This is a genomic window from Pandoraea nosoerga, from assembly GCF_902459585.1.
GTDB lineage: Bacteria > Pseudomonadota > Gammaproteobacteria > Burkholderiales > Burkholderiaceae > Pandoraea > Pandoraea nosoerga.
Window position 1 is genome coordinate 1 of sequence record NZ_CABPSC010000005.1, and the last position, 57,671, is coordinate 57,671.

The 57,671-nt window shown below is 66.3% G+C and carries 39 protein-coding genes and 1 tRNA gene (1 of these 40 running past the window's edge); 19 read left to right on the forward strand and 21 right to left on the reverse strand.

Features of this window, described 5'->3' with window-relative positions; genetic code table 11:
• Nucleotides 1-130: 130 nt before the first annotated feature.
• The 9 genes from PNO31109_RS08390 to PNO31109_RS08430 form a co-directional block, all read right to left on the reverse strand.
• The gene (locus PNO31109_RS08390; protein WP_150555338.1) at nt 131-538 is read right to left on the reverse strand and encodes a RidA family protein; all 408 of its coding nucleotides are present in this window, start codon (nt 536-538) and stop codon (nt 131-133) included.
• 2 nt (nt 539-540) lie between these two features.
• Nucleotides 541-1,011 carry an acyl-CoA thioesterase gene (locus tag PNO31109_RS08395; RefSeq protein ID WP_150555339.1) on the reverse strand — a complete coding sequence of 157 codons (471 nt, stop codon included), beginning with the start codon at nt 1,009-1,011 and terminating at the stop codon, nt 541-543.
• 81 nt (nt 1,012-1,092) lie between these two features.
• Nucleotides 1,093-2,739 (reverse strand): AMP-binding protein, encoded by a 1,647-nt coding sequence (locus PNO31109_RS08400; protein ID WP_150555159.1) that lies wholly within the window; start codon nt 2,737-2,739, stop codon nt 1,093-1,095.
• 189 nt (nt 2,740-2,928) lie between these two features.
• Nucleotides 2,929-4,113, reverse strand: coding sequence for an acyl-CoA dehydrogenase family protein (locus PNO31109_RS08405; RefSeq protein ID WP_150555160.1), 1,185 nt, complete (start codon nt 4,111-4,113; stop codon nt 2,929-2,931).
• Between the two features lie 24 nt (nt 4,114-4,137).
• The gene (locus PNO31109_RS08410) at nt 4,138-5,001 is read right to left on the reverse strand and encodes an enoyl-CoA hydratase family protein (protein WP_150555161.1); all 864 of its coding nucleotides are present in this window, start codon (nt 4,999-5,001) and stop codon (nt 4,138-4,140) included.
• A 250-nt stretch (nt 5,002-5,251) separates the two neighbouring features.
• The gene (locus PNO31109_RS08415; protein WP_150555162.1) at nt 5,252-6,073 is read right to left on the reverse strand and encodes an SDR family NAD(P)-dependent oxidoreductase; all 822 of its coding nucleotides are present in this window, start codon (nt 6,071-6,073) and stop codon (nt 5,252-5,254) included.
• A 9-nt stretch (nt 6,074-6,082) separates the two neighbouring features.
• Nucleotides 6,083-8,425: a bifunctional salicylyl-CoA 5-hydroxylase/oxidoreductase gene (locus PNO31109_RS08420; protein ID WP_150555163.1), complete on the reverse strand. Its 2,343-nt coding sequence runs from the start codon at nt 8,423-8,425 to the stop codon at nt 6,083-6,085.
• 166 nt (nt 8,426-8,591) lie between these two features.
• Nucleotides 8,592-9,947 carry an MFS transporter gene (locus tag PNO31109_RS08425; protein WP_150555164.1) on the reverse strand — a complete coding sequence of 452 codons (1,356 nt, stop codon included), beginning with the start codon at nt 9,945-9,947 and terminating at the stop codon, nt 8,592-8,594.
• Nucleotides 9,944-11,341 (reverse strand): M20 family metallopeptidase, encoded by a 1,398-nt coding sequence (locus PNO31109_RS08430; protein ID WP_150555165.1) that lies wholly within the window; start codon nt 11,339-11,341, stop codon nt 9,944-9,946. Before PNO31109_RS08430 ends, PNO31109_RS08425 begins: the two co-directional genes overlap by 4 nt.
• A gap of 293 nt (nt 11,342-11,634) precedes the next feature.
• On the opposite strand from PNO31109_RS08430, the gene PNO31109_RS08435 reads away from it, so the two are divergent.
• Nucleotides 11,635-12,552, forward strand: coding sequence for a LysR family transcriptional regulator (locus PNO31109_RS08435; protein WP_150555166.1), 918 nt, complete (start codon nt 11,635-11,637; stop codon nt 12,550-12,552).
• Nucleotides 12,553-12,612: 60 nt separating this feature from the next.
• Here PNO31109_RS08435 and mdtD read toward each other — a convergent pair whose 3' ends face one another.
• From mdtD to gloB, 4 genes are all read right to left on the reverse strand, one after another.
• Nucleotides 12,613-14,067, reverse strand: a complete 1,455-nt coding sequence (mdtD, locus tag PNO31109_RS08440) for a multidrug transporter subunit MdtD (protein ID WP_241014164.1) — start codon at nt 14,065-14,067, stop codon at nt 12,613-12,615.
• Nucleotides 14,068-14,282: 215 nt separating this feature from the next.
• The gene (locus PNO31109_RS08445; RefSeq protein WP_150555167.1) at nt 14,283-16,184 is read right to left on the reverse strand and encodes a propionate--CoA ligase; all 1,902 of its coding nucleotides are present in this window, start codon (nt 16,182-16,184) and stop codon (nt 14,283-14,285) included.
• A gap of 456 nt (nt 16,185-16,640) precedes the next feature.
• Complete coding sequence (locus tag PNO31109_RS08450; protein WP_150555168.1) at nt 16,641-18,350, reverse strand: transglycosylase SLT domain-containing protein; 1,710 nt, start codon at nt 18,348-18,350, stop codon at nt 16,641-16,643.
• Between the two features lie 337 nt (nt 18,351-18,687).
• Nucleotides 18,688-19,515, reverse strand: coding sequence for a hydroxyacylglutathione hydrolase (gene gloB, locus PNO31109_RS08455; protein WP_150555169.1), 828 nt, complete (start codon nt 19,513-19,515; stop codon nt 18,688-18,690).
• 14 nt (nt 19,516-19,529) lie between these two features.
• On the opposite strand from gloB, the gene PNO31109_RS08460 reads away from it, so the two are divergent.
• From PNO31109_RS08460 to PNO31109_RS08480, 5 genes are all read left to right on the forward strand, one after another.
• The gene (locus PNO31109_RS08460) at nt 19,530-20,405 is read left to right on the forward strand and encodes a methyltransferase domain-containing protein (RefSeq protein WP_150555170.1); all 876 of its coding nucleotides are present in this window, start codon (nt 19,530-19,532) and stop codon (nt 20,403-20,405) included.
• Complete coding sequence (gene rnhA / locus PNO31109_RS08465; protein WP_150555171.1) at nt 20,402-20,848, forward strand: ribonuclease HI; 447 nt, start codon at nt 20,402-20,404, stop codon at nt 20,846-20,848. The genes PNO31109_RS08460 and rnhA overlap by 4 nt, the downstream gene beginning before the upstream one ends.
• Before the next feature lie 63 nt (nt 20,849-20,911).
• Complete coding sequence (gene dnaQ / locus PNO31109_RS08470; protein WP_150555172.1) at nt 20,912-21,658, forward strand: DNA polymerase III subunit epsilon; 747 nt, start codon at nt 20,912-20,914, stop codon at nt 21,656-21,658.
• Between the two features lie 270 nt (nt 21,659-21,928).
• A tRNA-Val gene (locus tag PNO31109_RS08475) sits at nt 21,929-22,003 on the forward strand.
• A gap of 517 nt (nt 22,004-22,520) precedes the next feature.
• Nucleotides 22,521-24,764: an NADP-dependent isocitrate dehydrogenase gene (locus tag PNO31109_RS08480; protein ID WP_150555173.1), complete on the forward strand. Its 2,244-nt coding sequence runs from the start codon at nt 22,521-22,523 to the stop codon at nt 24,762-24,764.
• A 194-nt stretch (nt 24,765-24,958) separates the two neighbouring features.
• On the opposite strand, the gene PNO31109_RS08485 is transcribed toward PNO31109_RS08480, so the two are convergent.
• The 3 genes from PNO31109_RS08485 to PNO31109_RS08495 form a co-directional block, all read right to left on the reverse strand.
• Nucleotides 24,959-26,269 carry an MFS transporter gene (locus PNO31109_RS08485; RefSeq protein ID WP_150555174.1) on the reverse strand — a complete coding sequence of 437 codons (1,311 nt, stop codon included), beginning with the start codon at nt 26,267-26,269 and terminating at the stop codon, nt 24,959-24,961.
• A 355-nt stretch (nt 26,270-26,624) separates the two neighbouring features.
• Nucleotides 26,625-27,839, reverse strand: a complete 1,215-nt coding sequence (locus tag PNO31109_RS08490) for an arabinose transporter (RefSeq protein WP_150555175.1) — start codon at nt 27,837-27,839, stop codon at nt 26,625-26,627.
• Between the two features lie 457 nt (nt 27,840-28,296).
• Complete coding sequence (locus PNO31109_RS08495) at nt 28,297-28,947, reverse strand: TetR/AcrR family transcriptional regulator (RefSeq protein ID WP_241014163.1); 651 nt, start codon at nt 28,945-28,947, stop codon at nt 28,297-28,299.
• 121 nt (nt 28,948-29,068) lie between these two features.
• Here PNO31109_RS08495 and PNO31109_RS08500 point away from each other — a divergent pair, with 121 nt between their 5' ends.
• From PNO31109_RS08500 to PNO31109_RS08510, 3 genes are all read left to right on the forward strand, one after another.
• Nucleotides 29,069-29,908: a metal-dependent hydrolase gene (locus PNO31109_RS08500; RefSeq protein ID WP_150555176.1), complete on the forward strand. Its 840-nt coding sequence runs from the start codon at nt 29,069-29,071 to the stop codon at nt 29,906-29,908.
• Nucleotides 29,909-30,184: 276 nt separating this feature from the next.
• On the forward strand, nt 30,185-31,240 hold the full coding sequence (locus PNO31109_RS08505; RefSeq protein WP_150555177.1) for a porin: 1,056 nt from the start codon (nt 30,185-30,187) through the stop codon (nt 31,238-31,240).
• Nucleotides 31,241-31,331: 91 nt separating this feature from the next.
• The gene (locus PNO31109_RS08510) at nt 31,332-32,624 is read left to right on the forward strand and encodes an NCS2 family permease (RefSeq protein ID WP_150555178.1); all 1,293 of its coding nucleotides are present in this window, start codon (nt 31,332-31,334) and stop codon (nt 32,622-32,624) included.
• 142 nt (nt 32,625-32,766) lie between these two features.
• On the opposite strand, the gene PNO31109_RS08515 is transcribed toward PNO31109_RS08510, so the two are convergent.
• Complete coding sequence (locus PNO31109_RS08515) at nt 32,767-33,492, reverse strand: GNAT family N-acetyltransferase (protein ID WP_150555179.1); 726 nt, start codon at nt 33,490-33,492, stop codon at nt 32,767-32,769.
• Between the two features lie 181 nt (nt 33,493-33,673).
• Here PNO31109_RS08515 and pdxR point away from each other — a divergent pair, with 181 nt between their 5' ends.
• Nucleotides 33,674-35,242, forward strand: coding sequence for a MocR-like pyridoxine biosynthesis transcription factor PdxR (pdxR, locus tag PNO31109_RS08520; protein WP_150555180.1), 1,569 nt, complete (start codon nt 33,674-33,676; stop codon nt 35,240-35,242).
• A gap of 143 nt (nt 35,243-35,385) precedes the next feature.
• Here pdxR and PNO31109_RS08525 read toward each other — a convergent pair whose 3' ends face one another.
• Together PNO31109_RS08525 and PNO31109_RS08530 are read right to left on the reverse strand one after the other, a co-directional pair.
• Complete coding sequence (locus tag PNO31109_RS08525; RefSeq protein WP_150555181.1) at nt 35,386-36,645, reverse strand: MFS transporter; 1,260 nt, start codon at nt 36,643-36,645, stop codon at nt 35,386-35,388.
• A gap of 295 nt (nt 36,646-36,940) precedes the next feature.
• Complete coding sequence (locus PNO31109_RS08530; protein ID WP_244958147.1) at nt 36,941-42,133, reverse strand: NAD-glutamate dehydrogenase; 5,193 nt, start codon at nt 42,131-42,133, stop codon at nt 36,941-36,943.
• Nucleotides 42,134-42,358: 225 nt separating this feature from the next.
• Between PNO31109_RS08530 and dbpA the strand changes: the two genes are divergently transcribed.
• Both dbpA and PNO31109_RS08540 read left to right on the forward strand, forming a co-directional pair.
• Nucleotides 42,359-43,771 carry an ATP-dependent RNA helicase DbpA gene (gene dbpA / locus PNO31109_RS08535; protein WP_150555183.1) on the forward strand — a complete coding sequence of 471 codons (1,413 nt, stop codon included), beginning with the start codon at nt 42,359-42,361 and terminating at the stop codon, nt 43,769-43,771.
• Nucleotides 43,772-43,895: 124 nt separating this feature from the next.
• Nucleotides 43,896-44,540 carry a hypothetical protein gene (locus PNO31109_RS08540; protein WP_150555184.1) on the forward strand — a complete coding sequence of 215 codons (645 nt, stop codon included), beginning with the start codon at nt 43,896-43,898 and terminating at the stop codon, nt 44,538-44,540.
• A gap of 59 nt (nt 44,541-44,599) precedes the next feature.
• Here PNO31109_RS08540 and PNO31109_RS08545 read toward each other — a convergent pair whose 3' ends face one another.
• Entirely contained in the window at nt 44,600-45,559 is a 960-nt protein-coding gene (locus PNO31109_RS08545; RefSeq protein ID WP_150555185.1) for a LysR family transcriptional regulator, read from the reverse strand.
• A 231-nt stretch (nt 45,560-45,790) separates the two neighbouring features.
• Here PNO31109_RS08545 and PNO31109_RS08550 point away from each other — a divergent pair, with 231 nt between their 5' ends.
• The 7 genes from PNO31109_RS08550 to PNO31109_RS08580 all read left to right on the forward strand — a co-directional run bounded on the left by PNO31109_RS08550 (nt 45,791) and on the right by PNO31109_RS08580 (nt 54,769).
• A complete protein-coding gene (locus PNO31109_RS08550) occupies nt 45,791-47,047 on the forward strand; it encodes a D-amino acid dehydrogenase (protein ID WP_150555186.1) in 1,257 nt (418 codons plus the stop codon).
• A 220-nt stretch (nt 47,048-47,267) separates the two neighbouring features.
• Entirely contained in the window at nt 47,268-48,170 is a 903-nt protein-coding gene (locus PNO31109_RS08555) for a transporter substrate-binding domain-containing protein (protein ID WP_150555187.1), read from the forward strand.
• Between the two features lie 85 nt (nt 48,171-48,255).
• Nucleotides 48,256-49,041 carry a cysteate racemase gene (gene cuyB / locus PNO31109_RS08560; protein WP_150555188.1) on the forward strand — a complete coding sequence of 262 codons (786 nt, stop codon included), beginning with the start codon at nt 48,256-48,258 and terminating at the stop codon, nt 49,039-49,041.
• Between the two features lie 259 nt (nt 49,042-49,300).
• Nucleotides 49,301-49,591, forward strand: a complete 291-nt coding sequence (locus PNO31109_RS08565) for a hypothetical protein (protein ID WP_150555189.1) — start codon at nt 49,301-49,303, stop codon at nt 49,589-49,591.
• Nucleotides 49,592-49,648: 57 nt separating this feature from the next.
• The gene (locus tag PNO31109_RS08570; RefSeq protein WP_174966332.1) at nt 49,649-51,421 is read left to right on the forward strand and encodes a putative bifunctional diguanylate cyclase/phosphodiesterase; all 1,773 of its coding nucleotides are present in this window, start codon (nt 49,649-49,651) and stop codon (nt 51,419-51,421) included.
• A 19-nt stretch (nt 51,422-51,440) separates the two neighbouring features.
• Nucleotides 51,441-52,940, forward strand: coding sequence for an HDOD domain-containing protein (locus tag PNO31109_RS08575; protein WP_174966333.1), 1,500 nt, complete (start codon nt 51,441-51,443; stop codon nt 52,938-52,940).
• 458 nt (nt 52,941-53,398) lie between these two features.
• The gene (locus PNO31109_RS08580; protein ID WP_150555192.1) at nt 53,399-54,769 is read left to right on the forward strand and encodes a nucleobase:cation symporter-2 family protein; all 1,371 of its coding nucleotides are present in this window, start codon (nt 53,399-53,401) and stop codon (nt 54,767-54,769) included.
• Between the two features lie 53 nt (nt 54,770-54,822).
• Here the strand turns inward: PNO31109_RS08580 and PNO31109_RS08585 are convergent, their stop codons facing one another.
• Nucleotides 54,823-57,671, reverse strand: the 3' portion of a protein-coding gene (locus PNO31109_RS08585) for an error-prone DNA polymerase (RefSeq protein ID WP_150555193.1). 505 nt of this gene lie beyond the right edge of the window; only the last 2,849 of its 3,354 coding nucleotides appear in the window; its start codon lies off the right edge, out of view; it ends in the stop codon at nt 54,823-54,825.

Consider the following 57,671-nt stretch of genomic DNA (forward strand, 5'->3'; position numbering starts at 1 on the left):
TGCCGGGCGTCTATCTGTTGACGCAGGCCGCGTTGGACGCGGCCCGAACCACAAAGAAGGTTGCATAGGGCGAGCCAAAAAACAAGGGCGCGAAAGCGCGCCCTTGTTTTCGCCCAAGGCAAAAAATCGATCAGGCGGCAGGCACCACCGCCGTCACCTCGATTTCGACCTTCGCTTCGTCCTCGACCAGATCGGCAACCTCCACCGCCGTCATCGCTGGAAAATGCCGGCCAATCACCGCGCGATAATGCTCGCCGATCGCGGGATAGCTCGCCACGTATTCCTCCTTGTCCTTCACGTACCAGGTCATGCGCACGATATGCTCGGGCTTCGCGTTCGCTTCGGCGAGGATCGCCACGATGTTCTCCAGCGTCTGACGAACCTGAAGCGCGAAATCATCCGTTTCAAAGCGTTGCTGCCCGTTCCAGCCGATCTGGCCACCGACGAACACCAGACGGCTGCCGGGGGTCATCTCGAAAGCCATGCCGTTCGCATAGCCGCGCGGTTTCGCCCAGTCGGGCGGTTGCAGAACTTGCAGCATCAGGACACTCCTTCCATTACACAATCAGTTGCGGCGTAGCGCACAATCGCTTCACGCTGCGCTGGGGGAACGGCGATCGGGGTGGGCTTGCCGCCCTCGCCTTTCGCGACCCAGACCAGTACCAGCGTGGCTTGCAAACGGGTATCGTAGTTCGCACCGGCGAACCGTATGCGCAGCGTCATCGACGAGCGGCCAAGCCGCGTGACCTCCAGCGAGCGCGTCAGCGTCTCGCCCAGGAAACTCGGGGCACTGAAACGGCATTCGACGTTTGCCGTCGGCACCCCCAGACCATCGCGCAGGTGCATCTCGCCGAACGACAGGCCCAGACCTTCCTCACACCAGTCCTCGACCAGATCGTTGATCATCTCGAAATAGCGCGGATAGAACACGATACCCGCCGGGTCGCAGTGCTTGAAGCGCACCAGCAACGGCTTCACGAACGCGTGCGCCGCCACATCAGCTCCCGCCATCATTTTTCCTCCTGCGTTACACCGCATGAAAGTGAGTGAGCGCCGACTGGAGCGACTCACGCGCGTATTGCGGCCAGCTTCTCACCGCTGCGCCATTTGCCGCAGCTTGAAGCGCTGCAGCTTGCCCGTCTCCGTGCGCGGGAGCGCGTCCACGAACTCGATCGCCCGCGGGTACTTGTAGGGAGCGATGTTAGCTTTCACATACTCCTGCAGGGCCTTTACCATCGCCTCGTCGCGCGGCTCCCCCGCCTTCAGGACCACGTAGGCCTTCACGATCTGCCCGCGCGCGTCGTCGTTCGCGCCGACCACGCCGCACTCCGCCACCGCGGGGTGCTTCAACAGCGCGGACTCCACTTCCGGGCCCGCGATGTTATATCCGGCCGAGACGATCATGTCGTCCGAGCGCGCCTGATAGTAATAATTGCCCGCTTCGTCGCACATGAACGTATCGCCCGGCAGGTTCCAGCCCTTCTTCACATAATTCGCCTGACGCGGGTCGGCCAGATAACGGCAGCCTGTGGGCCCCTTCACCGCCAGCTTGCCGACCTGCCCGGGCGGCAGCGGATTCATGTCATCGTCCACGATCATTGCGATGTAGCCCGGCACCGGCTTGCCGATCGCGCCCGGGACCACGTCGCCGTTGGCCGCCGAGATGAAGATGTGGATCATCTCCGTGCCGCCGATACCGTCGATCATCTCGATGCCCGTGGCCTGCTTCCAGAGCTGGCGCGTCGCGTCCGGCAACGCCTCGCCGGCCGACACCGTCTTCTTCAGGCTCGACAGATCGTACTTGCCCACGAGTGCGGCCATCTGGCGATAGAAGGTCGGAGCCGTAAAACAGATCGTCGCCCGATACTCCGCGATCGCTTCGAGCAACGTGTCGGGCGTGAGCTTTTCCAGCAGCACCGTGGCCGCGCCCACGCGCAGCGGAAACGTCAGCAAGCCTCCCGTGCCGAAAGTGAACGCTAACGGGGGAGTGCCGCAGAAGATGTCGTGCGGCCCGGGCCTGAGCACGTGGCGCGGGAACAGATCGCACATCGCGAGCACGTCGCGATGAAAATGCATCGTGCCCTTGGGCTGCCCCGTCGTGCCACTCGTGAAAGCGATCAGGCAGACGTCGTCCACCGCCGTGTCGCAGGCCTCGAAACTGGCCGGCTGACGCGCCATGCGGGCCTCCAGCGAGCCCTCACCCACGTCGTGAAAATAGACCACCCGAGTGAGCACCGCACAGTGATACTCGTGCCCCGGCTGCCGGTTGAATTCCAGCTCCTCCTTCAGGCGCCCGTCGCACAGCGCCGCCGACACCTGCGCCTTGTCGATGATCTGCTTGAGTTCCTTCGCGCGCAGCAGCGGCATCGTCGGCACGCCGACCAGCCCCGCCTTGATCACCGCCAGCCACGCGGCGGCCATGAACAGGTTGTTCGGGCCGCGAAGCAATACGCGATTGCCCGGCACCAGCGCCATGTCGTTGCGCAGCACGTGCGCGATCCGATCGACCATCTCGCGCAGCCCCAGATACGACGTGACCGTGCGCTTGCCGTTTTCCACCGAATAGATCGCGGGCGCGTCGCCGCGTCCCTGCGCGATCGCGCGGTCCAGCAACTCGGCCGCGCAGTTGATGCGCGCCGGATATGCGACATCCGGATTGTCGAGCAGAAACTCGGGCCACTGATCGACGGGCGGCAGATTGTCGCGCGCGAAAGTGTCGAGATGTCCAGATCGTTCCATGTGCTTCTCCTTGCCCCCGGTAATCAAGCATGACGCCGGCGCAGCCGCCCGACGCTTCAAAGTGCTTCCAAGTGTTTCGCAAGACGCCATGCCATCCCTGTCTCCACGGGCTGCACTGCGCACATCACAAGCCATGTCCCACGCATCGAACCCCGCGCCCTCCGGCACGCCGGAGGCCGAAGACGGCGCTCAGCCGTCCTTGAGCAATTCGCGCGCGATGATCAGTTTTTGTACTTCCGTTGCGCCTTCATAAATCCGCAGCGACCGGATCTCGCGGTACAGACGCTCCACGACCGCGCCCGACACCACGCCGGCGCCGCCGAACATCTGCAACGCGCGGTCGATCACCTGCTGCGCCGACTCCGTCGCGAACATCTTCGCCATCGCCGCTTCACGCGTCGTGCGCTGCCCCTGCACGTCGCGTTGCCACGCGGCGCGATAGGTGAGCAACGCGGCCGCATCCACCGACGTCGCCATGTCGCCCAGCGCCGCCTGCGTAATCTGGAAATCCGCCAGCGTCTGACCGAACATCTCGCGCGACCTCGCGCGCGCCAGCCCTTCGTCGAGCGCGCGACGGGCGAAACCCAGCGCCGCCGCCGCCACCGAGGCGCGGAAGATGTCCAGCGTCATCATCGCCACCTTGAAGCCCTGCCCCGCCTCGCCCAGCCGCTGCGACGCCGGCACGCGACAGTTCTCGAACTTCAGGCGCGCCAGCGGGTGCGGCGCGCTCACGTCGATGCGCTCGGCGATCGTGAGCCCCGGCGTGTTCGCGTCGACCACGAATGCGCTGATGCCGCGCGCGCCGGGGGCTTCGCCCGTGCGCGCGAACACGCAATAGAAGTCCGCGATGCCGCCATTCGAAATCCACGTCTTTTCGCCGTTGAGCACGTAGCTGTCGCCGTCCGGCGTGGCCGCGCAGGCCATGGCCGCGACGTCCGAGCCCGCGTTGGGTTCCGACAGCGCGAAGGCCGCGATCGCCTCGCCCGAGGCCACGCGCGGCAGATAACGCTGCTTGAGCGCGTCGGCGCCGGCGAGCGTGATCGCACCGCTGCCCAGTCCCTGCATTGCAAAGGCGAAGTCGGCCAGACCGTCGTGGCGCGCCAGCGTCTCGCGCAGCACGCACAACGCGCGCGAATCGAGCGTCTCGAGCGCGCCTCCATGGCTGGCAGGCACGCAGTACTTCAACCAGCCGGCGCGGCCGAGTTGACGCACCAGCGAAACGCACGTCGCGTCCGTGTCCGCATCGTGGTCCACCTTCAGTTCGCGCGAGCACCAGTCGTCGAGCCCGGCCGCCAGACGCCGATGGGCGTCGTCGAAGAACGGCCACGCCAGAAAGTCGGCGTTGCGTGCATGGTGAGGAGTGATATCGCTCATCTTGTCGTCTCGTTGCGGCGTGCGTCAGTCGCCCTTGAACACCGGCTTCTGCTTCGCGACGAACGCGTCGTAAGCGCGGCGGAAGTCGTGCGTCTGCATGCAGATGGCCTGCGCTTCGGCCTCGGCCTCGATCGCCTCGTCCACGCCCATGTTCCATTCCTGATGCAGGAGTTTTTTCGTCACGCCGTGTGCGAAGGTCGGGCCGCAAGCGATCTGGTCGGCAAGCGTCTGCGCGGCCGAGAGCACCGCGCCGCTGTCGTGCAGCGCGTTGAAGAAGCCCCACTGCAGGCCTTCGTCGGCCGTCATCACACGGCCCGTGTAGAGCAGCTCCGAGGCGCGCCCCTGGCCGATCATGCGCGGCAGCAGCGTACACGCGCCCATGTCCGCGCCGGCCAGACCCACGCGCACGAACAGGAATGCCGTCTTCGTCTGTGGCGTGCCGAGACGCAGGTCCGAGGCGAGCGCCACCATCGCGCCGGCGCCGGCGCAAATGCCGTCGATCGCGCTCACGATGGGCTGCGGGCAGGCGCGCATCGCCTTGACCAGATCGCCCGTCATGCGCGTGAAATCGAGCAGTTCCGGCATGCTCATCTTCGTGAGTGGGCCGATGATTTCGTGCACGTCGCCGCCCGAGCAGAAATTGCCGCCCGCGCCGGTGACGACCACCGTCTTGATGTCCGTCGCGTAGACGAGTCCGCGAAACAGATCGCGCAGTTCGGCATACGAATCGAACGTCAGCGGATTCTTCTTGTCCGGGCGATTGAGCGTGATCGTGCCGATGCTCGGACGCCCTTGCGCGTCGTTCGACACCGACCACAGAAAATGCCTGGCTTCATAGTTCGCGAACGGGCGCTTGTGATGCGCCATCGTCAGTTTCACGTCGCTCATTGGCCGATCTCCTTTGACCTTTGACCTTTGTCCTTTGACCTTTGTCCTCCGACCTTCGCGGAGCCCGCCGGCTTGGCGCACGCGGCGCCGGCCCGCGTCCTCCGATCCCGTCGGTTGAAACGGCGTCGCGCTGCCATGCCGGCGGCCCAACGTCACGAAGGTTCCGGCGACCATCCGGCCGTGCGCCCCGGGGCGCGCCCCCAGGTCCAGCCGAAATCCAGCCGAAATCCAGCCGAAATCCAGCCGGAGTTCAGCCGACGGTCACCTCGCCGCCAGCGACTGCCAGCGACTGCCCCGTCACCGCTGCGGCGCCCGGCTGGCACAGCCACAGCACGGCGTCCGCGACTTCCTGAGGCTGCACCAGGCGGCCTTGGGGATTGCGCTTTGCGAGTTCCGCGCGGGCCTCGTCCTCACTGCGTCCCGTCTTGGCGACGATATTCGCCACGGCGTCGCGCACGATGTCCGTCTCCGTGTAGCCCGGGCACACGGCGTTGACCGTCACCCCCTTCTTCGCCACTTCCAGCGCCAGCGCACGGGTGAGCCCGATCACGCCGTGCTTGGCCGCGCAGTACGCCGTCACATACGGATAGCCGATGAGACCCGCCGTACTGGCAACGTTCACGATACGTCCCCAACCGGCCGCCAGCATGTCCGGCAGCGCGGCGCTGATGCAGTGGAACGTGCCCGTCAGGTTGACGTCGATCATTTGCTGCCACAGCGCGCCGTCCGTCTTGCCGAACGGCGCGCTGACCGCTTGCCCGGCGTTGTTCACCAGCACCTGCACGGGACCGAAACGCTCCGCCGCGCGGGCAAAAGCCGCATTGAGCGCAGGCGCGTGCGCGATGTCGGCGCTCACCCACGCGACCTCTCCGAGCGAGGCGAGCGCCTGCGCGCCGCTCGCCAGCGACTTCTCGCTGCGCCCGAGCAGCGTCACGCGCGCGCCTTGCGCGAGCAGCGCGCGCGCCACGGCCTCGCCGATACCTCGCGCCCCGCCCGTCACCAGCGCATGCACGCCCTGGAGGGTGGCGGGAGCCGCCTCGGCCGGCGTCACCGGAGTTGTCGTCAGCGTCATGAACTGTCCTTATTTACCGATCTGTTGCGCGTAGGCCGCAGCACGCTCCAGGTTCGTCTCGTACTGCCGTTTGCCGGCATAGTACTGCCGCGGCCAGGCGAGGTCCTTGTAGCCGATCTTCGCGGCTTCGTGCAACGTCCAGAACGGATCGGCCAGGTGCGGGCGCGCCAGGGCGCACAGATCCGCGCGCCCCGAGGCGATGATGCTGTTCACGTGATCGGCCTCGAAGATGGCGCCGACGGCGATCGTGGGGATGCCGGCCTCGTTGCGCACGCGGTCGGCGAACGGCGTCTGGAACATGCGGCCGTAGACCGGCTTTTCCTCCTTGCTCACCTGTCCCGACGAGCAATCGATGAGATCCGCGCCGGCGTCCTTGAAGGCGCGCGCGATCTCGACGGCGTCGTCCGGCGTGATTCCGCCTTCCACCCAGTCGTGCGCCGAGATACGCACCGACATCGGCCTCGCGGCGGGCCACACGTCGCGCACCGCGCGAAACACTTCCAGCGGATAGCGCAGGCGGTTTTCCAGCGAACCGCCGTATTCGTCGCCGCGGCGGTTCGTGAGCGGCGAGATGAAGCTCGAGAGCAGGTAACCGTGCGCGCAGTGCAGCTCGAGCCAGTCGAAGCCGGCCTGTGCCGCGCGGCGGGTCGCCTGCACGAAGTCGTCCTTCACGCGGTCCATGTCGGCGCGGGTCATCTCGCGCGGCGTTTGCGACACCCCCTCGATGTAGGGCAGCGCGGAGGCCGAGATCAGCGGCCAGTTGCCGTCGTCGAGCGGTTGATCGATACCATCCCAGGCCAGACGCGTCGAGCCCTTGCGGCCGGCGTGGCCGAGCTGCATGGCGATCTTCGCGTCGCTGCCGGCGTGGACGAAATCCACGATGCGCTTCCACGCGTCGCGCTGCGTGTCGTTCCACAGGCCCGGGCATCCCGGCGTGATGCGCGCGTCGGGCGACACGCAGGTCATTTCCGCGACGATCATGCCGGCGCCGCCAAGCGCGCGGCTGCCGAGGTGGACGAGGTGGAAATCGCCCGGCACGCCGTCGACGGCCGAATACATCGCCATGGGCGACATCACGATGCGGTTCTTGAGCGTCACTTCGCGCACGCGCAACGGCGTGAACATCGGCGCAACGGCGCGTTGGCCGGCCGCGCGCGATACGCCGGCGCGCGCGGCGAGCCAGTCCTCGTAGCCTTCGACATAGCCGGCGTCGCGCAAGCGCAGGTTCTCGTGCGAGATACGCTGCGAGCGCGTAAGCAGCGAATAGGCGAACTGCTCGGGCGCGAAGCGCGCGTAACGGTCGACCGTTTCGAACCACTCGGTGGAATTGCGCGCGGCGTTCTGGATCTTGAGCACCTCGACGCTGCGCACGGCTTCGTAGTCGTCGAGCACGCGCGGCAAGGCGTCCACGCCCGCGGCGCCGAGGCCGTCGGCGAGTGCAATGGCGTCTTCGAGCGCGAGCTTGGTGCCCGAGCCGATCGAGAAGTGGGCGGTGTGCGCGGCGTCGCCCATGAGGACGATGGGCACGCGTTTGCCGTCGACATCGCACCAGTGCACCCAGCGCTCGCAGATCACGCGCGGGAAGCGGATCCAGATCGCCGAGCCGCGCAAGTGCTTGGCGTTGCTCATTAGCGCGTGTCCACCAAGGTATTTGGCGAAGAGGTTTTCGCAGAACCTCACGCCCTCTTCCTGGCTCATCTGGTCGATGCCGTGGGCCTTCCAGACTTGCTCGGGCGTCTCGACGATGAAGGTGGAGGTGTCGGCGTCGAACTGGTAGGCGTGAGCCTGGAACCAGCCGTGTTCGGTTTTCTCGAAGGCGAACGTGAAGGCGTCGAAGCGCTGATGCGTGCCGAGCCACACGAAGCGGTTGCGGCGCGTATCGATGTCCGGGCGGAAAGTGTCGGCGTAGCGGGTGCGGATTCGGCTGTTCAGGCCGTCCGAGGCAATGACCAGGTCAGCGTCGTAACGACGCGCGATGTCTTGATCGTCGGTCACTTCCGTCTCGAAAACGAGTTCGACGCCCAACGCTTCACAGCGGGCCTGCAGGATGTTGAGCAGCTTCTTGCGGCCGATGCCGATGAAGCCGTGGCCGCCGGAGGTGATGGTGCGACCCTGGAAATGGATGTCGATGTCGTCCCAGTGGTTGAAGGCGGCGTTGATCTGCGCGGCGCTCTGCGGATCGGCTTGCTGCAGGTTGTCCATCGTGGCGTCGGAGAACACGACGCCCCAGCCGAACGTGTCGTAAGGCCGGTTGCGCTCGACGACCACCACGCGGTGCGACGGTTGGCGCAGCTTCATCAACAGGCCGAAATACAGGCCCGCGGGACCGCCACCGATACAGACGATATTCATCTCCAGCCTCCGGAAGTACAGATCGCGTCGCGTACCGACTTCTCGACCTTTGTTAAATCGTAAATAGTTTATGCCTAAAATACTAGCGAAAAAAATATGCCGCAACAAGGTCGGTTCCGACCCGCGCGGCAAGGATGGGGAAAATACTTAGGGAAATCGCGTCGTGCTACTTGGCGCCCATTCGGAACCGTGCGATCAGCAGCGTCGCCAGGCTGATCACGGCGCCCGCCATCAGATACAGCCCCGGCGCCAGTTTGTTGCCCGTCGCCGCGATCAGCCACGCCACGGCCAGCGGCGTGAAGCCCCCGAAAATCGTCGTGCCGAGGTTGTAGCCGACCGCCATGCCGGTCGCCCGTGTTCGCGTCGGAAACAGTGAGGACATCAATGCCGGAATCGGCGCGAAGTACACCGCCTTCAACGTACCGACCCAGAGCATCACCACCATCATCGTCGCCAGCGAAGCGTGTGCATTCATGAACGCGAACGCCGGATACACCGTGCACAGGAACAGCACCCCGGCCGCCACCATGATGCGGATGCGGCCGACCTTGTCGGACCAATGCCCCACGAACGGCGTGAGCGTCATGATCACGAAGCCCGTCACGAGCGTCGCAATAAAGCCCTGCGACGGCGGCAGACCCAATTGCTTGGTCGCGTAGGTCGGCATGTACAGAATCATGTAGTTGGCCGTCGTCGTCAGAATCAGCGCGCCGATGGACACCAGCAGCCGCGACTTCTGCGCGCTCAGCACCTCCCACACCGGCGACCTGCCCTCGCCCGTCGGCGCCGGGCCGGCCCGCCGGCTGCGCGCGACATCCTGCTCGAATGCCGGCGTCTCGTCCATGTAGCGACGGATGTACAGACCGATCGGCCCGACCAGCATCCCGAACAGGAACGGAATGCGCCACCCCCACGACTCGAGTTGCGCCTGGGTGAGCGCACCGGTCAGCACCGCGCCGAACGCCGAGGCCAGCAGCGTACTCGCGCCCTGGCTCGCGAATTGCCAACTGGACATGAAGCCCGGGCGGTTCGGCACGTGCTCGACCAGAAACGCGGTGGAGCTGCCGAACTCGCCACCCGCCGAGAAGCCCTGCATCAGCCGCGACACGAAGATGCCGATCGGCGCCCACACGCCAATCGCCGCATACGTCGGCATGAACGCGATGAGCCCCGTGCCCAGCGTCATCATGGCGATGGAGAGCATGAGCGAGGCCCGGCGGCCGTGCCGGTCGGCATACGCCCCCAGCACGAAAGCCCCCAGCGGACGCGCCAGATACGACAGCGCGAACGTGCCCAGGGCCATGAGCAACGATACCGTCTCGTCGTGCGCGGGAAAGAACAGCTTCGAGATCGTCACCGCAAAATAGCCGTAGACGATCAGGTCGTACCACTCGAGCGCATTGCCGATGGACGTCGCGACGATCAGCTTGTAGACGGGCACGTCGCTGCGCGCGCCCTCCTTGCCCGGCGCGGACGCCTCGCCCGCACGATCCGCCCCGGCGGCGGCTGCAGAACCGTTCATTGCGGTTTCCCCCCTTTGAGCGCCACCTCGCCCAGATCCCAGAACAGACCGGCCATGATCTGCAACGCCTCGCGCGCCACCGAGCCCAGCAGATGCTCGTCGGGTGCGTGCTGCGAGCACGCCGGATACGAATGCGGCACCCACAGCGTGGGCAGCCCGAGCACGTCGGCGAACACGTCGTTGGGCAGCGTGCCGCCCAGGTTCGGCAGCAGCACGGGCGCCTTGCCGGTCGTCTCGCGCATCGACGCGAGCGCCCAGAGCACCCAGGGGTCTTCCGGATCGAGCCGCGTAGCCATCACGCCGCGCTCGACCTCCACGTCGATCATCGAAAAGCCATGGGCGTCGAGATGCGCGCGCACGATCTCGCCCAGCCGCTCCCAATCCGTGCCGACCACGAAGCGAATCTGCATGTGCGCATAGGCATACGGCGGAATCGCGTTCACCGGCTTCTCGGGATTGCCCGTCTTGAACGCCAGCACCTCGATGTTGTTCCACCCGATCACGCGCTCGGTCGGCGTGAGTCCCGGCTCGCCGTAGTCGGCGTCCACTTCGGGGTCGTTCGGGCCGCCGCCCACTTCGAGCCCCGCGAGCGCACGACGCACCGACGCCGGCAGCTCAGGCGGACGCAGACCCTCCACGAGGATCTTGCCGTTGCCGTCGACCATCGAGGCAATCGCGTTCGCGAGCACGATGCCGGGGTTGCGCAACAGCCCGCCCCAGTTGCCGGAGTGATGTCCGCCTTCGCGCAGATTCAGGCTCAGCTTGAAATTGACGAGGCCGCGCGAGCCGAGAAACACCGTCGGACGAGACGCCGCCAGACGCGGACCATCGGAGGCGATGAGCACGTCGGCGCGCAGTTCATCGCGCAATTGCTCACAGATCGCATGCAGGCCGGGCGAGCCCATTTCCTCGCCCATCTCGACGATCATCTTGACGTTGTAGCCGAGCCTGCCGCCGCGCGCCGCCAGCACCTGGGCGAGCGCCGCGAGGTTGATCGTGTGCTGGCCCTTGTTGTCGGCGGTGCCGCGTCCGTACCAGCGGTCGCCCTCCACCACGATCTCCCATGGCCTGAGCCCGTCGCGCCATTGCGCGTCGTAGCCGCGCACCACGTCGCCGTGGCCGTAGGTGAGCACCGTCGGCAGGTCGTCGCCCTCGTGGCGGTGCGCGATGAGAAACGGTCCGCCGCCCGGCACCGGATTGGGCACCACGCGCGACGTGAAACCCAGCGCCGCGAGAGACGGCGCCATTTCGTCGGCGAGATAGGCGTGGAGCGTGTCGCCGCTGTCCGCTTCCTGACTCTCGGTCCTGTAGGCAACGCGACGGTTGAGGGTTTCGAGGAAGGCGCCCGAATCGTACTGGGCGGCGGCTTGGGAAATCGCTGCGCTGCGGGTCACTGCTTGTCTCCAGATGGCTTGTGAGGGCACGGTTGCCGTTCTCGTTCGTTGCTGCGACGCGTGCCGGCGGCACGCTGCGGCACGACCGTCCAGGCCATTCTAGGAGTGGGTATTTTTGACAACAATGATAATATTTCGAAGGTTTCCTTGCCGTTTCGGCAAAGGTCAGACACCGTCGGCAAGACCGCTTTCGGGCGGGTCACCGGCCGTTGTCCACCTCGGACAATCCCCGCGGAGCGAATTCGCAATGCCGCGCATCTTCCCCTCGCCGTTCATTCGTCGCCGAGCCCGCCATGCAAACTCACGCCCTGCGCTATTTTCTCGAAGTCGCCCGCACCGGATCGCTGAGCCGTGCGTCAGAGCGGTTGCACGTCGCCGTGTCCGCGTTGAGCCGTCAGATTGCGAAGCTGGAAGAGGATCTGGGTACGCCGTTATTCGAGCGGCGCCCGCGCGGCATGGTATTGAGCGAAGCCGGCGAGTTGCTCGCCGACCACGCGCGGCGCGTGCTGCTCGACGCCGAGCGTGTCACGTCGGAAATTCGCGGCCTCACCGAAGTCGGACGCGCCACGATTCGCGTGGCCAGCGCCGAAGGCGTGGCGCGCGACTTCCTGCCGCAGGTGTTTGCCCGCTTTCGCGAGGCCTACCCCGGCGCGCACTTCCTGCTCGACGTCGTGTCGCCGTTCGACGCGACCCTGCGCGTGCGCGACGGCGAAGCCGACATCGCCGTGTGCTTTAGCGTGGCGCCGGAAAAAGGCGTTCAGGTGGTGCATACGCAGCCGGCGCCGATCTATGCGTTGATGGCCCGAGGCCATCCGCTGGCAAAACGCCGCGACGTTGCCCTCGCGGACCTGCTCCCTTACCCGCTGGCGCTCTCGAATGCCGGCGTCACCATCCGGCAGATGTTCGACCTGTGCTGCACGCTGGAAGGTTTGCTTTTCGAGCCGGTGTTCATCAGCAACTATCACGCGGCGCTGCACAGCTTCGTGCGCTCGGGGCATGCCGTCACGCTCACGGGCCTGCTCACGGTGCGCAGCCGCCTCGCGCCCGAGGGCCTTGTCGCCATCCCGATCCGCAACCCGGCGCTGCATCAGCGCTCGCTGCAGGTGCAGACGATGGCCGGACGCACGTTGCCGGCGCCGGTCGAGGCCTTTCTCGGCCTGCTCATCGATGCGATCCGCGCACCGGAAATCCTGGACAAGCCGTTCGGCTGAGCACGTCGTGGGGCATGGGTCGCTTCAATTCGCAGGCCGCACCGCGCCGCACTGGCCACGCTAGGCCTCGGGCGTCGGCGGTGCGGCCGAGGCGGCCTGGGAGTGTGCATCGCCGCAGTCGTTGGCCATCTGCTCGCGGTCGGTCAACTGACCGAAGATCCACGCCGAACAGCTCGTGACGAGGCCCACGCACGCGAAGGTCGCCCGGAACGCCGGCAGCGCGCCCACGCCGGCACTCTCGCCGAAAGCCCCGGTGAAGGTCACCAGCAGTGCGCCGCCCACGGTCAGGCCGAAACTCATCGCGAGCATCTGCACGAGCGAGAAAAGGCTGTTGCCGCCGCTCGCGTCGTCGGGGTTCAGGTCCTTGAGCGTGAGCGTGTTCATCGCCGTGAACTGGATCGAGTTGATACCGCCCAGAATACCCAGTTGCACGATCAGCAGCGGCACCGGATAGCTTGGCGTGACGAGCGCCAAGCTCGCGATCACGCACCCCGCGAGAATCGTGTTCCACACGAGTACCGGCCGGTAGCCGTAACGGATGACGAGGCGCGTCGCCACGCGCTTGGCGAAAATCCCCGCGAGGGTGATCGGCAACATCAGCAGGCCGGCCTCGAATGCGGTGTAACCCAGACTCACCTGCAGCAGCAGCGGTACGAGATACGGCACGGCCGCAATGCCGATGCGCGCGAACAGATTGCCGAGCAGCCCGACACTGAAGGTGTGCACGCGAAACATCGCCAGCGAGAAGAGCGGCTGCGGCGTGCGATTCGCGTAAAGACCATACGCGACGAAACCCGCGAAGCCCACCACGAGCAGCACCAGCATGAGCGCATGTGCGCCCGCCATGTCGGCGTGGCGGTCCAGCGCCAGCGACGTCGCGACCATCCCCACGCTCAGCAGCAGATACCCCTTGATGTCGAACGAGGTCTGGTGCGGCGCGCGCGCATTGATCAGGAAGAAGTGCGCGGCCACGCAGCCCAGCAGACCCACCGGCACGTTGATGAGGAACACCCAGTGCCACGAGGCGACTTTCACGAGCCAGCCGCCCAGCGTCGGGCCGATCAGCGGTCCGATCATGCCGGGCACCGCGACGAACGCCAGGGCCTGCAGGTATTGCTCGCGAGGGAAGGCGCGCAGGACCGCGAGTCGTCCGACCGGCAGCAGCATCGCGCCGCCGAAGCCCTGCACCACGCGCCAGACGACCAGCGCGTCGAGCGTGCTGGAATACGCGCACATGGCCGAGCCGACGGAGAAGATCGTGAGCGCGCTGGAGAACACCACGCGCGTGCCGAGGCGGTCGGCGAGCCAGCCCGAGAGCGGGATCGTGACAGCCATTGTCAGCGCATAGGCAATGACGACGGCCTGCATGTGCAGCGGCGACTGCCCGAGGTCGCGCGCCATCGCCGGCAGCGCCGTGTTGACGATCGTGGAGTCCAGCGTCTGCATGAAGAAGCCGACGGAGACCACGAACAGCATCGCTTTCTGTCGCCATGCGACGGGATCGGGTGAAGTCATGTGTCGACGAATGATGGACGGTGTGCATACGAGCGCCCGCGAAAGGCGGGCATTGTCCGAATCATACCGGCCATTCAGGGGCGTGCCTCGCATTCAGGGGCGCGCCTCGGCTCATGCCTCGTTCATGCCTCGTTCATGCCTCGTTCATGCCTCGCTCATGCCTCGTTAGTGCATCGTTCTTGCCGCGCTCGGCACCGGGGCAGGCCCGCCGTCCGTCAGCTCCCCTTCACCGCTTCGCGCACCTGATCGAGCGCGGACGGGTCTTCGATGGTGATCAGGTCGCCCGTCTCGCGGCCCTCGCAGATCGCCTGAATGGCGCGGCGCAGCAGCTTGCCCGAGCGTGTCTTGGGCAGCATCGTCACGAAAAACACGCGCGACGGGCGCGCCACCGCGCCAAGTTGCCTGTCGACCGTCTTCATCACGTCGCCCTCCAGCGCGAAGCGGGCCTCGGGCGTGGCCGCCAGCTCCGGCTGGCGCAGCACGGCAAACGCAATGGCGACCTGTCCCTTGAGCGCATCCTGGGCGCCGACAACCGCGACTTCCGCCACCGCCGGGTGGCTCGCGATACTCTCCTCGATCTCGCGCGAGCCGAGCCGGTGACCCGCCACGTTGATGACGTCGTCGGTGCGGCCGAGAATGAAGTAATACCCGTCCTCGTCGCGCACGCCCCAATCGAAGCTCGAATAGAGCATGCGTCCCGGCACGGTCTGCCAGTAGGTCTTGACGAAGCGCTCGTCGTCGCCCCACACCGTACTCATGCAACCCGGCGGCAGCGGCCCCTCGATGGCCAGCACGCCCTTCTCGTTGGGCCCGCAGTCCCGGCCCGTCGCTTCGTCGACGAGTTTCACGTCGTAGCCGTACACCGCCTTGCCGGGCGAACCGAGCTTGCTCTCGAGCACCTCCACGCCGCGCGCCATGCCCAGAATCGGCCAGCCCGTCTCCGTCTGCCAGTAATTGTCCACGACCGGCTTGCCCACACCGTCGGTAAGCCAGCGCGCCGTGGGCTCGTCGAGCGGCTCGCCGGCAAGAAAGATCAAACGCAGCGACGAGAGGTCGTATCGCGTCAGATACGCCGGATCCTGTTTCTTGAGCACGCGAATGGCCGTCGGCGCGGTAAAAAGCTGCGTCACCCCGTACTTCTCGACAATGCGCCACCAGATGCCACCGTCCGGACGGATAGGCGTGCCCTCGTACATCACGGTGGCAATGCCGGCGAGCAGCGGTGCATAGACGATATAGCTGTGCCCGACCACCCAGCCGATGTCCGACGCGCAGAACATCGTGTCGCCCGGCTTGGCGCAGAAGATGTGCTGCATGGAGGCTGCCAGCGCCACCGCATAGCCACCCGTATCGCGCTGCACGCCCTTGGGCTTGCCCGTCGTGCCCGACGTGTAAAGCACATAGGAAGGCTCGCTCGATTCGAGCCATTCGCAGGAGATGAAGGCGTCGAGATGCTGTTCGCGCAACGGCGCGTAGTCGACGTCGCGCCCCGGCACACGCGGCATGGGTGCCAAACCACGATCGATCAGCAGCACGCTGGACGGCTTGTGCTGCGCGAGTTCGATGCCCTCGTCGAGCAACGGCTTGTAAGGGACCACCTTGCCATTGCGCGAGCCGGCGTCGGCCGACACGATGACCCTGGGTTTCGCATCGTCGATGCGCGCGGCCAGATTGACGGACGCAAAGCCGCCGAAGACCACCGAATGGATTGCCCCCAGACGCGCGCATGCGAGCATCGCGAAGAGCGCTTCGGGCACCATCGGCATGTAGATGAGCACTCGCTCGCCGCGCACGACGCCCAACGATTGCAGCGAGGCGGCCATGCGATTGACCTCGGCAGACAGTTCCTCGTAGGTGTAGACGCGCTCCTGCTCCGTCTCCGTCGACACCCAGACCAGCGCGTTGTGCGTGCCGCGCGACGGCAGATGACGATCCACCGCGTTGTGGCACAGGTTGGTGCGCCCGCCCACGAACCAACGTGCAAACGGCGGCTTGTCGTAGTCCAGCACGCGCGCAAACGGCGTCTCCCAATCAATGAGCCGTGCCTGCTCCTCCCAGAACGCCTCGCGCGAGTCGGGTGCGATCGAACGGGCGTGAAACGACGCATACGAAGTCATGTTGTCTCCTTGCTTTTATTGATGGGCTCGCGTGCCCTCGCGCGACAGCCGGGCTGGCAAGTCGCGCGATGGACGCACGCGGCGCCGGTTCGGGCCGGCGGGCTCGAGCAGCGGTGACGGCAGCAACGAGCGCCGCGGGGGGCAGCAAACGGCGGCAGGGTTCGCGCGCGCGTCTCGACCGACAAAGTGCTTCGGTGCTGAGAAATCGTCGGACACCGCGATCGGGTCTCGCGTTCAGTGTGCGCGTTGACGCTTACGGAAGGCTTACCGGCGAGCGGCTCTGCGGCCTCGCCGACGCTAGGGATTACGAGCAGGCAGCGTGGTATGGGGACACCGCGTAGCGATGCGGTGGGGGTGCGGGCGCTGCCTCCGCCTGTATCCGGCTTGGCGACGCCAAAGCAAAACGCCCGGAGGAAATCCTCACGGGCGTGTGCGTTGTCAGAGGGAAGGTCCGGCCTAGCGTTGCGCCGTCTTGGTCACCTTGGCGGGCGCCTTGGCCGCAGGCCTGGCCGCCGTCTTGGCCACCGACTTGGCTGGCGCCGACTTCGCCGACCGCGCCGGCTTCGTGTCGGCCGCAGCCGTCTTCGCCGTCTTCGCCGTCTTCGCCGTCTTCGCCGCCTTGGCCGGGGCTGCGGCAGGACGACGCTCCACCACGCGAATCATCTTGCCGTTCTTGCCACGGACCAGACGCGTGCGCGGTGCGTCGTCATCGTCCTTCGTCGCGGCGGCCGGGGCTGCCGATGCCGCCGCCACGCGCGAGGCGTCCTTGACCGGCACGTGCAGCACGAGCAGTTGGCCCGACGTCAGCGTATCGCGGCGCAGACGGTTCCAGCTCTTGATCTGCGCCACCGTCACGCCGCTGCGCGCCGCAACGCTCGCGAGCGTGTCGCGCTTGCGCGCACGCACCATCACCTTGCGCGTGTCGGGCAGATCCGGTTCCAGCGCGAGCACCGCGTTGCTCGCCACCGACGCGCTGATGTCCTGATCGATGTCGTCCGAGCGCGGCACCAGCAGCGTGGAGCCGGCCTTCAGACGCATGCGCGGCGCAATGTTGTTGACCGAGCGGATCACGGCAGCGTCCACGCCCAGCTTGCGGGCGATGTCTTCGGGCCGCTCGCGCGAGTTCGAGGTGTATGTCGTCCAGCTCGAGAGCGGCTTGTCATAGCTCTTGAGACGGCGCTGGAACACTTCCGCGCTGTCGAACGGCAACAGGATCTGCGGCTGCGCGGCGCCCAGGATCACGGGCTTGCGGAACGACGGGTTGAGCGCGCGGAATTCGTCGAGCGGCAGGTCCGCCAGCTTGGCCGCGAGCGCCACGTCGATGTCACGCTTGGTCGTCACGCTCACGAAGTACGGGTGGTTCGGAATCTCTGGCAGCTTCACGCTATAGAGGTCCGGGTGCGCGATGATGTTCTTGATCGCCTGCAGCTTCGGCACGTAGTAACGCGTCTCGGTCGGCATGCGCAGGCTCAGGTAGTCGGTCGGCAGGCCCTGCGCCTGGTTGCGGTCGATGGCGCGCTGCACGTTGCCCTCGCCCCAGTTGTACGCGGCCAGCGCCAGATGCCAGTCGCCGAACATCGCATAGAGCTTCGAGAGATAGTCGAGCGCAGCGGTGGTCGAGGCGAGCACGTCGCGGCGCTCGTCCTGGAACATGTTCTGCTTGAGGTTGTACGTCTTGCCCGTGCTCGGAATGAACTGCCACATGCCGGCGGCCTTGGCCGTCGACAGCGCCTGCGGGTTGTACGCGCTCTCCACGAACGGCAGCAGCGCGAGTTCCGTCGGCATATGACGGCGCTCGAGTTCTTCGACGATATGGAACAGATACTTCTCGGAGCGCTGAATCATGCGCTCGACGTAGTCGGGACGCTGCGCATACCACTGCGTGCGGTCCTGTGCGAGATCGGTGTCGAGGTCGGGGATCGAGAATCCGTGACGGATGCGGGACCAGAGATCGGCGTCGTCGCTGCCGTAGGCCAGATCGTTGATCGAGTCGTTATCCAGATCGATCGGCTGATCGCTGGAGATCCGCTGCTTGCCTTTGGCGTTCGATGCGAGAGGCGACTTGCTCTGCGCATCCGGCGTGGAATTCGATGCACCTGTGGTCGGCGCTGTACTGGCACAAGCCGCCAGGAGCAGCGTCAGGAACAAGCTAACGATAAGTCGCATTGATCGGGCTCGAATTGGGTGACATCTTCATTAAATTGGCAAGGATGGTAAGGAAACCCTTCGGATGCGTCAACCTTTCTGCCTAATTTTTTTGCAAAAATAGGTCGAAAAACGCCCAAAAATAAGGGTAATTCCCAGGCACGAATTCCTGAGATGTGGTCAGCGAGACACACCTTCGCTCCGCATTTTGCGCACTCGCCATGCATGCATACCGCACCAAAACACCACCCGAGGGGCAGCGAGTCAAGGTTGAGCAGGCGTGTGCGTCGATGTCAACGCTCGCTTTGTGACAGACATCATCGCGCGCCATGCAGTTGACAGCATGGCGGGCCCGCGACTAGCGGAAGGTGTCTTTCCACGCGCGCACGGCGGCGAAAACCGCTTCGCGCGTCAGTGCGCTGCGTCCGGCGTGGCGCTCGGCCGCGGCAACGACGGCAGGCGCATCGCTGCGAAGGAAGGGATTGGTCGCGCGCTCCTGGGCGAGCGTGGTGGGCAGCGTGGGGCGGCCGGCCGCGCGAAGCGCGCTCGCCTCGCGGTGCCATGCGGCCAGCGCGGCATTCTCCGGATCGACCGCCAGCGCGAAGCGGATGTTCGAGAGCGTGTATTCGTGCGCACAATGCACGAGCGTGGCCGGCGGCAGCGCGGCGAGCGCATCGAGCGACGCGAGCATCTGCGCCGGCGTGCCTTCGAACAGACGTCCGCAGCCGCACGAGAACAACGTATCGCCGCAGAAAAGGCGCCCGGAGCCCGCGGCGCCCGCGCCGAGAAAATAAGCGATGTGGCCGGACGTGTGGCCGGGCACGTCGATCACCTCGAGCGCCATGGCGGGCGCCGCAATGTGCACCGTCTCGCCGCCGCGATGCGGATGATCGACGCTCACGATCGCTTCATGCGCGGGGCCGTGCACCGGCACGTCGAAACGCTCGCGCAGCGCCTCGATGCCGCCGACGTGGTCGGCATGCTTGTGCGTGACGAGAATGGCGCGCAGCGTGAGGCCGTGCGCATCGAGATAGGCGAGCACCGGCGCGGCGTCGCCCGGGTCGACGACGGCGGCGTCTTTGCCGTCGTGGACGACCCAGAGATAATTGTCCTGGAACGCGGGGACGGGGAAGACGGTCAGTGTTCCGGCCGACTGCTCACTTGCCGCATCTGCGTGCGCATCCATATATACTCGCCACCATGTCAGAACGTCCGATTATAGACTGGCCCGTCTGGCTCGTCTCACCGCCAGGCCGCTACGCGCTCGCATGGGAACAGGCCCTCTTCGATCAATGGGTCGGGGATCTGTTCGGCTATCACGCGCTGCAACTCGGCCGTCCCGAGCTCGATACGCTGCGCGAGAACCGCATGCCCTACCGCGGCCTCGTCCTTCCCGCGCCGCGCGGCCCCGAAGCGCCGCCGCTCATGACCAAGGCCGCCAGCGACACCACCGGCATCACGCCGGCGAATGCGGCCGGCCCGATCGGCATGGTGCCGCGCGACATCCTGGTGAGCCGCTACGACGAATTGCCGATCGCCACGGCAAGCACCGACCTCGTGGTGCTGCCGCACGTGCTCGAATTCGCGGAAAACCCGCACGACATCCTGCGCGAAGTCGAGCGCATTCTGGTGCCCGAAGGTCAGGTCATCATCACGGGCTTCAACAACCTGAGCCTGTGGGGCGCGCGCGAGGAACTGGGCAAGCTCGCCGGCGCGCCGTTCCTGCCCCCGGGGGCCGACCTCATCGCGTTCACGCGCCTCAAGGACTGGCTCAAGCTGCTGTCGTTCGACATCGACCGCGGGCGTTTCGGTTGCTACCGTCCGCCGCTGCGGGGCGAGCACTGGCTGCAGCGCTTCGAGTTCATGGAACCGGCGGGCGACCGGTGGTGGCCGATCTTCGGCGCGCTTTACGCGGTGCGCGCGGTCAAGCGCGTGCGCGGCATGCGCTTGGTCGGCAAGGTCCGCAAGCGTATACTCGGCCTCCAGCCGGCTGCGGCGCCGGTGGCGACACCGAACACCACGCATTGTCAGATGGCGGACGCCACGGACGGACCCGAAAGATTGTTTGAGAGATGACCTTGCCGCAAGTCAATATCTATACCGACGGCGCCTGCAAAGGCAATCCCGGCCCCGGCGGCTGGGGCGCCCTGCTCGTTGCAGGCAAGCACCGCAAGGAAATGTTCGGCGGCGAAGCCAACACGACCAACAACCGCATGGAGCTGCTCGCGGTGATCCGCGCGCTCGAAGCACTGAACAAGCCCTGCCACGTGGTGCTGCACACCGACTCGCAGTACGTGCAAAAGGGCATCAGCGAATGGATTCATGGCTGGAAGGCGCGTGGCTGGAAGACAGCCGCGAAAGAACCGGTCAAGAACGCCGATCTCTGGCAGATGCTCGACGCCGCGACGCAAAGACACGAGATCGAATGGCGTTGGGTGAAAGGCCACGCCGGACACGATGGCAACGAGGCGGCCGATCGGCTGGCCAATCGCGGCGTCGAGAGCCTGCGCGGCGGCTGAGCCCGCGACACAGGACGTTGACGACGCTTCCGAACGAAAGCACACGAGTACCCAGCACACACCATGCGACAACTGATCCTCGATACCGAAACCACCGGCCTGAATGCGAAGACGGGCGACCGTCTGCTGGAGATCGGTTGCGTGGAACTGGTCAATCGCCGTCTCACTGGCAACAACCTGCACTTCTACATCAACCCCGAGCGCGACAGCGATCCGGGCGCACTGGCGGTGCACGGGCTGACGACCGAATTCCTGTCCGACAAGCCGAAGTTCGCGGAGATCGCCGAAGAACTGCGCGAGTACTGCCGCGGTGCGGAGATCATCATTCACAATGCGGCGTTCGACCTGGGCTTTCTGGACATGGAGTTCGCTCGCCTGGGCTGGCCGCCGTTCATGGAACACTGTGCCGGCCTCATCGACACGCTCGTGCGCGCCCGTGAAATGTTCCCCGGCAAGCGCAATTCGCTCGATGCGCTGTGCGACCGTCTCGGCGTGAACAATTCGCACCGCACCCTGCACGGCGCATTGCTCGATGCGGAACTGCTGGCCGATGTGTATCTCGCCATGACGCGCGGCCAGGAGAGTCTCGTCATCGACGCGAACGACGCGGACGACGGCGCGGCCGGCGGTCACCGCGAGAGGATTTCCCTGCGCCAGTTCGATCTGCCGGTGATCGTGGCCGCGGCCGACGAAGTCGCACAGCACGACGACGTGCTCAACGGCATCGACAAGGGCATGAAGGGCACATGCGTGTGGCGCCTCGAACCGGCGCCGGCGCAAGCGCAGCCCGAAGCGGCGCCTGCCGCGTGAGTTTCGACGAAGGCGAAGTGAAACCGTCTCGCGAAAAAATCGCGTGGAACCCTTCCCAAACGAACGAAACGCCCCTATAATCGCTGTCTTTGCTGCTTGCGAGTCATCGCGAGACACGGCGTGAAGTGATCGAGAGATATCGTCACGGCGGCAGCAAAAAGAATCAAAGAAAGGTTGCAGACTTCTGCGAAAACAGTTAAAGTTCTGCTCCTGATTGCGAAACAAAAACTTCAGCAATCAACGCTAAATCATTGATTTAGTTAATGATTTGGGTGGTTAGCTCAGCGGTAGAGCACTGCCTTCACACGGCAGGGGTCACAGGTTCAATCCCTGTACCACCCACCAGATTCGAAGGGCCGACCATGCGTCGGCCCTTTTGTTTTCCGGCGTCGGCATCCCGACTCGATCCCCCCTTCATCCTTCATCCCTTCACATCTCTCACGGCCCGCTTGTCGCCTCCCGAGCCACGCGAGTCGATTCTTCCGTCCATTTCCCTCCCTCTGGCGCCCTGCCCCATGCGTACCTATGCGCATACGCATACGCAGGCGGAACGGCCACGGTTGCCGCCGACATCAATATTTTTCATTGAAAATAAAAATTGATAGCCGAAAAAGCATACCGGAACTCCGGCGGACACCCGCGCCGGGCTTGGGTCTGCGCGAGATTTGCGGGGTTTCGAACGAAGTTATGGGGCCTACAGTGCCAGTCTTATATAAGACTAAAGCGTTCACATTACGAAAAGGCATTTCAGTTTTGTCGCCCACCCGTGTCACAATCACGGAAATTTGTCATGGCTAGCGGACTGTCACCCAGTCGGCGGCGTTCCCCCACCTTTTCCTGATTCTTGAATCCGAGACCAGCGATGAGTACGCAGCAACCCAGCATCATCTACACCCTGACCGACGAAGCACCGCTTCTGGCCACCGGCTCCTTTCTCCCGATCATCCGCACCTTCACCGCCCCCGCCGGCGTGAAGGTCGAGACCAGCGACATCTCGGTGGCCGGCCGTATCCTCGGCGAATTCCCCGAGTTCCTGACCGAAGAGCAGCGCGTGCCGGACAACCTCGCCGAACTGGGCCGTCTCACGCAACTGCCGGACACGAACATCATCAAGCTGCCGAACATCAGCGCGTCGGTGTTCCAGCTCCAGAGCGCCATCAAGGAACTGCAGTCGAAGGGCTACAAGGTCCCCGACTATCCGGAAGATCCGAAGACCGACGAAGAAAAGGCCATCCAGAAACGCTACTCGAAGTGCCTGGGCTCGGCCGTGAACCCGGTGCTGCGTGAAGGCAACTCGGATCGCCGCGCACCGCTGGCCGTCAAGAACTACGCCAAGAAGCACCCGCACAGCATGGGCGAATGGAGCATGGCGTCTCGCACGCACGTCGCGCACATGAAGCATGGCGACTTCTACCACGGCGAAAAGTCGATGACGCTCGACCGCGCCCGCGACGTCAAGATGGAACTCGTCACCAAGAGCGGCAAGACGATCGTGCTCAAGCCGAAGGTCTCGCTGCTCGAGGGCGAGATCATCGACAGCATGTTCATGAGCAAGAAGGCGCTGTGCGCGTTCTACGAAGAGCAGATGGAAGACGCGCGCAAGACCGGCGTGATGTTCTCCCTGCACGTGAAGGCCACCATGATGAAGGTCTCGCACCCGATCGTGTTCGGCCACGCCGTGAAGATCTTCTACAAGGAAGCCTTCGAGAAGCACGGCAAGCTGTTCGACGAACTGGGCGTAAACGTCAACAACGGTCTGGTGAACCTCTACGAGAAGATCGAGGCGCTGCCGAGCTCGAAGCGCGAAGAGATCATTCGCGACCTGCACGCCTGCCACGAGCACCGTCCGGAACTGGCGATGGTCGACTCGGCCAAGGGCATCTCGAACCTGCACGCCCCGAACGACGTGATCGTCGACGCGTCGATGCCGGCGATGATCCGCCTGGGCGGCAAGATGTGGGGCGCCGACGGCCGTCCGAAGGACACGAAGGCGGTGATCCCTGAGAGCACGTTCGCTCGCATTTATCAGGAAATCATCAACTTCTGCAAGACGAACGGCGCGTTCGATCCGACCACGATGGGGACGGTGCCGAACGTCGGCCTGATGGCCCAGAAGGCCGAAGAGTACGGCTCGCACGACAAGACGTTCGAAATCCCCGAAGACGGCGTGGCGAACATCGTCGACATCGACACGGGCGAAGTGCTGCTCTCGCAGAACGTCGAGGCCGGCGACATCTGGCGCATGTGCCAGGTCAAGGACGCCCCGATCCGCGACTGGGTGAAGCTCGCGGTGAACCGCGTGCGCAACTCGGGCATGCCGGCGGTGTTCTGGCTCGACCCGTATCGTCCGCACGAGGCCGAGCTGATCAAGAAGGTCGAGAAGTACCTCAAGGATCACGACACCACCGGCCTCGACATCCAGATCATGTCGCAAGTGCGCGCCATGCGTTACACGCTCGAGCGTGTGATCCGCGGCCTGGACACCATCTCGGTGACCGGCAACATTCTGCGCGACTACCTCACCGACCTGTTCCCGATCATGGAACTGGGCACCAGCGCCAAGATGCTCTCGATCGTGCCGCTGATGGCCGGCGGCGGCATGTACGAAACGGGCGCCGGCGGCTCGGCGCCGAAGCACGTCAAGCAACTCGTCGAAGAGAACCACCTGCGCTGGGACTCGCTCGGCGAATTCCTGGCACTGGCCGTGTCGCTCGAAGACCTGGGCATCAAGACCGGCAACGCTCGCGCCAAGATCCTCGCCAAGACGCTCGACGCCGCCACGGGCAAGCTGCTCGACAACAACAAGAACCCGTCGCCGAAGACCGGCGAGCTGGACAACCGCGGCAGCCAGTTCTACCTGGCAATGTACTGGGCGCAGGAACTGGCCGCGCAGCAGGACGACGCCGATCTGGCGAAGGTCTTCGCGCCGCTGGCCAAGCAACTGACCGAGAACGAGAAGACCATCGTGGGCGAACTCGCCGACGTGCAGGGCAAGCCGGTGGACATCGGCGGCTACTACAAGCCCGACTTCGACAAGCTCGACCAGGTCATGCGTCCGAGCAAGACGTTCAACGCGGCGCTGGAGAGCATCGCGAAGGCGGCGTAAAGCACGATGTAGGGAAGACGGCGGCCCGTCGCGGCGAGGCGCCCTTGACTGGGCACCTCGCTCGCAACCCCCTGCTGCCAGACGTAAAAAAGCCGGCATTTTGCAATGCCGGCTTTTTGTTGCCTTCACCACCGTGCGGCGATATATCGCGCTGCGACTCCGTCAGAGCGCGCGATGCACCGCACGCGCGGGCTTCAGCGATTGACCTGCGCCTTCGATTGCGTGAGCGCCAGCACGGCGCCCAGTGCAAGGGCGGCCGACACGCAGTACATGCCGGCGTTGGTGCTTTGCGTCACGTCCTTGAGCCAGCCGATGATGAACGGGCTCACGAAGCCGGCCAGGTTGCCGATCGAGTTGATCATGCCGATGGCCGCCGCGGCCGAGCCGCCCACCAGCAGCGCACTCGGATACGTCCAGAACACCGGCATCGTGGCGAGCATGCCGGCCGTGCCGACCGACAGCGCGACCATCGCGAGCGGCACGTTGTTGCCCCACACGGTGCTCAGGTACAGGCCCACCGCGCCGGCCATCGACACCACGGCGAAGTGCCAGCGGCGCTCGCCCGTGCGGTCCGAGCTGCGCGCCACGGCAATCATGCTCCCGACCGCGCAGGCATACGGGATCGCGGTCAGCAACCCCACGTCGAGCGCGCTCTTCACGCCGCTTGCCTTGATGAGCGTCGGCAGATAGAAGCCGATGCCGTAGAGGCCCATCATGCAGCAGAAGTAGATCACCGCCATCTTCCACACGTGCGCGTTGGCAAAGACCGACGCCACCGAATGCTGCGCCTTGCCGGCGCCGTCCTGCGCAATGTTGTACTCGAGCACCGCCTTTTCTTCTTCGGTCAGCCACGAGGCCGCTCGAATGCCGTTGGGCAGGTACATCAGCGTGATCACACCGAGAATGACCGACGGAACCGCTTCGATGAAGAACAGCCACTGCCAGGCCGCCCAGCCGCCCACGCCATTGAACGCGGCGAGAATCCAGCCCGAGAGGGGACCGCCGAACACGCCCGCGATGGGAATGCCGATCATGAACAGCGCATTCATGCGGCCACGGCGCTGCGCCGGGAACCAGTAGGTCAGATACAGCACGATGCCGGGGAAGAAACCCGCCTCGGCCACACCGAGCAGGAACCGCACGATATAGAACTGCGTGGGCGTCGTCACGAACAGCGTGGCGGCCGAGAGCACGGCCCACGAGATCATGATGCGCGCGATCCAGCGGCGCGCACCGACCTTGTGCATGATGATGTTGCTCGGCACCTCGAAGAAGAAGTAGCCGATGAAGAAGATGCCCGCGCCCAGACCGTACACGGTCTCGCTGAACTGGAGGTCGCTCAGCATCTGCAGCTTCGCGAAGCCGACGTTGACGCGGTCCAGATAGGCCGCGACATAGCACAGGAAAAGGAACGGCAACAAACGCCAGGTCGCTTTCGCGTAGGCGCGCGCCTCGATGGCGCTCGCGTGCGCGTTGGGTCGGGTACCGCTAGCGATAGTACTCATGGTCTCCACTTTGAACCTCGGCTGCCTGCGCAGCCAGAATCACGACTGCAACACTGCCTCCGGACCACTCGCACCGATCACGCTGCCTTACCCACTCGACCGCTCTGGAAGACCTCACGATTCCCGCTGTACGGGAATCGATCACGCGGAGTCCGGAGCACTGTCTCCGGACGTCTCGTCCCGCCCACAGGCGGGTTACGCGACGTTTCTCACCCTGCCATCCCCTTTTGTTGTTGGGAGGCCGACGCGATTGTAAACCATAGGAGAGCGCTGCATCCGGAACATCATGTCGATTCGCGCTGGCTCGGCGACACAGACAGACAGCGCGCGGCAGCAAAGCGTTGTCCGGCGCCTGTCACCGACGGCGCGCGCGTAGCGCGAGCACCACCAGCACGCCCGCGACAGCCGCGAGCGCGCCGCACAGGAACACGGCGCGATAACCGAACGGGTTCGCAACGGCGCCGGCGAGCGGGCCGGTCAGCAGGATCGCCACGTCCTGGAACGCCGCATAGGTGCCCAGACTCGTGCCGCGGCTCGCCGCCGGGGCGCGCTTGACGACCTCGATGCCGAGCGACGGAAAGATCAGCGACGCCCCGGCTCCGGCAAGCGCGGTGCCGAGCAGCGCCAGCCACGCCACCGGCGCTTGCCAGACGAGCAGCAGACCGATCGCTTCGACGCCGAGCGAAGCTTGCGCCACCCGCAGGTTGCCCAAACGCTCGGGCCAGCGGCCGCCGATCAGACGCAGCAGCACGAAGGCCAGCCCGAACGCGGACAGTGCAAGCGCGGCGCCTTGCCAACGCGACGCATCGAAGTACAGCACCACGAATGCGCCGACCACGGCGAACCCCACGCCTTGCAGCGCGAGCGCGAGCCCCGGCAGGAAGACGATGCGCAGCACCTGCGAGTACGGCAGCGCGCCACCCGCCTGATGCGCCGGCGCGACAGCGGGAATGCGCGCCACGACCGCCCGGCCGACGAGCGGCAGCAGCGCGATGAGCACGGCCACGCCGGTGAGCGACGTGCTGCCGTATAGCGCCAGACCGAGCGGCGCGCCGACGGCGAAGCCGCCGAAGACCGCAGCGCCGGTCCATGACATGACGCGTCCTGATTGCGGAGCGCCCAGGCAGCCGATGGCCCACGTCAACGTGCCGGTGATGCACAGGCTCTCGCCTACGCCGAGCAGCAGCCGCGAGATCGTGAGCGCCCCGAGGCGAGGTGCGGGCGCGAGCGCAACGAGGCTCGTCGCGAACATCGCGATGCCGGACAGGCCGACGAACAGCAGCCCTCGCATGAGCGCGACGCGTGCGCCGCGCTGGTCGGCGGTGCGCCCCGCGAACTTGCGTGTGAGCACGGTCGCGAGCGACTGGATGCCCACGGCAAAGCCGACGATGACGTTGTGATAGCCGAGCGTGTCGTGCACGAACAGCGGCACGACCGAGAGCGACATGCCGATGGTCAGGCATGCGAGAAAGACGTTGGCGGAAAAACGCACCAGCAACGCGGTGGCGTTGGCGGACGCGGCAGGCGTGACAGGGGCCGCGGGTTGCGCGGGTGCAGCAGTAGACGACATGAGAGAAGACTCCCTTTTGGGCCGGCAAACGCGCAGGCGTCGGCGCGACGCACCAGGCACCAAGCGGTCCTCGGCAGACCGATGAGACCCGAAGGCGCATTGCGAACGACACGCGCGACGCAGACCGGCGATCGGACAACCGCGACGAAAGCGTGGACGGAAAAGGCAAGTCGGATGGACGAGGCGCGCGTGGCGCGCAGGGCACCGGGTCAAGCGCTGATTGGGCAGCCCGGCGGTTCACCAGCGAACGCACGCTCCTCGATCGACGTGCCGGACCACCGGCCGCTGTCGCGGAGAATGCGTTGGTTGACGTGAACGCTTACGTGGCATTGACGGAATTCGCCGCCGCATGCCAGAAATCAGTTCGCATTCTAGCCACGGCTTTTGCGTTACGCAAGGTGCGTTAGAGCATCGTGCGCCCCGTGGCCCGCGCTGTGCGCGCACCCGACGAGCCGTGTCAGCCATCGGCACGCAAGAGTCCCCAGCACAGGCGGTACAACTCGTCCTCGAACTCCGGCGTGCCGAGCAGCGGCGAGTCTTCGAGTGCCGCCGAGCGCAGCGTGCCCATGACGGCACGCGTGAGCACGAAGACGGTGGCTGCGCTCGGGGCTCGCATCTCCGGCGCGTCGCGTCGCGCCATTGCCACGGCAATGTGCTCGGACGCCTCGCGCATGGCCTGCATGATGTTCTCGTGATGGTCGAGCTGCCAGGCCATCTTGATGAGCGAGCGCTTCACGCGCCCGCCTGCGCCAAACGCCTCGATCAGCACGCGCAGGCGTTCGCGAATGACTCGCTCGGGATCGGCGCCCTCCTGCGCCGCCCGCGCGATGCGCTCGTTGAGTTCGTCCATCACGCGACGTCGCTCGCGCGCGATCATCGCGAGCAGAATGGCCTCTTTCGTGGGGAAGTACTGATACAGCGTGCCGATCGAGAATCCCGCTTTCCTGGCGATGCGGTTGGTCGTCAGCGCCGTCTCGCCTTCTTCGTCGAGAATCTGAGCGGTGGCCTCGAAAATGGTCTCGACGGTGTGCTGCGCGCGGGCCTGCATCGGGCGCTTTCGCATGGTGGACGAGGCGTTCGGGGCGACGGTCGGCTTGGCGGTGGACATGGCGAAAAACTGAGCGGGAAGCGAGTTGCGGCAAAGCGCCTGAAAAATGAATAATGCTCACATTCGCAACCAAATTCAAGCGGCGCGGAATTTCCGCCCCTGGCCGAAGAGGTAAATCGCCATGAGCAACGACACGTCTGCCCTGACGGTGCGCAAGCTGAGCGTCGATCTCGCCAGTGGCTTCGATCGCCACTGGCACAGCGGGGACGCGTACCGATCGATGTATTACAACGCGCTGTCGATGAGCTTTCCCGTCGGCGAGCAGTCCTTTATCGATTCCGTGCGCGACGCGATGGATGCGCTGCCCGACGATGCGCGCTACGACGGGTTGCGCGCCGACATTGCGCAGTTCATCGGACAGGAAGCCACGCATCGGCATCTGCACGGTCAGTACAACGCGCAGCTCGCCCGGCAGGGACTCGTCAACCATTGGGAGAACTGGGCCACGGCGCGCATCCGCTGGGCGAAGCGCCGCAAGCTCTCGCCGATGTACATGCTCGCGGTGACAGCCGCCTATGAGCATTGCACGGCGGTGTTCGGCGACGGCGCGCTTCGCTACGAGCGCTGGCTGGCGAAGGCCGAGCCGAAGATGCGCCTGATGTGGCGCTGGCACGCCGCCGAGGAAACCGAGCACAAGGCCGTGGCGTTCGATCTCTATCGCGCGCTCGGCGGCAGCGAGCGGCAGCGCGTGCTCACGTATCTTTACGTGCTTTTCATGTTCGCCGTGGAAAGCCATGCGCAGACCATCAACAACCTCTGGCACGACGGTACGCTGTTCAAGCCCCGCACGTGGTGGGGCTTCGCCACGATGTTCTTCGGACGCGACGGCGTGGTCTGGCGCTGCACTGGGCCGATGCTGAAATACCTCCGGCCGTCGTTCCATCCGAACCGCCACGGCGATCCGAAGCTTGCCGAGCATTGGCTCGCGGCGCATCGCGCCGACTGGCGCGCCATTCGGTGATCGCCGCGTCCTCGCACCAGGCCCGCATCGGCGAAGCCGCGGGAAAGCCACGGTGTTAACCCCAGAAGTGTGACACCCGCAACGGAATACCGAGTATCAGCCTTCGGTGATATGCCGCACGTCACGCGTTGATAATAATAATCACGCCTCAATGCAGCACCGATAACCGCGCAAAGCGAAGTCAGTGTGTCAATGACTCAGGCGTGCCCCTTGCACTCTTCGGTGAAAAGAGAAGTCCAGAGGCACGCACAATCAAAACGAGACGGAGACACATTCATGAGCAAGGCAGCAGGTTGGCTGCGAGGCGCGCTCGCCCTCGCGGTTTGCGGCGCGGCGGGCGTCGCGCACGCACAATCGAACCACGCACCATCGAACGTATCGCTCTACGGCCAGGTGGACGCCTGGGTCGGCGCCGCCAAGGCGCCGGGCGGCGAACGCGCATGGACCCAGGGCGGTGGCGGCATGTCCACGTCGTACTGGGGGATGAAGGGCTCGGAGGACCTGGGCGGCGGCCTCAAGGCCGTTTTCACGCTGGAAGACTTCTTCCTGCCGCAAAGCGGTCGCTACGGCCGCTTCACCGGCGACAGCTTCTTCTCGCGCAACGCATACGTCGGCCTGCAATCGAATACGCTGGGCACGGTTACGATGGGTCGCCTGACCACGTCGTATTTCGTCTCGACGATTCTCTTCAACCCGTTCGTCGACTCCTATACGTTCAGCCCGATGGTCTACCACACGTTCCTGGGCCTGGCCGGCCAGGGCATCGTGGGCGACTCGGGCTGGAGCAACGCGGTGATGTACGCCACGCCCGACTACAAGGGTCTGGGCGCGAGCATTTCATACGCGTTCGGCAACAAGGCCGGCGAGACCGGCCAGAACAAATGGAGCGCCGCGGCGATGTACTTCCACGGCCCGCTCGCCGCCACGCTCGCCTATCAGCAGGTGAAGTTCGACTCGGTGCCCGACGACCAGGCCGGCATCACCGGCTTTCGCAACCAGCAGGCGCTGCAGGCGGGCCTGACCTACGACTTCCAGGTAGTGAAGCTCTACGGTCAGTACCAGTACATCAGGAACAACATCACCGGCGGCGACCTGTCGTCCAACGGCGGCCAGCTCGGCGTCTCGGTGCCGCTGGGCGGTGGGAGCGTCATGGCGTCGTATGCCTACACGAAGAACTCGGGGCAGAACAACGCGAGCCGCAACACGTGGGCCATCGGCTACGACTACAACCTGTCCAAACGCACGGACCTGTACGCCGCCTACCTCAACGACAAGGTGTCCGGGCTGGAAGCGGGCAATACTTTCGGGGTGGGCATGCGCACCAAGTTCTGACAAACTCGGATGCACGGGCGCGCCCGCAGTACAATGCGCGCGCCCCCGCTGCACACGGACAACGGCATAACAAAGTCACAAGGAGCGCACGTTGCTGACCAAATTCTTCAAACTCGAGGAGCATGGCTCCAATGTACGGACGGAAATGGTGGCCGGTCTCACGACCTTCCTCACCATGTCGTACATCATCTTCGTCAACCCCAACATTCTGGGCACGACCGGCATGGACAAGAGCGCCGTGTTCGTGGCGACGTGTCTTGCCGCCGCGATCGGCTCGGTGGTCATGGCGTTCGTGGCCAACTACCCGATCGGCATGGCCCCGGGCATGGGGCTCAACGCCTTCTTCGCCTTCACGGTGGTGGGCGCCATGGGCTACACCTGGCAACAGGCGCTCGGCGCGGTCTTCATCTCGGGGTGTCTGTTCATCATCCTGACCGTCACGGGCATACGCTCCTGGCTGATCGCCGGGGTTCCCAAATCGCTGCGATGCGCCATCGCCGCCGGTATCGGTCTGTTCCTCGCGATCATCGCGCTGGGCAACGCCGGCGTGGTCGTGGCCAACCCGGCGACAAAGGTCGGCCTGGGGGACCTGCACTCGCCGCAGGCGCTGCTGGCGATCTTCGGCTTCTTCCTGATTGCCGTGCTCGACGCACTGCGCGTTCGCGGCGCCATCCTGATCGGCATCCTGGTCGTGACGGTCCTGTCGATGGTGTTCGGCCTGAACCAGTTCCAGGGCGTGTTCGCCATGCCGCCGAGCCTCTCGCCAACGTTCCTCCAGCTCGACATTCCGGGCGCCCTGCACGCCGGCTTCGTGCATGTGATCCTGGCTTTCGTGCTGGTGGAAGTGTTCGATGCGACCGGTACGCTCATGGGCGTGGCCAAGCGCGCCGGCCTGCTCGAAGGCACGCACTACAAGGGCCTGGGCCGCGCGCTCTTCGCCGACTCGATCGCCATTTTCATCGGCTCGCTGCTCGGCACGAGCAGCACCACGGCATACGTGGAAAGCGCCTCGGGCGTGCAGGCGGGCGGCCGCACCGGCCTCACGGCCCTCACAATCGCCGTGCTGTTCGTCCTCGCGCTGTTCATCGCGCCGCTCGCCGGTTCGGTGCCTGCCTACGCAGCCGCCCCGGCGCTGCTGTACGTGGCCGGCCTGATGCTGCGCGAACTGCTCGACGTGGAGTGGGACGACATCACGGAAGCCACGCCGGCCGCGCTCACCGCGCTGGCCATGCCGTTCACATACTCGATCGCGACGGGTCTGGCCTTCGGCTTCATCTCCTACGCCGTGCTCAAGCTGTTCACCGGGCGTGCGAAGGAAGTTCACCCGGCCGCGTGGGTCATCGCGGTGCTGTTCGTGCTCAAGTACATCTTCTTCCCGGGCTGAACACCGTCTCGTCGCGCCGGCCGTAGCACTGCCGCGGCCCGCGCCATCGCGAAGCCGGAAAGACAGCGGCCCGCCTGGGGTTCCCGGCGGGCCGCTTCTCGTTTTCCGTTGCCTGTTTTCTGTTTTTCCGTTTCGTTTCTTCCTACGCCCTCGCGGCTGCGATCAGCGCCGCCAGCGTCGCACGCTGCCGGCCCTGCGCGTCGAAGTTCTCCGGCGAGAGCCACTGCTCGAATCCGCGGCTGACAGCCGGCCACTCCCCGTCCGTGATCGAGAACCACGCCGTGTCGCGGCTGCGGCCCCGATACACGATCGCCTGGCGAAAGACGCCTTCGAAAGTGAAACCGTATCGCGCTGCCGCCCGGCGCGAGGGCGCATTGAGCGCATCGCACTTCCACTCGTACCGGCGATAACCCAGTTCGTCGAACGCGCGTCGCATCAGCAGGTATTGCGCTTCGGTGCCCGCCCGCGTGCGCTTGAGCAATGGCGAATACGCCACGTGCCCGACCTCGATCACGCCGTTCGCCGTGTCGACGCGCATCAACGCCAGCGTGCCCACGGCCTTGTCCGTCTCGCCATCCACCACCACGTGGTGCAACGGGTCGGCCGAGGCCGCCATCCGGGTCGCGTAAGCGTAGTAGCTGTCGAAAGTCGGGAACGGACCGCCGGACATGTAGGTCCAGTCGCGGCCGTCGGGCGCCGTCGCGTATGCTTCGTACAACTCCCTCGCATGGCGCTCGACGTCCATCGGCGCGAGGCGGCAATACCGGCCCTGAATCGACGTGCGCGGCGGCGGCATGCGCGGCGTCCAGTTCGGCAATGCAGGGCCAATCGGCTGGTCGTACTCGTTAAATGCAGGAACGTCTGTCATGCCTCGTCTCCGGTGATCGCGCAATGGACTGCGTGTCGTCCATGACAATTAAAGTACCGCATTGGTGGTACGATAAAAAGCACCACAATTGTGGAATCTGATGGTGCCAGGCCGTTTCATTCCTGCCCATGATCATCCGCCTATCCGCCTATCCGACTACCCGACCATCCGAGCGTCCACCATGGCCACCGCCGCGAAGCACTCTGGCTCCCACGTCTCGCCGCAAAACGTTGCGGCGCTCTTCGACACGCCCTTGACGACCGGGCCCGGGCGGGGCGTATCGCTCCAGAAGCAACTGCTCGCCCGTCTCAAGCACGCGATTCTCGAAGGTCGCCTGCCCGCCGGCGCGCGGCTGCCGGCGTCGCGCACGCTGGCCGAAGACCTCGCCGTCTCGCGCAACACGGTCTCCATCGTCTACGACCAGCTCGCCGCCGAAGGCTTCATCGTCGCGCATCGTCTCGGCACCCGCGTCGCGCAACTCAGTCTCGACCCCGCCATCTCCGCCGAGGCGGCCGAAGCGGTCCGGCAGCGCGCGAGCGCCGCCGCACAACCCATGGCCGGCGCGACCGGCACACCGGCGCCGCCGGCGTCCCGACGCATTCAGCGCCTGCCGGCCACGCGGCACGCTGCGCGCGCCGACGAATCGCCGCTGCCGTTCACGCCTGGCGTACCGGCTCTCACGCGCTTTCCCGCCAGCGCCTGGCGCCGCACACTCGAGCGCGTGATGCGCGAAGCCCAGCCGCGCCACTACCACTACGGCGACCCGCTTGGCGAACCCGCCCTGCGCGACGCCATCGCCGCTCACCTGCGCATCTCGCGCGGCGTGCGCTGCGATGCCGCACAGGTCGTCATCACGGAAGGCGCGCACGAGGCGCTGATTCTGTGTGTACGCCTGCTCACGGACCCGGGCGACACGGTGTGGATGGAAGACCCCGGCTATCGCGGCGCCAAGGCCGCCTTCCATGCCAGCGACGTTCGCGTGCAGGCGCTGCGCGTCGACAACGAGGGCGTCGTGATTCCGGAGGGACTGTGGGCGCGCGCCACGCCGCGCCTCGTCTACGTCACGCCGTCGCACCAATATCCGCTGGGCAGCGTGCTCTCGGCGTCCCGCCGTCTCGAACTGATCGCGCAGGCGCGGCAACACGGCACATGGATTCTGGAGGACGACTACGATAGCGAATTCCGCCATCAGGGCGAGCCGATCGCCGCCATGCAGGGCATGGTGCCGGACGCCCCGGTGGTCTACGTCGGCACCTTCAGCAAGACGATGTTCCCCGCCCTTCGTCTCGGCTTCCTGATTCTGCCGACCGCGCTCGCGACGCAGGCGCGCGATGCGCTCGACGAACTCCTGCGCGGCGGCCACCGTTTCGAGCAACTCGCGCTGGCGGACTTTATCCGCAGCGGGCAGTTCGCTCGTCACCTGGGTCGCATGCGCCGTCTCTATCGCGAACGCCAGGCCGCCCTGCGCGACGCGCTCGCCGCCCACTTCGATCCGGCTTACGCGGTCATCGGCGAGCGCTGCGGCCTGCATCTGACAGTGCGACTCGACCCCGCCTTTCGGGACAAGGCGATCGTGGCCGCCGCACAGCGCGAAGGCATGGGGCCACGCGCGCTGTCGAGTTTTGCCATCGATCCGCAGCCGACGGACAACGGTCTGGTGATCGGCTACGGCGACACGGACGCCTCGCGTATCCCCGGCCTGATCAAGCGCCTCGCCGCGATCGTCGCCGCACAAAAAAACCCCGCTTGAAGCGGGGCTTATCGAAGGCCATCGGGCGCCGTGGGGTGCTACGGCGTGCTATCGGGTGCGATGGACCCGGGCGTCGCGCAGGGCACCACGCAGAACACCACGCAGGTCATTACGCACGTCATTGCGCAGGTCAGCACGCACCATCACGCAGCGCGCACGGTTTTCTCTCGCGCCCCGCGAGCCTCGTCGCCTTCACCGGCTTCGTCGGCTTGCCCGGTCGGCTCGGCCCCGCGCGCCATCCACAGCGTGAGCAACACCGCGGCGACGGCCGCCACGGCAGCGCACAGATAGACCTCGGCGTAGCCATACGCGCCCACGATCAGCCCGGCCACGGGCCCCGTCACGCCCAGCGCGACGTCGAGGAAAACGGAGTACGCGCCCAGCGCCGCGCCGCGGTTCTGCGCCGGCACGAGATTGACCGCTGCCACGCCCAGCGACGGAAACACCAGCGAGAAGCCCGCGCCCGAGAGAGCCGCACCGAGCAGCGCCGTGAAGCCGGTCGGTGCAACGCCCAGCACGATGAGTCCGAAAGCCTCGAGGGCGAACGACGCCATGGCCACGCGATAGCCGCCGAAGCGCGCGATGCTGCCGCCCAGCAGCAGGCGCACTCCCATGAAGCACAACCCGAACGCGCTCAGCGCCAGTGCCGCGTTGTCCCAATGGTGGCTCGCGTAGTAGAGCGTAATGAACGTGGAGATCGCGCCGAAGCCGATCGAGCCGAGCGCCAGGCCCGTGCCGAACGGCCATACCCGGCCGAGCACCGCGCGAAATGCCAGCCGCTCGCCATGAATGACCGGCGTCGCCCGCTTCATGCGCGCCAGCACGAGACCGAGCACGCCTGCCAGCGCGATCGTGCCGCCCAGCGCTTCGATACCATATGCGCTGTCGATCGCCACGCCCAGCGGCGCGCCGAGGGCCAGCGCGCCGTAGGTGGCCACCCCGTTCCACGAGATCACGCGTGCGGTATGACCGGAACCCACTTGTCCGATGCCCCACATGATGGCGCCCGTCGACACCCAGCTCTCACCGAAGCCGAGCACCAGGCGGCCGAGGATCAGCGCCGCGAGCGCCAGCCAGGGCACGCCGGAAAACACGCCGCCCAACGCCACGAGCAATCCCGACGCGCCGCAAGCCACGAGCCCGCACAGCACCGTGCGCTTCGGCCCCCAGGCGTCGGCCGTGCGTCCGGCGTAGGGACGCGAGAGCAGCGTGGCCAGATACTGCATGCTGATCGCCAGGCCTGCGATCACCGAGCTGTATGCGAGATCGACATGCACGAACGAGGGCAGTACCGCAAGCGGCAGGCCGATCGTGAGGTAGCAGAGGAACGTGAAGAAGACGGTGGAGACGATCTGCAACGTCGTGGCGAACTGACCGTTCGCAGGGCGGGTTTCGTTGGGCATTTGCAGAGGGATGAGGAATCGACGAAACCCCAGGACGCGCCGCGCCGCGCGACGGGCAAGCGTTCGCACGATTCGACTCAATCCTAGGGTTTTCCCGGATGATACGCCGTTTCGCGTCTTTTGTGTAAACGCTTAAGAAATGACGGCCGCCCGCGCCTACGCGGCGACATCGTGTCCCTGCCCGTCCCTGCCCGTCCCTGCCCGTCCCTGCCCGTCCCTGCCCGTCCCTGCCCGTCCCTGCCCGTCCCTGCTCGTCCCTGCTCGCCCGCGGCGACCGGTTGACGGGGGCGCCGGCTCACCGCCCGAGTTCCGCGAGCGCCTTGAGGCTCACCGAGAGCATCGCGAGATCGGCGTTGCCCGCCGACATCTGGTCCGAGAGCACGCGGTGGTAGCGAGCGAGCGCATCGGCGTGCACGAGTTGCCAGCGCGCGACGCGTCGTGCCGCCGGGCTCATGTCGGCGGCCTGCGCCCCGGGGGGCGCGCCGTCGCCGCCCTCCTCGCGCAACGCCAGCACGCTCGCGGTGAGGCGTCTTCGCAGCGCCGACAACTCCTCGAGCAAGGTCGCGCGCGCGAGCCGCTGCCAGTGCGAGAGCATCGGCAAGCCGAGCACGCCGGCATGCAGCCAGGCGTAGCCGAGCGGTCCGTCGAGCGCGAAGTACACCTGCGCGGCCAGTGCCGGCTCGCAACCGCTCGTACTGGCCACTTCGGCAATGTCGAGCAGCGCCACACGCGCACCAATGTCCGCGGCCGTCCGGGCCAGCGAGGCCGGCACGCCCGCGTCGATCAGGCGCTGGCGACGCGCGTGCGCTTCGTCCGCCGCCTCGCCGCTCACCAGCGTATCGAGCGCCGGCAGGAGCGGATCGAGCACGCCGCGCAGGCGCTCCACGGTTTGCGGCACGTCTGTCAGGCGCCTGCGCAGGAACCACAACGTTGCCTGCTCGTGCCACTGCGACATGGCCGCGAAAAGCGCCGCCTGCGTCTCGTGCGAGATCTTCGCGTCGAGCGCGTCGATCTCGAGCCACAGGGCGTCCAGGCCATACGCGCCGCGCGCGGCCAGACTGGCGCGCACGACGTCCGCGGGCTCGGCGCCCGTCTCCTCGCTCAGCCGGTGCACGAACGTCACGCCCGCCCGATTCACGAGCGCATTCGCGTGCATGGTCGCGAGGATCTCGCGCCTGAGCGGGTGGCGCAGCATTGCCGCGCCGCAACGGCTTGCCAGCGGCGTGGGGAAGTACGACGGCAAGTCCTCCGCCACGAACGCCGCATCGGGCAAATCGCTCTCGAGCAACACGTCGTACAGCCACATCTTGCTGTAGGCCATGAGCACCGCGCGCTCGGGCGACGTGAGCCCGGCGCCTGCCGTGCGGCGTGCATCGAGCGCCTCGTCGTCCGGAAGGAACTCGATCGCGCGCGAGAGCCGCTGCGCCCGCTCCAGATACCGCATGAAGCGCGCCTCGCCGTCGAGCGACGCCGCCGCGTGCAAACGCCCGAGCGACAGCGCCTGCGTTTGCAGATAGTTGTCGCGCAGCACGAGCGCGCCGACCTCCTCCGTCATCTCGGCGAGCAGCGCGTTGCGCTGCTTGAGCGTCATCTCGCCATCGGTCACCACCAGGCCCAGCAGAATCTTGATGTTGACCTCGTGATCCGAGCAGTCGACGCCGGCCGAGTTGTCGATGGCGTCGGTATTGATGCGGCCGCCGCGTTGCGCGTACTCGATGCGCCCGAGCTGCGTGAGCCCGAGATTGCCGCCCTCGGCCACCACCTTGCAGCGCAAGTCCGAACCGTTCACGCGCAGGCCGTCGTTGGCGCGATCGCCCACCTGCGCGTGCGTTTCGGTGCTCGCCTTCACATAAGTGCCGATACCGCCGTTGTAGAGCAGATCGACGGGCGCCGTGAGCAATGCGCGCAACAGGTCGTTGGGCGCCATCTCGGTCGCCTCGACACCGAGCCATTCACGCACTTGCGGCGAGAGCGCGATGACCTTCGCGGCGCGGGCAAACACGCCGCCGCCCGCTGAAATGCGCTGCGGATCGTAATCGGCCCAGCTGCTGCGCGGCAGTCGGAACAGGCGCTCGCGCTCGGCAAACGAACTGGCGGCGTCGGGCGACGGATCGAGGAAGATGTGCCGGTGATCGAACGCCGCCATGAGCCGGATGTGCTTCGAGAGCAGCATGCCGTTGCCGAAGACGTCGCCCGACATGTCGCCAATGCCGACCACGGTGAAGTCCTGCGTCTGCGTGTCCACGCCCATCTCGCTGAAGTGCCGCTTGACCGACTCCCAGGCGCCGCGCGCCGTGATGCCCATCTTCTTGTGGTCGTAGCCGACCGAGCCGCCGGAGGCGAACGCGTCGCCCAGCCAGAAGCCGTATTCGGCCGAGATGGCGTTCGCGTAGTCGGAGAAGGTGGCGGTGCCCTTGTCGGCGGCCACGACGAGGTACGGATCGTCGCCGTCGACGCGCACGGTGTTCGGCGGCGCCACGAGCTGGCCGTCGACGTAGTTGTCGGTGAGGTCGAGCAGCCCTCGCAGGAAGGTCTGGTAGCACGCCACGCCTTCGGCGAGATAGGCGTCGCGATCGGCCTGCGACGGTGGCTGCTTCACCACGAAACCGCCCTTCGAGCCTACCGGCACGATCACGGTGTTCTTCACCATCTGCGCCTTCACCAGACCGAGCACTTCGGTGCGGAAGTCCTCGCGCCGGTCCGACCAGCGCAGCCCGCCGCGCGCCACGCGGCCGCCGCGCAGATGCACGCCCTCGACGCGCGGCGAATACACCCAGATCTCGAACATCGGCTTCGGTTCGGGCAGGCCCGGCACTTTGGACGGATCGAACTTGAACGACAAATAAGGCTTTTGCGTGAGGCCGCCCTTGTCCGGCTGGAAGTAGTTGGTGCGCAGCGTCGCCTCGAGCACGCCGAGGAACTGGCGCAGGATGCGGTCCTCGTCGAGGTTCGGCACGTCTTCCAGCGCCGCGTGGATCTGCCCGCGCAGACGCTCGGCGTGCGACGCCCGGGCCTCCTCGCCCAGGGCAGGATCGAAGCGCGCGAGGAACAGCCGCACCAGCATGCCGGCAATCGACGGGTTGCCTGTGAGCGCACTTTCGATGTACGCGTTGCTGAAGGTCGAGCCGACCTGGCGGATGTACTTCGCGTAGGCGCGCAGAATACGTACTTCGCGCCACGTCAATCCGGCCTGCAACACCAGGCGGTTGAGGTCGTCGTTCTCGACGTCGCCCGCCCAGATGCGGGCGAACGCCTCCTCGAAGCGCGAGCGGGCGTGCTCCAGATCGACGTCGGCCCCGTCGAGACTGGACATGCCGAAGTCGTGCATCCAGACGACGCCGGCGCCCGCGGGCTCGATGCGATAAGGCCGTTCGTCGTTCACGCGCACGCCGAGGTGCTCGAGCATCGGCAGGCTGCGCGAGAGCGCGATCGGCTCGCCCGCCTGATAGATTTTGAAGCGCAGGGTGCCCGGCGCGGCTTCCAGCGGCCGATAGAGTTGCATGGCCAGCGTCGGGGACGGGGGCGACGGGGGCGAAGAGGGCGAAGAGGGCGCCGTTGATCCGACAGGCGCGGCCGACGCACCATCGAGCAGCGGCTCGATCAGTTCGACGTCACGCACCGCGACGCGGGCGGCATAGTCCTCGCGATAACCCGCCGGGAAGGCCTGCGCGTAGCGTCGCAGCGCGCGCGTGCCGCGCTCCTCCCCGAACTGCTCGCGCAACGCGTCGGACAAGTCGTCCTGCCAGCGACGGGCCGTCTCGACGATGCGCGCCTCGAGCTCGCCGACATCCACGTCAGGCACCTGGCCGGGCTCGGTGCGCACGGTGATGTGAATGCGCGCGAGCATCGACTCGGAGAGCTGCGGCGTGAACTCCACGCTCGTGCCGCGATAGGCCGCCTGCAACAGGTTCTGCACGCGCACGCGCAGGTCGGTGTTGAATTTCTCGCGCGGCACGAACACCAGGCAGGAGACATAGCGGTCGAAGCGGTCGCGCCGCACGAAGAGCCGCGTGCGCTGGCGCTCCTGCAAGCGCAGAATGCCCAGCGCAATGTCGGCGAGCTGATCGACGTCGATCTGAAACAGCTCGTCGCGCGGGTACTGCTCCAGGATCGTGACGAGCGTCTTGGCCAGATGCCCGTTCGGCAGGAAGCCGGTGCGCTCGATCACTTCGGCGACCTTGCGGCGCACGAGCGGAATCTCTTCGGCCGGCACCATGTACACGGTGGACGTGTAAAGGCCGAGGAAGCGGCGCTCGCCGCACACGCGGCCCTGCGCGTCGAAGCGTTTCACGCCCACGTAATCGAGATAGCCGGGGCGGTGGACGGTCGCGCGCGAGTTGGCCTTCGTCAGAAAGATCGGCGCGCTCGCCCGCACGATGCCGATGGCGCCCGGCGAGAGTCTCGTGACGTCGGGCGTCGAGGTGTCGCGGCGCGATTCACGCAGCACGCCGAGGCCGGTGCCCGTCACGCCCTGCAGGTAATGCTCGCCGTCGCGCTCGACCAGTTCGTAGTCGCGATAGCCGAGGAACGTGAAGTGCCGCGCCAGCATCCAGTCGAGGAACGCCTGTGCCTCGTCGATTTCCGTTCGCTCCTGCTCGCTCACGCCCGGGTGTGCGGCGTGCTCGGCAAGCGACTCGATTGCCGCGTGGGCCGCCGCCTGCATGGCCCGCCAGTCGTCGACCGCGGCGCGCACGTCACCCAGCACCCGCCGCAGTCCGTCGGCGAGCGCCTGGATGCGCTCGGGTTCGGAGAAACGGTCGACCTCGATATGGATGTAGGACTCGAAGCGGCTGCCATCGGCCCCCGCCCCGCCCGCGCCGGCGTGCCCATCGTCGCCGGCGCTCGCCAACGCTGCCGACTGCCCCGGCACCTGCGGCGCCTGCGGCACCTCGGACATCTCGGACACCCCAGGCTCGCCGGATTCGGCCGCGGCCAGCAGCGCGCTTACCTTCGCGCCCACCTCCTTCGCGCCCACCTTCGCCCCCACCTTCGCCTCCACCTTCGCCTCCACCTTCGCCTCTACGTCCGCGCCGGCGCTCGCGCGCCGCAGCCCGGCGCCCGGCACCACGGCAATGCGTTTTCCTGAGGGATCGCGCCGAATGCGATAGACGGGGTGAAACGCCGAGTGCAGCGCCAGGCCCTGCCGGTTGATTTCCATCGTGACCGAATCGACGAGAAACGGCATGTCGTCGTTGACGATCTCGATCACGGTATGACTGCAGTGCCAGCCGTGCTGATCGAGCGTGGGATTGTAGATGCGGATGCGCGGCTCGCCGCCGACGAACTTCTGCCCGAGCTGCCAGTGCGCCATCGCGGCGCCATACAGATCGGCGACGCTTCGCGAGACGACGTCGTCCGCGTCGGCCAGTCCGTAGTAATGCAGGACGAAGGGCTCGAACAGCACGGCCACCTCGGGAGCGCGCTCGGCAGCCATCGCTACGACTTGCGCCATGTGCTGGCGGACTTTCTCTTCCGGATTCGCGGGCATGGGCGACCTCTGCGGGAATGGACGAGACATCGACGGGCAAAGCCATGCTACGCCCGGCGGGCCTGCGCTGGCAACGGCGGTTTGCCCCCGTCCCCGTGCGCGAGGACGCAGGCGCGCACGCCCGTCGTGGCCGGCGTTCCCGGCGTTCCCGGCGTTCCCGGGGTCCATGGTCCCGGCGCCCGCGCGGCACGACGGCCCCCGCCGGGCCGGCCGGTATAATTGCGCATGACCTCAAAAGCCACCGATTCGCGCAACGACAGCGCCCCCTTCTCGAGCCTGCCGCTCTCGCCTGCCATGCAGGAGAACCTCGCACGGCTCGGTTACGTCTCGATGACGCCGATCCAGCAGGCGTCGCTGCCCGATATCCTTGCCGGGCACGACATCATCGCGCAGGCCAAGACCGGCAGCGGCAAGACCGCCGCATTCTCGCTCGGCGTGCTGCAACGCGTGGACGCCCGCGACTTCGCCGTGCAGGCCGCCGTGCTCTGCCCTACGCGCGAGCTCGCCGAGCAGGTCGCACAGGAAGTGCGACGCATTGCCCGCGCCGAAGACAACATCAAGGTGCTGACGCTGTGCGGCGGCTCGCCGCTGCGGCCGCAGGCCGAGAGTCTGGCGCATGGCGCCCATGTCGTTGTCGGCACGCCGGGCCGCATCATGGACCACCTCGAGCGCGGCACGCTCTCGCTTGCCGGCCTCAAGACGCTCGTACTCGACGAGGCCGACCGCATGCTCGACATGGGGTTCTTCGACGACATCGCCACGGTCGCACGCCAGACGCCCGCCTCACGCCAGACGCTGCTCTTCTCCGCCACGTATCCCGAAGGCATCGGCAAGCTCGCACAACGCCTGCTGCGCACACCGCGCGAGATCCGTCTGGAGGAAAAACACGACGCCGGCAAGATCCGCCAGCGGTTCTACGAAGTGCGCGAGGAGGAGCGCCTGCATGCCGTCGGCCAGATTCTCGATCACTTCCGGCCGGTGAGCACCATCGCGTTTTGCAACACGCGCGCGCAATGCCGCGATCTCACCGACGTGCTGCGCGCCGAAGGCTTTCACGCGCTGATGCTGCACGGCGAGCTCGAGCAGCGCGAGCGCGACCAGGTGCTCATCCAGTTCGCCAACCGCAGCTGCTCGGTGCTGGTGGCCACGGACGTGGCCGCGCGCGGGCTCGACATCGCCCAGCTCGAAGCGGTGATCAACGTCGACGTGACGCCCGATCCCGAGGTCTACGTGCATCGCATCGGCCGCACGGGCCGCGCCGACGAGGACGGCTGGGCGTTCAGCCTGGCTTCCATGGACGAGATGGGCCGCGTGGGCAACATCGAAGCTGCGCTCGGCCAAGAAGTGCCGTGGCACAAGCTTTCGGAACTCACGCCGTCAGGCGACGGCCATCTGCTGCCGCCGATGGTGACGATTCAGATGCTCGGCGGCAGGAAGGACAAGATCCGGCCGGGCGACGTGCTCGGTGCGCTGACCGGGGAAGCGGGATTTGCGGCCGCCCAGGTCGGCAAGATCAACGTGCTCGACAACTTCACGTATATTGCGGTGGATCGCGACATCGCCCCCGTGGCGCTGCGCAAGCTGGCCGACGGCCGCGTCAAGGGCCGCAAGGTCAAGGTAAGATTCCTGCAGGACTGACGCCGGCTCGATTCAGCAGTTTCAGCGATTCAGCGATTCACCGATTCAGCGACTCACCGATTCAGCAGTTTCGTCCGTACCGTTCCCGAAGGCGCCCCGCGCGCCGCGCGAGAAGGAGGCTGCAATGAGGTCACCGCGTACCCTGTGGTTTTCCCCCGCCACGCGGCGCGTGAGCGCCTCGTTGCCAGCCATCCCGACTTTCCGCGCCGCCGTGCTCGCGGCGCTCGCTTGCGCCGCGCTGCTGAGCGCCTGCGCGAGCAAGGGCGTGCCGCCCAATCCCCCGCTCACCGAAGACACCCTCGACGAATACGCGCTCGTGATCGTCGGTCTCGACACGCCGCTGCAGAGCACGTGGGGGCCGTGGACCTTCTCCGACGAATCGCAGACGGTCAACGGCATTCTCGCCAACAAGGTGATCCGCACGCTCAACACCAATCCGCCGACGCGCGGCTTCATTGCGATGCGGGTCTCGCCCCTCATGCGCAACGAGCGTTTCGGGCCGATCGAATTCACCCCGGCCGACAACAGCTATCGCTTCAACTACTGCAAGGGACGGAAAGTGCCGACGGTGCAGGTGCGTCGCGGCGACGTGATCTACGCGGGAACGCTTGGCCTGGACAGCCACGACGGTCAGATCTGGCTGCGCACCGCCTTCGACATGGCCGGCGCGCGGCGCTTCGTGCAGGCGAACTATCCGTCGCTCGCCGACAAGTTGCAGCCGCAGCCATTTGCCTACTACGAAGTCCGAAGCCAACCCGTCTGCCGGTGAGCGCGCGCCTGCCACGCTCGCCGCGCTCACTGCCCCCGTGGCGCTCGCCCGACGGCGGTTTATGAGGCGTCCAGTTCGTCGCCGGGGGCGAGCACGATTTCGCGGCCTTCGCACAGGGCGTTCGCGCGCACGCTGAGCTCGCTCGCCACGTCGGCCAGGTGGCGTTGCAACGTGTCGGCCAGCACCGATTCCGGCGCGTGCGCCGGGCGCAGCATTTCCACCGGGAATTCGATGGCCGGCGACACCCGATACAGTTGCTGCGAGGGCACATGGGCGCTCGCTGCCGTGAACTGGTCGAGCAGTGCATAGCCGAGCCCGTGCTCGACGAGCGCCGCCGCGAGCGAATAGGTCTGCACCATCACTTCGGCGTCCTGCAGCAGTTCGGTCTGCTCCAGGCGCTCGTTGATAAGCGCCCCGAGCGGGGTGTCGTCATGCAGCTTGATGAGATCGCGACCGGCGAGCGCGTCGGCGCCCGCCCGGCCCTTGCGCGCGAGTCTCGGCCACGACGACGGCACGGCCAGCACGATATGCCCCTGCGCCACCGGACGGCTCACGATACCGGCGGCCATCGGCGGCGCGGAGACGATGCCCACGTCCACGGACGACGTGAGGATCGCGGTGATCATCTCGGTGGTGTGGTGGGTAATGAGTTCGAACACCACATCGGGATGCGCGCGGCGCATGCGCTCGATCGCCGCGGGCAGCAGGCTGTGCGCGAGGCTGGGCGTTGCGGCAATGCGCAGATGGCCCACGCCGTGCTGGCGCAGATTGCGCGAGGTGGTGCGCAGGCGCTCCAGATCGCTGAAGATGCGCTCGACGTCAGGGTACAGGCGGCGCGCTTCGGCCGTCGGCACGAGACGCCCCTTCACCCGATCGAACAGCTTGAAGCCCAGTTGCTGCTCGGCATGCTGCAACACGCGCGAGACGACGGGTTGCGATACGTTGAGCAATTGCGCCGCGCCGCTGGCCGAACCGGTCAGCACCACCGCGCGAAACGTCTCGATATGCCGCAATTTCATGCCTGCGCCCGTCTCCCCTGAATGCGTGCCGGGCGCGCCGTGCCGGCGACCCTATAGCCAAAAGACATATGCTGCCTCAAATCCGCATAGGTTGCCGAATTTTCTCGCTCTACACTGCGTAGCAAAGGTCGCGTGAAAGCACCGCAGGACCCACGCGAGGCCCCCATCCTCCCGCTGCGAATATTTTTCCCGCCTTGCTTTTCATTGCGTTTTTGGTTGTCATTCATCGTCATGCATATTGGAGTCATCGGGGCGGGCGTCGTCGGCCTCGCCAGCGCGTATCAGTTGCTGCGCGCCGGTCACGAGGTCACGGTCATCGACGCCGGACGCGGTCCGGGTCTCGGTACGAGCTTCGCCAACGGCGGCCAGCTGAGCTACGGCTACGTGTCGCCGCTCGCCGCGCCCGGCGTGCTCTCGCAGTTGCCGTCGTTGCTGTTCTCCCGCACCGGTCCGCTGCGCATCAAGCCGTCGTTCGATCCGGATTTCTGGCGCTGGTCCATCGAATTCGTCAGGCACTGCAATGCGCGGGCGAACGCCAGTTCCACCCTGCGTCTGCTCTCGCTGGGCCTGCATAGCCGCGAAGTGATGCTCGAGTTTCTGGCGCAGGAGTCGGTCTCGTTCGACTACCGCCTGAGCGGCAAGCTCGTGGTGTATCGCGACGCCGCCAAACTTGCCGCAGCCGAACGCTCGCTCGAGCTGGCCAACGGCCTGGGCTACACGCAAAGGCGTGTGGACGCCGCGACCTGCGCCACGCTCGAGCCGGCATTGGGCAAGATCGCCGGCGAACTCGCGGGCGGCATCCACACGCCGGGCGAAGGCACCGGCGACTGCCAGTCGCTGTGCAGCGAACTCGCGCGGCTCATTGGCGCACACGCGCGCGGCAAGCTGCTGTTCGATCGCGAAGCGAGCGGCTTCGACGTGCGCGGCGGGGCCGTGCGCGCCATTCGCACACGCGCCGGCGACGTCGAGGTCGACGCCTGCGTCGTGGCGAACGGCCTGGCCGCCATGCCGCTGCTGCGCACCGTGGGCGAGTCCGTTTCGCTGTATCCGCTCAAGGGCTACAGCCTCACGTATCGGCACGCGCCCGTCGATGCGCGCCCGGGGGTGTCCGTGACCGATGCCGACAACAAGGTGGTATACGCCAGCCTCGGCGAGCATCTGCGCGTGGCCGGCATTGCCGACCTGGTCGGGTACGACTATCGCATTGCCGCGCATCGCATCGACGCGCTGCGCACGCTCTCGACCGGCCTCTTCCCCGCACTGGGGGGCGCGCAGGCCCCGCTGGAGTGGACCGGCATGCGCCCGGCCACGCCCCATGGGCGGCCGATTCTCGGGCGCGCCGCATCGCTGGGCAATCTGTGGCTGAACGTGGGCCACGGCGGTTTGGGATTCACGTTGTCGATGGGCGCCGCGCGCGTCGTCGCCGACGCGATCGACGGCAGGCGTCCCGCCGTCGATCTGGCAGGGTTTGCCCGTCTAGCGGCGTAAGCGCGCGTGTGGCGAACATGACGGGCCGCCCGGTCAGGAGACGTATCAGCCGACGACGTATCAGGAGACGTTTTTTGGGGTTGTAGTACGCACGCGAGGCGTTTTGCATTATGCCCACGGGGACCGCTGGGTGCGCGTGCCGGGTTGTATCAGTGGTTTGGGTTTTGACATTCCAACGGTGCGGACCACCGTGCCATTCACTTCCGATAGGACAGAGACCATGAAGAAGCTGTTTGCTCCCCTGCTGCTCGCCAGCGCCGCCGCCAGCCTGTTCGCGCATACTGCCAGCGCGCAGGAGCTCACCGGCACGCTCAAGAAGATCAAGGACACGGGCGTGATCGCGCTGGGCGTGCGCGAGTCGTCGATTCCGTTTTCCTACACGGACAACACCGGCAAGACGATCGGCTACTCGCAGGAAATCGCGCTCAAGATCGTGGACGCGGTCAAGAAGGAGCTCAACGCGCCCAGCCTGAAGGTCACGGAAACGCCGATCACCTCGCAAAACCGTATCGCGCTGATGCAGAACGGCACCATCGACCTCGAGTGCGGCTCGACCACGCACACGTTCGAGCGCGCCAAGCAAGTCGGCTTCTCGCACAACATCTTCCTGTACTCGATCAAGATGATCGCCAAGACGGGCTCGGGCATCACCGACCTGAACAGCCTCAAGGGCAAGACCATCGCCACGACGGCCGGCACCACCGCCGACCGCATTCTCTCCGGCAAGAAGGGCGAAGTCGGCTTCAACCTGATCCAGACGAAGGAACACTCGGACGGCTTCCTGACGGTCAAGCAAGGCCGCGCCGTGGCCTTCGTGATGGACGAGCCGCTGCTCTACGGCCAGCGCGCCGCGCTCTCGCCCGAGGAGGCCAAGGGCTACGAGATCGTCGGCCCGAACCTCCAGTTCGAGAACTACGCGTGCATGCTGCGCAAGGACGATCCGGCCTTCACGAAGGTCGTGAATACGGTCATCGCCGACATGGAGAAGTCCGGCGAAATGGAGAAGCTGTACAACAAGTGGTTCACGCAGCCGGTGCCGCCGAAGAATCAGAACATGAACTACCCGATGACGCCGGAAATGCGCGCCATGTTCAAGGATCCGATCACGAAGGCCTACGACTGATCCTCGCGGACAGCCGTCGTGCGGGGGCTGCGGCCCCCGTGCGGCCCGATCCCGCTTCTTGACGTTCCCGCCGATTGCCATCACCATGAATTCGCACGCCACGCTCGGCATCCTCGGCGGCATGGGGCCTGCCGCAGGCATCGACCTGTGCCGCAAGATCGTCGAGCAACATCCCGCCGAGCGCGACCAGGATCACATTCCGTTCATCCTGTACTCGGTCCCGCAGATTCCCGATCGCACCGAAGCGCTGTTGCGTGACGGCGCCTCGCCGCTCGAGGGCATGCTCGACGGCGTTCACGCCCTGGAGCAATCGGGCGCCGGCTGCATCGCCATTGCCTGCAACACCGCGCACGCCTGGCTCGAAGCGCTGCGCACCCGCACCCGCCTGCCGGTGCTCGACGTGGTCGAGGCCGTGGCCGGCGAACTGTCCCGATGCGTCGCCCCGGGCTCGCCCATCGGCCTGATGGCCACCGAAGGCACGCACCACGCCAACGTCTATCGTCCCCGACTCGAAGCGCTGGGTTACCGCTTCGTCCGCCCGGCGCAACCGCTCGCGCATCAGGCGCTCGTCAACGAAGGCATTCGTCTGACCAAGGCCGGCGACGTCCGCCAGGGCGGCGAAGCGCTCGCCATGGCCATGGAGCCGCTGCTGGCCGCGGGCGCGCAACGCGTCATTCTCGGCTGCACCGAAATCCCCGTGGCGCTGGCCGCCGTGCAGACGCCGCTCGCCCGCTTCGGGCTCGACGCTTCGGCTGCGCTCGCGCGCGCGTGCATCGCCTGGTCGCTCGCCCACGAAGCCGACGCCGAGCCCCCTTCGCGCACATCGCGCACATCGCGCACCTCCCCCACCTCCTCCACCTCCCGCCCCTGAGCGCCCCCCGGGTCGCGGTCGTCGAGCGCTTTCCTGCTCGGTCCTCGACCGCTTTCCTCCCCTGCGCGCGTCTCGCCACACGTCTTCCCCGACGAAGGCGATGTTGCGCCGCAATGACAAAATCCACGATTGTGCCGCCCGCAAGGGCGTCCGGCTTGGGTAGACTGGCGCTCGCGGGCAAAAGCGCGCCGGCCGGGCATTGGCGATGCCGGATCGGGTATCGGTGGGCGGGCGGCGGCCGAAGGCGGATGGAGGGCGGATGGAGAGCGGATGGAAGGCGGATGGAGGGCTGATGGAAGGCGAGCGGGTGGCGGACCGAAAGCCGATGGAAAGCAATGGAAAGCGAACAGGGTGCGGCCAGATGCGAACCATGGCGCAGGAAAAAATCCCGCCGGCCCTGTCAGAAAAAAACTCACAAGGGAAAACCTGTGGAAAGCGGCGTGAAACGGGGATTGCGGCCACCAAATTCGCTGGCGTCTTTGGCTATAATGGCCCACAATCCATCGGACACCTGCCGGACTGCCGTCCGGCCATGAGCGCGTTTGCCTGAACGGGGAAGCACATGAGCGGCTGCGCGCTCAACGTGATGCAAGCACAGACAACAACAATGAGTTCAGATCGACTCCCAGCCGGTGTACCTCTGGTCGAGCCTTCGACCCTGGCGCCGGCAATCGCCGAGGCCATTGCCCCGGCGCCGGCCCCGGCACTGTCCCGGGCGCTGGTCGAGCTGACCGGCGGACTCTCGGCACATGTCGCTGCCGACGGCCGCTTCCTTTTCATTGCCGAAGCTTCCCTGCGCCTGCTCGAGTATTCGCGCGAGTACATCGACCACGCCACGCTGTTCGAGCTCACCGGCATCGAAGACGTGCCCCTGCTGCAGGACGCCTTTGCCGCCGCCCAGACCCTCGGCCCCCAGCAATGCACGGTGCGTCTGCTGCGCGGTCTGACCGACCGGGTGTGGATGCGGCTGCGCATCGCGCAATACACGCCGCGCATTGCCGGCGCCGGCGCCACCTTCCTCGTGCACGGCGAAGACATCACCGCCTTCAAGGAAAACGAGGCGCGCCTGTCCGATCTGGCCGTGCGCGACGCGGTGACCGGGCTGGGCAACCGCCAATACATTCAGCAGTGCATCACCGAGGCGATCCAGCACGCACGCGAAGGCGGTCCGAACTTCGCCGTCGCACTGCTCGATCTGGACGGCTTCAAGAAAGTCAACGATTCGCTTGGCCACGACGTGGGCGACCAGTTGCTGCGCGACGCCGGTCAGCGCCTGGTCGCCCAGATCCGCGAGACTGACATGGCCGCGCGCATGGGCGGCGACGAATTCGTGCTGGTGTTGCCTGGCTGCGACAACGAGCAGGCGCTCACCGGCATCATGAAGCGACTGTTGTCCGCCGTGCAGCAACCCTTCCAGGTCGGCGACCAGTTGCTGCACCTCACGACAAGCATCGGCGTGTCGTTCTTCCCGCAACACGGCGATTCGGCCGGTCTGCTGATCAAGCACGCCGATGCCGCCATGTATTGCGCGAAGGATCGCGGACGCAATGGCCTGTTCGTCTATACGGACGACCTGGGCAATCTGCACCGCAAGGCGTTTTCGCTGGAATCGGCCATGTTCGAGGCGATTCACAACGGCGAATTCAGCCTGCATTACCAACCGATCTGCGACCCTATCTCGCTGAACGTGAAGGGTGTCGAGGCGCTCATGCGCTGGCATCCGGCACTCGGTCCGGTGTCGCCGGCCGAATTCATTCCGCTGGCCGAAGCCAATGGCCTGATTAACCTGCTGGGCGGCTGGGCGCTGCGCGCCGCCTGCATGCAGCTCGCGCGGTGGGATCGCACCCGGCTCGACGGGCTGTACATGTCGGTCAACGTCTCGGCACAGCAGTTTCACCATCCGTCGTTCCCGAGCCTTGTCTGGCAGGCGATCGCCGACTCGGGCGTCGAAGGTCACCGGCTGGTCCTCGAAATCACCGAGAGCGTGCTCATGCGCGACCCGGAGCAGGCCAACCTGGTGCTGCGCGAGCTGCAGACGCTCGGCGTGCGCTTCGCCGTCGACGACTTCGGCGCCGGCTATTCGAGCCTGGGCTACCTCAAGCGCTTCCCGCTGTCCGCGCTCAAGATCGACCGCAGCTTCGTGAAAGACATGCCGACGTCACCGAACGACCGTACGATCGTCACGGCCGTCCTGGGCCTGGCGCGCGAGCTGGGTCTGTCGGCGGTGGCCGAAGGGGTCGAGACGGAAGAACAACGGCAGATGCTGATCGATCGCGGCTGCCATTCCATCCAGGGCTGGCTGGTGTCGAAAGCCCTGCCTGCGGGAGAACTCGAGGCGGCCTTTGCGAGCGGGCGTCTCAATGTGGATGCCGGCCACTGACCGGACATCCCCGCTACCCATGAGCCTTACCAAAGAAAAGACGCTCGAATTACTGTGGCAGCGCATGGCCGAGCGCGGCGACTTCCCGTCGCTGCAACGCTCGGTGACGGGCATCGTGTCCGCCATGCAAAGCGAGAACACGAGCACGGCCGACCTGGCGTCGTCCGTGCTCTCGGACTTCGCGCTCACGCAGAAGGTGATTCGCCTGGCCAACTCCGCCATGTACGCGCCGTTCGGCTGCAACGTGACGACGGTCTCGCGCGCCATCATGATTCTGGGTGTCGACACCATCGGTCATCTGGCCCTCAGCCTGAAGCTGCTCGAGGGTTTCGGCGAAGTCGCGGCGCGCCGCGACGACATGGCGCGTGAGCTCGCCCGCGCCACGCTCGCCGGTGCGTTCGCGCGCGACATCACGGCCAAGAACGGCATTCGCGACGGCGAGGAAGCGGTCGTCTGCACGCTGCTGCACCACGTGGCGCGCCTGCTCGTCACGTATTGCTTCCCGAACGAGTGGACGCAAATCCAGACGCTCGCGGCGCAGCACGGCATCAGCGACAGCGACGCCTGCGAGCGCGTGCTCGGCATCTCGTTTCCCGAACTGTCCGAAGCGGCGGCGCGCAAGTGGGGGCTGCCCGAGTCGATCGCCACGAGCATGCGACCGATCGATCTCGACGGCGACGCCCCGCTCTCGCACACCGACTGGCTGTGCGCGGTGGCGAACATGTCCAACGAGATGGTGACCGAACTCACGCGCGGGGCCGACCCGGCACGTCTGGCCGAGCTCGCCGAGCGCTACGCCGAGCGCCTCGCCCTCGACATCGGCGAGGTGGTCTCGATCGGCGAGGAGATGGTGCGCGACACGAGCCATCAGGAATTCATCGCGATCAGCACCGGTGCGTCCAACACACGCCAGCCGCCGGCGGGCAAGCCGCTCGACTCGGCGCGGCGCCTGGCCGATGGGCTCTCGGAAGTGCGTGCGGCCACGGGCGAGACGGACGCCGTCGGCCTGCTCAACCTCACGCTCGAAGCGATTCTCCAGTCGCTCGGCTTCGTCAACTGCGCGGCGTTCGTTCGCGCGCCCGCCTCGAAGGTCTTCGAGATGCGCTTCGGCATCGGGCGCGACGTGCAGTCGCTGCTCGGCCTGAGCTTCCCCGAAGCGTTCGAACCGGACGTCTTTCACCTCGCGCTCACCAACGGCCGCGCCATCCTCATCGACAATGCCCGCGAGCCGCGTATCGTGCCGCGCATTCCGCTGTGGCACCGTCAACACTTCGCCCACGTGAAGTCGTTCTTCCTGCTGCCGGTCCGCCAGCGCAACCAGAGCGTGGCGCTGCTCTACGGCGACTGGGGCGGAGCGCTCTGCGCGGGCGGCATCGGCGCGAAGGAAATGGAGTTCCTCCATCACATGGGAGAAGAGATCTCGAGCAAGCTCGACAGCGTGGCGCAGCACAACGCCGGCACGGGCGCGCACACCGACTCGCTGGCACGCAAACCGTCAGGCGCCGCCGGCGCTCGCTGAGCCGGCGCGCAGTCCCCGCCCCGCACCTCCTGCGCCGGTGCGCGCTCCCGATGCCGGAATTGGCTTGGCTTGGCACCAGTGTCTCGAAGATTCATATGCCAGACGCAATCTTTAGTATTGCGAAAACGATATGATCCTCCGGCGCGAGATGTCCTCACGCGGCGCGCACAGGACGATTCGGGCGTTGCAGCGCGCACGCCCGGCCGGACGCGCTGCACGCCGGCGGCCCGCCGGGCCCATACGGCACAAGGCTTTGGCGCCCGTCGCTCCCGCCCGCCCGTGCAGGCGTACCATGGCGCCATGGCGCAGTTTTCTTCCCTCCCCTCGTGCCGGCCGCCGCGCGCCGCGCCTGCGTTCTGCGCACCGCGGTTTTTGACGCGGCTCGCCGCGTCCCGGTAAAAAATTTACGCTCGGTTTCGCCATGTAGATCAACTCACACCGTTGGATCAGGAGAAGACATGACGCAATCTGCTGCTGTACCGGTGCATCCGGTCGACGAGCGCCTGCCGCTTCCCAAGCTCTTCACGCTGGGCCTGCAACACGTGCTGGTGATGTACGCGGGGGCGGTGGCGGTGCCGCTGATCATCGGCGGCGCGCTCAAGATGTCGGTCGATCAGGTGGCGTTCCTGATCAACGCGGATCTCTTTGCCTGCGGTATCGCCACCCTTATCCAGACGCTCGGCGTGTGGATCTTCGGTCTGCGTCTGCCGATCATGATGGGCGTGACGTTTACGGCCGTCACACCGATGATCGCCATCGGCACCAACCCCGAGCTCGGGTTGCTCGACATCTACGGCGCGACGATCGCCTCGGGCATCATCGGCATTCTGATCGCGCCCTTCATCGGCAAGCTGCTGCGGCTCTTCCCCCCGGTCGTCACGGGCACGGTCATCACGGTGATCGGCATCTCGCTCATGGGCGTGGGCATCAACTGGGCGGCGGGCGGATTCGGCAATCCCGACTACGGCAACCCGCTCTATCTGGGCGTGTCGTTTGCGGTGCTGCTCTGCATTCTCTTCATCACCAAGTACGTGCGCGGCTTCTTCGCGAACATCGCCGTGCTGCTCGGCATTCTGTTCGGCACGATCGTGGCGATCGTGCTGGGCAAGGTCTCGTTCGCCGGCGTGGCCGAGGCGCCGTGGTTCGGGCTCGTCATGCCGTTTCACTTCGGCATGCCGCGTTTCGACGCGGTTGCCATCGCGACCATGACGCTCGTGATGCTCGTGACGTTCATCGAGTCGACCGGCATGTTCCTCGCCGTGGGCGACATCGTCGGCCGTCCCGTCGATCAGAAGACGCTCGTGCGCGGCCTGCGCGTCGATGGGCTCGGCACGCTGATCGGTGGCGTGTTCAACACGTTCCCCTACACCTCGTTCTCGCAGAACGTCGGGCTGGTCGGCGTGACGGGGGTGAAGAGCCGCTGGGTGTGCGCAATGGGCGGCGTGATCCTGATCGTGCTCGGACTGTTTCCGAAGGTGGCGCACGTGGTGGCGTCGGTGCCGCAGTTCGTGCTGGGCGGCGCGGGTATCGTGATGTTCGGAATGGTGACGGCCACGGGCGTGAAGATTCTCTCGACGGTGGACCTGTCGAAGAACCGCTACAACCTCTACATCATCGCGATCAGTATCGGTGTGGGCATGATTCCGGTGGCGTCCGACAAGTTCTTCATGAAACTGCCGCACGCATTGGCGCCATTTTTCCACAGCGGCATTCTGCTCGCGTCGATCAGCGCCGTGCTGCTCAATGCGCACTTCAACGGCCTGCGCAGCGAGAAGGAGGCGGCCGAGCTCGCTCAGGCGGCAGGCAAGCAGGCCGACGCGGCGCATTGAGTTCGCCGGCGGCGCGTCGGGCTATCGCCCCCGGGCGATTTGCGGCGGGCGGCTCAATGAAAGTTCCGGCTCGAGACGGTGAGCTCGCCCAACATCGGCGAGAGATCGACCAGGCGGTGCGCAACCAGGTGGGTCACGCGTTCCTCGCGCTGCCACACGCCTTCCACGCCCAGCAGCGAGGACGCCAGCAATTCCTTGCGCTGCGACTCGACCAGATCGGGCCAGACGATCACGTTGATCACGCCCGTCTCGTCTTCGAGCGAGACGAATATCGTGCCGTTCGCCGTGCCCGGCCGCTGCCGCCCCGTCACAATGCCCGCCGTGCGCACCCGATGGCCGTTCACGCCCTCGGTCTGCAGCTCGCGCGCCGTCTTCACGCGCATTCGCTTCAACTTGTCGCGCAACAGCAGCAGCGGGTGGCGCCGCAGCGTCAGGCCCGTGCTCGCGTAATCGGCCACGATGTCCTGTCCCTCGGGCATGGGCGGCAGCGCCACCGGCTCCTGCGCGCTGCCCGGCGCCGCATCGCGCAGAGCCGTGGCGCCGAGCAACGGCGTTGGCGGCTGCCAGGCGGCCACCGTCCAGCGCGCCTGACGGCGGCTGCCCAGCAGCGACGATAACGCGTCGGCCGCCGCCAGCGCGTCCAGGTCGCGCCGCGACAGCGCCGCGCGCGCGCTCAGATCGTCGATATCGGTAAACGGCCGCTGCCGCCGCGCGCTTTCGATCGCCCTGGCGCCTGGCGCCGACAGCCCCTTCACCAACGACAGCCCCAACCGCACCGCCGGACGGCGTGCGCCGCCATGACGCCCGACGCGCGCCTCGGGGCGCGACTCGACGTCGCTCACGCATACGTCGATGGCGCGCACCTCCACGCGATGCCGCCGCGCATCCTGCACCAGTTGCGACGCCGAATAGAACCCCATCGGCAAACTGTTGAGCAGCCCGCACAGGAACATCTCCGGCGCATGGCACTTGAGCCACGCGCTCGCGTAGGCCAGCAGCGCAAAACTCGCCGCGTGGCTCTCCGGAAAACCGTACTCGCCGAAACCTTCGATCTGGCGGCAGATGGCCTGCGCGAAGTCACGCGGATAACCATTCTTCAACATGCCATCGATGATGCGCGTCTGAAATTTTTCGAGGCCGCCCTTGCGCTTCCACGCGGCCATGGAGCGGCGCAACTGGTCGGCGTCTCCTGCCGAGAAGCCGGCCGCGATCATGGCGATCTGCATGACCTGCTCCTGGAAAATCGGCACGCCCAACGTTCGCTCGAGCGCCGGTTTGATCGCATCGCACGGATATTGGATGTCCTCGGGCCTCTGCTTGCGACGCTGCAAGAACGGATGCACCATGCCGCCCTGGATCGGCCCCGGCCGCACGATCGCCACCTGCACGACAAGGTCGTAATACTGCTTCGGCTTCAGCCTCGGCAGCATGCTCATCTGCGCGCGCGACTCGATCTGGAACACACCGACGGTGTCGGCGCGGCGAATCATGCCGTAGGTGGCCGGGTCTTCGCGCGGGATATCGGCAATCGTCATTGGTGCGCCCCGCCATTCGCCCAGCAGATCGAGCGTGCGGCGCAACGCGCTGAGCATGCCGAGCGCGAGCACGTCGACCTTGAGCAGCTTGAGTGTCTCGATATCGTCCTTGTCCCACTGGATGACGTAGCGATTCTTCATCGCCGCCGGTGCAATCGGCACGAGTCGCGAGAGCTTGTCGCGCGAAATGACGAAGCCCCCCACATGCTGCGACAGGTGGCGGGGAAAGCCGATCAGCCGCGTCACGAGCTCTGCCCACAGCCGCGTGGTCGGCGCGTCGGGCGACAGCCCCTGGGCCGCCATGCGCGCGAGCAGATTCTCGCGGCCGTCCCACCATTGCTGGCTCTGCGCGACCTGCTCGACGATCGACAGATCGATGCCCAGCGCCCGCCCCGTATCGCGCACCGCACTGCGCATGCGATAGCAGATCACCGTTGCCGCCAGCGCCGCGCGCTCTACGCCATACTTGCCGTAGATGTACTGGATCACCTGCTCGCGCCGCTGGTGCTCGAAGTCCACGTCGATATCGGGCGGCTCGTTGCGCTCCTTCGAGAGGAACCGTCCGAACAGCAACTCCACCTCGTCCGGATTGACCTCGGTGATCCCGAGGCAGTAGCACACGGCCGAATTGGCCGCCGAACCCCGCCCCTGGCACAGAATGCCTTCACGACGGGCGTAGCTCACGATGTCGTAGACCGTCAGGAAATATGGCTCGTATTCGAGCTCCTCGATGAGCGCCAGTTCGTCGTCGATGAGCTTTTGCACCTTCGGCGGCACGCCCCTCGGATAGCGGCGCTTCGCGCCCGCCGCCACTTCCTGCCGCAGATACGTCACCGGCGTGTGGCCGGCCGGCACCAGTTCCTCCGGATATTCGTAGCGCAGGGTGCGCAATTCGAAATGGCAGCGCGACGCGATGGCGACCGTCTCGGCCAGCGTATCAGGCGGATAAAGCCAGGCGAGCCGCACACGCGTGCGCAGATGCTGCTCGGCGTTCGCGGCGAGCGCCAGTCCGCACGCCTGCACCGGCTTGCCCAGTCCAATGGCGGTGAGGGTGTCCTGCAACGGCTTGCGCGAGCGCGCGTGCATGAGCACATGTCCCGTGGCTACGAGCGGCACGCCGCATTCGGCCGAGATCGCGCGCAGCCGCGCCAGGTGCGCTTCGTCGTCGGCGCGATGCCGACGCTCGAGTGCGAGCCACACGCGCCCCTCGCCGAAGGTCTGCGCCGCCCAGCGGGTTTGCGCCCGCGTGCGCTCCGGACTCGCGTCGGCATCGGGTACGACGATGATCAGACAGCCCGGCAGGCCGCGCAGATGCGCCTGCGCCGCGGCCGGTTCGCTGAAGTCCCGCGCATGCAGCCGGTAGCCGC

Excerpts from the sequence above, each read along its gene's own strand:
- PNO31109_RS08395 (WP_150555339.1), bottom strand. The coding sequence starts at position 1,011 with ATGGCGGGAGCTGATGTGGCGGCGCACGCGTTCGTGAAGCCGTTGCTG.
- PNO31109_RS08400 (WP_150555159.1), bottom strand. The coding sequence starts at position 2,739 with ATGGAACGATCTGGACATCTCGACACTTTCGCGCGCGACAATCTGCCG.
- PNO31109_RS08405 (WP_150555160.1), bottom strand. The coding sequence starts at position 4,113 with ATGAGCGATATCACTCCTCACCATGCACGCAACGCCGACTTTCTGGCG.
- PNO31109_RS08410 (WP_150555161.1), bottom strand. The coding sequence starts at position 5,001 with ATGAGCGACGTGAAACTGACGATGGCGCATCACAAGCGCCCGTTCGCG.
- PNO31109_RS08415 (WP_150555162.1), bottom strand. The coding sequence starts at position 6,073 with ATGACGCTGACGACAACTCCGGTGACGCCGGCCGAGGCGGCTCCCGCC.
- PNO31109_RS08420 (WP_150555163.1), bottom strand. The coding sequence starts at position 8,425 with ATGAATATCGTCTGTATCGGTGGCGGTCCCGCGGGCCTGTATTTCGGC.
- PNO31109_RS08425 (WP_150555164.1), bottom strand. The coding sequence starts at position 9,947 with ATGAACGGTTCTGCAGCCGCCGCCGGGGCGGATCGTGCGGGCGAGGCG.
- PNO31109_RS08435 (WP_150555166.1), top strand. The coding sequence starts at position 11,635 with ATGCAAACTCACGCCCTGCGCTATTTTCTCGAAGTCGCCCGCACCGGA.
- mdtD (WP_241014164.1), bottom strand. The coding sequence starts at position 14,067 with ATGACTTCACCCGATCCCGTCGCATGGCGACAGAAAGCGATGCTGTTC.
- PNO31109_RS08445 (WP_150555167.1), bottom strand. The coding sequence starts at position 16,184 with ATGACTTCGTATGCGTCGTTTCACGCCCGTTCGATCGCACCCGACTCG.
- PNO31109_RS08450 (WP_150555168.1), bottom strand. The coding sequence starts at position 18,350 with ATGCGACTTATCGTTAGCTTGTTCCTGACGCTGCTCCTGGCGGCTTGT.
- gloB (WP_150555169.1), bottom strand. The coding sequence starts at position 19,515 with ATGGATGCGCACGCAGATGCGGCAAGTGAGCAGTCGGCCGGAACACTG.
- PNO31109_RS08460 (WP_150555170.1), top strand. The coding sequence starts at position 19,530 with ATGTCAGAACGTCCGATTATAGACTGGCCCGTCTGGCTCGTCTCACCG.
- rnhA (WP_150555171.1), top strand. The coding sequence starts at position 20,402 with ATGACCTTGCCGCAAGTCAATATCTATACCGACGGCGCCTGCAAAGGC.
- dnaQ (WP_150555172.1), top strand. The coding sequence starts at position 20,912 with ATGCGACAACTGATCCTCGATACCGAAACCACCGGCCTGAATGCGAAG.
- PNO31109_RS08480 (WP_150555173.1), top strand. The coding sequence starts at position 22,521 with ATGAGTACGCAGCAACCCAGCATCATCTACACCCTGACCGACGAAGCA.
- PNO31109_RS08485 (WP_150555174.1), bottom strand. The coding sequence starts at position 26,269 with ATGAGTACTATCGCTAGCGGTACCCGACCCAACGCGCACGCGAGCGCC.
- PNO31109_RS08490 (WP_150555175.1), bottom strand. The coding sequence starts at position 27,839 with ATGTCGTCTACTGCTGCACCCGCGCAACCCGCGGCCCCTGTCACGCCT.
- PNO31109_RS08495 (WP_241014163.1), bottom strand. The coding sequence starts at position 28,947 with ATGTCCACCGCCAAGCCGACCGTCGCCCCGAACGCCTCGTCCACCATG.
- PNO31109_RS08500 (WP_150555176.1), top strand. The coding sequence starts at position 29,069 with ATGAGCAACGACACGTCTGCCCTGACGGTGCGCAAGCTGAGCGTCGAT.
- PNO31109_RS08505 (WP_150555177.1), top strand. The coding sequence starts at position 30,185 with ATGAGCAAGGCAGCAGGTTGGCTGCGAGGCGCGCTCGCCCTCGCGGTT.
- PNO31109_RS08515 (WP_150555179.1), bottom strand. The coding sequence starts at position 33,492 with ATGACAGACGTTCCTGCATTTAACGAGTACGACCAGCCGATTGGCCCT.
- pdxR (WP_150555180.1), top strand. The coding sequence starts at position 33,674 with ATGGCCACCGCCGCGAAGCACTCTGGCTCCCACGTCTCGCCGCAAAAC.
- PNO31109_RS08525 (WP_150555181.1), bottom strand. The coding sequence starts at position 36,645 with ATGCCCAACGAAACCCGCCCTGCGAACGGTCAGTTCGCCACGACGTTG.
- PNO31109_RS08530 (WP_244958147.1), bottom strand. The coding sequence starts at position 42,133 with ATGCCCGCGAATCCGGAAGAGAAAGTCCGCCAGCACATGGCGCAAGTC.
- dbpA (WP_150555183.1), top strand. The coding sequence starts at position 42,359 with ATGACCTCAAAAGCCACCGATTCGCGCAACGACAGCGCCCCCTTCTCG.
- PNO31109_RS08540 (WP_150555184.1), top strand. The coding sequence starts at position 43,896 with ATGAGGTCACCGCGTACCCTGTGGTTTTCCCCCGCCACGCGGCGCGTG.
- PNO31109_RS08545 (WP_150555185.1), bottom strand. The coding sequence starts at position 45,559 with ATGAAATTGCGGCATATCGAGACGTTTCGCGCGGTGGTGCTGACCGGT.
- PNO31109_RS08550 (WP_150555186.1), top strand. The coding sequence starts at position 45,791 with ATGCATATTGGAGTCATCGGGGCGGGCGTCGTCGGCCTCGCCAGCGCG.
- PNO31109_RS08555 (WP_150555187.1), top strand. The coding sequence starts at position 47,268 with ATGAAGAAGCTGTTTGCTCCCCTGCTGCTCGCCAGCGCCGCCGCCAGC.
- cuyB (WP_150555188.1), top strand. The coding sequence starts at position 48,256 with ATGAATTCGCACGCCACGCTCGGCATCCTCGGCGGCATGGGGCCTGCC.
- PNO31109_RS08565 (WP_150555189.1), top strand. The coding sequence starts at position 49,301 with ATGGAGAGCGGATGGAAGGCGGATGGAGGGCTGATGGAAGGCGAGCGG.
- PNO31109_RS08570 (WP_174966332.1), top strand. The coding sequence starts at position 49,649 with ATGAGTTCAGATCGACTCCCAGCCGGTGTACCTCTGGTCGAGCCTTCG.
- PNO31109_RS08575 (WP_174966333.1), top strand. The coding sequence starts at position 51,441 with ATGAGCCTTACCAAAGAAAAGACGCTCGAATTACTGTGGCAGCGCATG.
- PNO31109_RS08580 (WP_150555192.1), top strand. The coding sequence starts at position 53,399 with ATGACGCAATCTGCTGCTGTACCGGTGCATCCGGTCGACGAGCGCCTG.